This window comes from Pseudomonas sp. UFMG81 (assembly GCF_015354575.1).
Classification (GTDB): Bacteria; Pseudomonadota; Gammaproteobacteria; order Pseudomonadales; family Pseudomonadaceae; genus Aquipseudomonas.
On record NZ_JACAFQ010000007.1, the window covers coordinates 57,672 to 114,200 of the forward strand.

Sequence of the window (56,529 nt, forward strand, 5' to 3'; positions counted from 1 at the left end):
GTTCAGCGATGCCGGCGTGGCGGTGTTCGCCGCCGATGTCAAAGGCGACCTGTGTGGCCTGGGCGCAGTCGGGGCGCCTCAGGGCAAGGTGGCCGAGCGCATTGCCGGGATGCCGTGGTTGCAGCACCGGCCCCAGGCCTACCCGGTGACCTTGTGGGATGTGGCTGGCCAATCGGGTCATCCGCTGCGTACCACCCTGAGCGAGATGGGCCCGCTGCTGCTGGGCAACCTGCTCGAACTCACCGACAGCCAGCAGGCGGCCTTGTACGCCGCGTTCAAGGTGGCCGACCGCGAAGGGTTGTTGCTGCTCGACCTCAAGGACCTCAAGGCGTTGCTGGCGCACCTCAAGGACAACCCGCAACTGCTGGGCGAGGACAGCGCGCTGATGACCAGCGCCTCGACCCAGGCGCTGTTGCGCCGGTTGGCCACCCTGGAGCAGCAAGGCGCCGAGGCCTTGTTCGGCGAGCCTGCGCTGCAACTGGAGGACCTGCTGCACCCGGACCGCGACGGCCGGGGGCGCATCCACCTGCTCGACGCCAGCCGCCTGGTGCACGAGGCGCCCAAAGTCTACGCGACCTTCCTGCTGTGGCTGCTGGCCGAGCTGTTCGAGCAATTGCCCGAGCGTGGCGACGCCGATAAACCGGTGCTGGCGCTGTTCTTCGACGAGGCGCACCTGCTGTTCAACGGCACGCCGAAGGCCTTGCAGGATCGCCTGGAGCAGGTGGTGCGGCTGATCCGCTCCAAGGGCGTGGGGGTGTACTTCGTCACCCAGTCGCCCGGGGATCTGCCCGACAGCGTGCTGGCCCAGCTGGGCTTGCGCATTCAGCACGGGTTGCGCGCTTTCACGGCGAAAGAGCAGAAGTCGCTGCGTGCGGTGGCCGATGGCTTCCGCCCCAACCCGGCGTTTGACAGCCTGACGGTGTTGACCGAACTGGGTATCGGTGAAGCGCTGGTGGGCACGTTGGAAGAAAAGGGCACCCCGGCCATGGTCCAGCGGGTGCTGATTGCGCCACCGCAGTCGCGGATCGGGCCGTTGAGTGCGGCCGAGCGCAGCGCGTTGATCGCGGCGTCACCGCTGGCGGGGCGTTATGACAAGCCGATCGACCGTGAGTCGGCCTATGAAATGCTTACCCAGCGCAAGGGCGAGCCGGTCGAGCCGGCGCCGCAGGCCAAGGCCGATGACGACAGTTTTGCCGACAAGGCCGGGGAGTTCCTGCAAAGCGCGGCGGGGCAGGCGATCAAATCGGCGGTGCGCCAGGCTGCCAACCAGTTGGGGCGGCAGTTGGTGCGCGGGTTGATGGGGTCGTTGCTGGGGGGCAAGAAACGTTGAGACATAGGGGCTGCAACGCAGCCCCAGTCCATCATCACAGCCGAGGGTAATCGATGTACCCCACCGGCCCGCCTCCATAGAACGTCTCCGGATGCGGCGCATTCAACGGCGCATCCGTCGCCAGCCGCGCTGGCAGGTCAGGGTTGGCGATGAACGGTATGCCAAAAGCCACCGCATCGGCCCGGCCACTGGCCAGGGCGGCATTGGCGCCGGCCTTGTCGAAGCGCTCGTTGACGATGTACGCGCCACCGAACGCCTGCTTGATCAGGGGGCCGATGCTGTCGTCGGCTTCCTTCTCCCGCGAGCAGATGAAGGCGATGCCGCGCTTGCCCAGCTCCCGGGCCACATAGGCGAAGGTCTCGGCACGGTCGGCGTCGCCCATGTCATGAGCGTCGGCACGCGGTGCCAGGTGCACGCCAACCCGGCCGGCGCCCCACACCTCGATGACCGCATCAGTCACTTCCAGCAGCAGGCGTGCGCGATTCTCCAGCGAGCCGCCATAGCGGTCGGTGCGCTGGTTGGTGCTGCTTTGCAGGAACTGGTCGAGCAGGTAGCCATTGGCGCCGTGGATCTCCACACCGTCGAAGCCGGCGGCCTTGGCGTTCTCGGCGCCGCTGCGATAAGCCTCGACGATGTCGGCGATCTCTTCGGTTTCCAGGGCGCGCGGGGTGGGGTAGTCGCTCAGCGGCCGCACCAGGCTGACATGGCCCTTGGGCTGGATGGCGCTGGGGGCCACCGGCAGCTCACCGTTCAGGTATGACGGGTGGGAGATCCGCCCGACATGCCACAGTTGCAGGAAGATCCGCCCGCCGGCGCCATGGATGGCCTTGGTGACGTTGTGCCAGCCGCGCACCTGCTCGTCGTTCCAGATACCCGGGGTGTCGGGGTAGCCGACACCCATTGGGGTAACCGAGGTCGCCTCGCTGAGGATCAGCCCGGCGCTGGCGCGTTGCACGTAGTACTCGGCCATCAGCGCGTTGGGCACGCGGCCTTCATCGGCGCGGCAGCGGGTCAGCGGGGCCATGATGATGCGGTTGGGCAGTTCCAGGTCGCCCAGTTTGATGGGGTCGAACAGCGTGGTCATACAGGTTGCCTCGCAGCTTTCAATTGGAAACCGGGGCCAGTTCGGCGTCATTGCCGCGCTGGCTGAAGGTGATCAGGGTGACGATCAACGCCAGTACCGCCAGGGCCGCTGCGGCCAGGGGCACGCGGGTCAGGCCGAAGCCGTGGGCGATGACGCTGCCGCCGACCCAGGCGCCCAGGGCGTTGCCCAGGTTGAAGGCGCCGATATTCAGGGTGGAGACCAGGTTCGGTGCAGCCTTGCCGTAGGTGACCACGTTCACTTGCAAGGCCGGCACGGCGGCGAACGCCGCGGTGGCCCAGAGGAACAAGGTGATCTCGGCCGGCACCACGGCGGTGCTGGTCCAGCTCAGCACGGTGGACACCACGGCCATGCTGGCGAACACGCCCATCAGCGTGGCGCCCAGGCGCCGGTCGGCGAGTTTGCCGCCGACGATATTGCCCAGGGTCAGGCCCACACCGATCAGCAGCAGGGTCCAGGTCACCCCACGTGGCGACACACCGGTGACATCGCCCAGCAGCGGCGCGACGTAGGTGAACAGGGCGAACATCGAGGCCGAGAACAGCACGGTCATGCTCAACGACAGCCAGATGCCGGCGCCTTTGAGCGCGCCCAGTTCGGCGCGCATGTCGACGCTTGGCTCTTCTGCTTGGCGCGGCAGGTAGCGCAGCAAACCGATCAGCGCCACCACGCCGATACCGGTCACCGCCCAGAAGGTCGAGCGCCAGCCAGCGACCTGGCCCAGCGCGGTACCCAGCGGCACGCCCAGCACGTTGGCCAGGGTCAGGCCGGTGAACATCAGCGCCACCGCCGAGGCGCGGCGGTTGGCCGGCACCAGGCTGGCAGCCACCACCGAACCGATGCCAAAGAAAGCACCGTGGCACAGCGCGGTGACCACCCGGGCGAACATCAACAGGTTGTAGTCGGCGGCCACTGCGCACAGCAGGTTGCCGACGATGAACACGCCCATCAGCGCCACCAGTGCGGCCTTGCGTGGCAGGCGGGCGGTGGCCAGGGCCATGAACGGTGCGCCGATGGCCACGCCCAGGGCGTAGCCGGTCACCAGCCAGCCGGCACCGGGGATGCTCACCCCCAGGTCCTGCGCGACATCGGGCAACAGGCCCATGATGACGAACTCGGTGGTGCCGATGGCGAAGGCGCTGAGCGCCAGGATCAGTAATGAAAGGGGCATGGCATGGTCCTTTTCAGAGCTCTTGGCTCATCTGCGCGAGGAACGCCTGGATGGTGGCCTCGTTGCGTTTGAAGAAGTGCCATTGGCCGATCTTCTGGCTGCTGATCAGGCCGGCGCGCTGCAGGGTCGCCAGGTGGGCCGAGACGGTCGACTGCGACAGGCCGCAGCGTTGGTCGATCTGCCCGGCACACACACCGTGCTCGGTGCTGTGGTGCTGGTCGGGGAACTGCGCAGCCGGGTCCTTCAGCCAGGTGAGGATTTCTCGCCGTACCGGGTGGGACAGGGCTTTTATTATTTCGTCGAGATCGAGTGGCATGGTTGGGCTCACGGTGTGTAGCGTTATATCGCGATGTGGCGAAATATAAATCGGTATTTCGCGATATACAAATATGAAAGGGTTCTGAGCTGAGCGTGAATCGCTATATCGGGTTATGACGATATAGGTGGGCGCAATGCTAGACTGGCGCCATGAACTACCTCGCACACCTGCACCTGGGCGGCCCGGCGCCGCAACAACTGCTTGGCAGCCTGTACGGCGATTTCGTCAAGGGCGCGCTCGAGGGCCGTTTCCCGCCCGAACTGGAAGCCGCGATCCGGCTGCATCGGCAGATCGACAGCTACACCGACAGCCACCCGCTGGTGCTGGCGGCGCTGGCGCGTTTCCCCCGTGAGCGCAGGCGTTTTGCCGGGATCGTGCTGGATGTGTTCTTCGACCATTGCCTGGCGCGGCATTGGGGGGAGTATGCGGCTGTGCCGCTGGCGCAGTTCACCGGGGACTTCTATCGGGTGCTGCTGGCCGAGCCACAGTTGCCCGGGCGGCTGGCGCGAATCGCGCCGTTCATGGCGGCCGATGACTGGCTGGGAGCGTATGGCGATTTCGCCACGCTCGAGCAGGTGTTTGGCGGGATTGCCCGGCGGCTGTCCCGGCCGGAAGGGCTGCACGGCGTGATGGACGAACTGGAGCGGCTGTATGAACCGCTGCTGGCGGATTTTCGCGCGTTCTATCCACAGTTGCAGGCCTTTGCCGCTGCCGAGCGTTAGGCTACCCGCTCCTCGCATTGTGCTTCACGCTGCATGGACTCCAGGTTGCGCTCGATGGTCTCGCAGATGGTGTCCATGGGGATCTGGTGCTCGCTGACGCGGAACGGGCTCTGCAAGTCCGTGCCGATACGCTCGATCGCCAGCAACATGAAGCCCACCACGGTCGACGCCAGCGGGGTGAACCAGCCCAGCGACTCCACCAGCCCGACCGGGACGATCAGGCAGAACAGGGTGATGAACAGCCGCGGGAAGTACACGTAGGGGTAGGGCAGTGGCGTGTTGGCGATCCGCTCCATGCCGCCTTGCGCGTTCGAAAGGTCGACCAGCGTCGACTCCAGGCGCGCCAGGCGAATGCTGTCCAGGCGCCCGGCCTGGTATTCAAGGGCCAGCAATGCCGCCGAACCGCCGAGAATGTCGTTGGCGAAGTTGTTCGAGCGGTTGCGCCGCTCGAACTCGGCGGGCGGAATGAAGGCCATCAGCTCGTCCGGGCACTGTTCGTTCTTCAGGTGCGCCGCCAGGCAGTTCACATAGGCCACATGACGGCGCAGCAAGGTGGCCTTCACCGGGTTCAAGCCATCCGCCGGATCGTCGATCAGGGTCAGCACCTGCCGTGCAAAGCTGCGTGAGCTATTGACCAGCGCACCCCACAACGTGCGTGCCTCCCACCAGCGGTTGTAGGCGCTGCTGTTCCTGAAACTCACCAGCACCACCAGCGCCGAGCCCAGCAGGGTCAGCGGGATCAGGGGCAGGCTGAACTTGCTGTTGAAGAACAGCATGAAGTCGATGGTGACCAGCACGTCCCAGATCAACAGCCAGAACAGCGACCAGCCGATGTAGCCGAAGGTCTTGACCACCAGGCGGTACTTGCGGGCGAGCAGGGCTTTCACGTTGTGGGAACCTCGAAAAGGCGATGCAGGTTCCGACGCCGGAGAATGGGCGAGGTTCGGTGTGATTCGTCGCAGGGTGTAACAGGCCATGTGCTCACGACTTGCCGGCGCCACCGTACCCACCTGTGGGGGCGGGCTTGTCCGCGATGAGCTGCAAGGCAGCCCCAGCCCAGGCGATGCCGAGCCCCAGTGAGTAGCCGAGACCTCAGCCCAGCAACTGTTTCATCTGCACCAACGCCACCCGCCGGCCATCTGGCGCCTGCCGTTCCTCGATCCCGAAGGGTAAAAAGCCCAGCTGTGGATAAAGCAGCAAGCCCGCCGTGTTGTGGTTGAAGCACGACACCCAGACTTCCTTGGCCATGAACTGTTCGCGGGCCAGTGCGATCATGCTGTGCACTAGATGGCGGGCGACGCCCTTGCCACGTGCGGCAGGGGCCACTACCACGTTGCCCAAGGCACAGATGCCGCCCACTTCGGCTTTATAGAAGTTGGCGAAGCCCAGGATCACGCCGTCTTTCTCGACCACGGTGGAGCCACTGCGCTGGTCGATGGCTTCGCTCAATTGCGCGGGTGTCAGGGGGTAGGTGGCCTTGGGGAACATGTAGAACAGCTCGTCCGGGCCTTGGGGGAAGCAGCAGATGGCGGGGATGTCGGTAGGGCGGACGGGGCGATGGGTGAACGGCATGGTGGGCTTCTTCCGTAAAGTGTCGGACCAGCTTAGCCTTGCCTGAACATCCGTGGTGCTCGTTCACACAGTAACAAGTTGCGTGAGCTCTATTTGGGCTCTATTTGGGCTCAATTTGAGCTCGATTGAGCTGAATGCTCGTGATGCCAACTCAACCATTCCTACCCCACCAGTGCCATGCAGTGGTGTTGTCTTGACCGGCACTTCGCTGGCAAGCCAGCTTGACACACAGATTTTATGGGCGATGTATGCCTGTGACAGAGGCGATGCCCGCCTTGGTGCATGTCTTACATCATGCACAGCGGCAACAGCGCCACCTCGATTCCGCGTCGTACAAACAAGGCGGACAGTGAAGACCTCACAGGCATCACTGGCCCGAAACAAACGGTGGGAGCCGGCTTGCCGGCGATGCGCCGCGCGGGCGGCGCTCGATCTCATGGGCGCTGCAGAAACATCGGCGGACACCTGGTGGCCCTCATGCAAGATTCCGGCATGCGCCTGGCGACCCTTGCCCAGGCCTGATCACTCAGGGGGCGGCGGAGCCTGGCACGGGCTGCGCCCGTGTTCGCGGGCAAGCCCGCTCCCACAGGGATCGCGCCAGGTCTTTAAGTTGTGAGCAAGGCAGTTGCTCCCACCCTGACCGCGTAATTCTCAAGACTTGAGGTGTGCCTGCGGGAGCCGGCGATGACGCCATTGCAGGTCATACACCACAGATTGCTCTAATCGAAGACGGCGCCGCTCGTACGCAACAGGCACATTCTTCCAGGCACAAAAAAACCGACCATAAGGTCGGTTTTTTCTGGATCTTGGTGCCCCGAGGGAGACTCGAACTCCCACTCCTTTCGAAAACGGATTTTGAATCCGCCGCGTCTACCAATTCCGCCATCAGGGCTTGTGGCGCCGCAGTATAGAGAGGTCGCCTAGGGCGGTCAATCGGCTTTCATGGTCAATTTTCATGCATTGGGCTAAACTTCCCGGCCCTGTCGAACCGAACATCATCATGCGCGTCGCCGATTTCTCCTTCGAACTCCCAGACTCCCTCATCGCCCGCCACCCCCTGGCCGAGCGTCACGGCAGCCGCCTGCTCGTGCTCGACGGCCCCAGCGGGGCGCTGGCCCACCAGCAGTTCACCGACCTGCTCGACTACCTGCGCCCCGGCGACCTGATGGTGTTCAACAACACCCGGGTGATCCCGGCGCGGCTGTTTGGCCAGAAAGCCTCTGGCGGCAAGCTGGAAGTGCTGGTCGAGCGGGTGCTGGACAGCCACCGCGTGCTGGCCCATGTGCGTGCCAGCAAGGCGCCGAAAGAGGGCACGCAGATTCTCATCGACGGCGGCGGCGAAGCCGAGATGGTCGCCCGCCACGACACCCTGTTCGAGCTGCGCTTCAGCGAAGAGGTGCTGCCGTTGCTCGAACGCGTCGGCCATATGCCGCTGCCGCCGTATATCGACCGCCCCGACGAGGGCGCCGACCGCGAGCGCTACCAGACCGTCTACGCACAGCGCGCCGGTGCCGTGGCCGCGCCCACCGCCGGCCTGCACTTCGATGAGGCGCTGCTGGAAAAGATCGCCGCCAAGGGCGTGGAACGTGCCTTCGTCACCCTGCATGTGGGGGCGGGTACCTTCCAGCCGGTGCGGGTCGACAAGATCGAAGACCACACCATGCACAAAGAATGGCTCGAAGTGAGCCAGGACGTGGTCGACGCGGTCGAGGCCTGCCGCGCCCGTGGTGGCCGGGTGATCGCCGTGGGTACCACCAGCGTGCGTTCGCTGGAAAGCGCGGCGCGCGATGGCGTGCTCAAGGCGTTCAGCGGCGACACCGACATCTTCATCTTCCCGGGCCGGCCCTTCCATGTGGTCGATTGCCTGGTCACCAACTTCCACCTGCCGGAGTCCACGCTGCTGATGCTGGTCTCGGCCTTCGCCGGTTACCCCGAGACCATGGCCGCCTACCAGGCGGCGGTCGACAACGGTTACCGCTTCTTCAGTTACGGTGATGCCATGTTCATCACCCGCAATCCGGCGCCACGCGGCCCAGAGGATCAAGCATGAGTCGCACCTGTCGAATGTCGTTCGAACTACTGGCCACCGACGGCAAGGCCCGTCGTGGTCGGCTGACCTTCCCCCGTGGCACCGTGGAAACCCCGGCGTTCATGCCGGTGGGCACCTATGGCACGGTCAAGGGCATGCTGCCACGCGACATCGAGGCCATCGGCGCCGAGATCATCCTCGGCAACACCTTCCACCTGTGGCTGCGCCCGGGCACCGAGGTGATCAAGAAGCACAACGGCCTGCACGATTTCATGCAATGGAAAGGCCCTATCCTCACTGATTCCGGTGGTTTCCAGGTGTTCAGCCTGGGCGCCATGCGCAAGATCAAGGAGGAAGGGGTGACCTTCGCATCGCCCGTTGACGGCTCGAAAGTGTTCATGGGCCCTGAAGAGTCCATGCAGGTGCAGCGCGACCTGGGTTCGGACATCGTGATGATCTTCGACGAGTGCACGCCGTACCCGGCCGAGCACGATGTGGCGCGCACCTCGATGGAGCTGTCGCTGCGCTGGGCCCAGCGCTCGAAGAACGCCCACGGCGACAACACCGCGGCGCTGTTCGGTATCGTCCAGGGTGGCATGTATCAAGACCTGCGCATGCGCTCGCTGGAAGCGCTGGTCAACATCGACTTCGATGGCCTGGCCATCGGCGGCCTGTCGGTGGGCGAGCCCAAGCACGAGATGATCAAGGTGCTGGACTACCTGCCGGCGCAGATGCCGGCTGACAAACCTCGTTACCTTATGGGGGTAGGCAAGCCGGAAGATCTTGTAGAGGGTGTGCGCCGCGGCGTCGACATGTTCGACTGCGTGATGCCCACGCGCAATGCGCGCAACGGCCATCTGTTCATCGACACAGGGGTGATCAAGATCCGTAACGCGTTCCATCGCCACGATGATTCGCCGCTGGATCCGACCTGCGATTGCTACACCTGCACCAACTTCTCCCGCGCCTACCTGCACCACCTGGACAAGTGCGGCGAAATGTTGAGCAGCATGCTGAATACCATCCACAACTTGCGCCATTACCAGCGCTTGATGGCCGGTTTACGCGAGGCTATTCAACAGGGTAAATTGGCCGCCTTTGTCGACGCCTTCTACGCCAAGCGCGGGCTTCCCGTCCCGCCTTTGGACTGATTGTTCGCATCCATTATTAGAAAATTCCATTAGGAGAGCCCAATGAGCTTCTTTATCCCCGCCGCCTACGCGGACGCAGCAGCCCCCGCCGCCGGCCCAGCCGGTACCGGTTTCGAGTGGATCTTCCTGGTTGGTTTCCTGGTCATCTTCTACCTGATGATCTGGCGCCCGCAGGCCAAGCGCGCCAAAGAGCAGAAGAACCTGCTGAGCAACTTGCAAAAAGGTGACGAAGTTGTCACCAACGGCGGCATCGCTGGCAAGATCGTCAAGGTTGCCGATGACTTCGTGGTCCTGGAAGTGTCGGACAATGTCGAGCTGAAGTTCCAGAAGGGCGCCATTGCCGCGACCCTGCCAAAAGGTACGCTCAAGGCTATCTGAGTTACCGGTTTCATTTTTCCAGTCGGGGCGCGCAAAGCGCCCCGCGTCTTGAACGGGCGGCGTGATGCTGAACAAATACCCTCTGTGGAAATACCTGCTGATCGTGGTGGTACTGGCGGTCGGCTTCATTTATTCCGCACCCAACCTCTACCCGGATGACCCGGCGGTGCAGATCAGCGGCGCCAGCTCCGCGCTGCATGTCAGCCAGGCCGACCTCGATCGCGTCACCAAGGCGCTGACCGATGCCGGCATCACCGTCAAAGGCGGCAACCTGGGCGAGAAGGGCAGTGCGCTGGTGCGCCTGACCAACCAGGAAGACCAGCTGCCGGCCAAGGATGTGGCGCGCAAGACCTTGGGTGACGACTACGTCGTGGCCCTGAACCTGGCCCAGACCACCCCGCAGTGGCTGCGCAACCTGGGTGCCAGCCCGATGAAGCTGGGCCTGGACCTGTCCGGTGGTGTGCACTTCCTGCTGGAAGTGGACATGGACAAGGCCATGACCGCGCGCATGAAAGTCTACGAAGGTGAGGTCAAGACCCTCCTGCGCAAAGAGCGCATCCGCTACCGCAGCCTGCCTCAGCAGGATGGCGGCATCATGCTGGGCTTCGCTGACGATGCAACCCGCGAACAGGCTCGCAGCCTGATCCGCAAGAATTTCAATGATTTCGACCTGACCACCACCGAGCGCAGCGATATCGCCGTGCTGCGCCTGGCGCTCACCCAGGCCAAGGTCGCCGAGATCCGCGAATACTCCATCAAGCAGAACCTGACCACCGTTCGCAACCGGGTGAACGAGCTGGGTGTGGCCGAACCGCTGGTGCAGCGCCAGGGCGCCAACCGCATCGTGGTCGAGCTGCCGGGCGTGCAGGACACCGCCGAAGCCAAGCGTATCCTCGGCAAGACCGCCAACCTGGAGTTCCGCTTCGGTGCCGAGCCGGGCGCGTCCAAAGCCACCACCGAGGTGTTCGAGTTCCGCGAAGGCGGCCGCTCCGCCCCGGTAGAGCGCGGCCTGATCATCACCGGTGACCAGGTGACCGACGCCCAGGCCAGCTTCGATGAGCACGGTCGCCCGCAGGTGAACATCCGCCTCGACGGCCATGGTGGCGAGCTGATGAGCCGCGCCACCCGCAGCAACGTCGGGCGCAGCATGGCGGTGATCTTCATCGAGCAGAAGCCGATGACCCGCTACGAGAAGCAGACCGTCGGCGGCGTCGAAAAAGACGTGGCGATCCAGACTTTCAAGGAAGAGAAGAAGATCATCAGCCTGGCGACCATCCAGTCGCCGCTGGGCAGCCAGTTCCGCATCACCGGCCTGAACGGCCAGGGCGAGTCCTCCGAGCTGGCCCTGCTGCTGCGTGCCGGTGGCCTGGCCGCGCCGATGTACTTCGCTGAAGAACGCACCATCGGTCCGAGCCTGGGTGCCGACAACATCACCAAGGGTATCGATGCCTCGCTGTGGGGCATGCTGTTCGTGTCGCTGTTCATCATCGCCATCTACCGCGGTTTCGGCGTGCTGGCCACCATCGCCCTGGCGGGCAACATGGTCCTGCTGCTGGCGCTGATGTCGCTGCTGGGGGCCACGCTGACGCTGCCGGGTATCGCCGGTATCGTGTTGACCATGGGTATGGCGGTAGACGCCAACGTGCTGATCTTCTCGCGTATCCGCGAGGAAATCGCCGCCGGCATGTCGGTGCAGCGCGCTATCCACGAAGGCTTCAACCGCGCCTACTCGGCGATCGTCGACGCCAACCTGACCACCCTGCTGGTCGGCGGCATCCTGTTCGCCATGGGCACCGGCCCGGTCAAAGGCTTCGCGGTCACCATGTCCCTCGGGATTTTCACCTCGATGTTCACCGCTGTAATGGTGACCCGTGCACTGGTCAACCTGACCTGCGGCGGGCGTGACATCAAGAAGCTGTGGGTTTGAGGGAGCTGCGATGAAAACCATCAATTTCATGGGCGTGCGCAATGTTGCGTTCGCCATTACCGTGCTCCTCACCGTGCTGGCCCTGTTCAGCTGGTGGCACAAGGGCCTGAACTTCGGCCTGGACTTCACCGGCGGTACGCTGATCGAGCTCACCTACGAGCGCCCGGCGGACCTGGAGAAGGTGCGTACCGAGCTGGTCAGCTCCGGCTTCCACGAGGCGGTGGTGCAGAGCTTTGGCGCCACCACCGACCTGCTGGTGCGCATGCCGGGCGATGACCCGCAACTGGGTAACCGTGTGGCCGAGGCGCTGCAGAAGATCGGCGGCGACAACCCGGCCACGGTCAAGCGTGTCGAGTTCGTCGGCCCGCAGGTGGGTGAAGAGCTGCGCGACCAGGGCGGCCTGGGCATGCTCCTCGCACTGGGTGGCATCCTTATCTACCTGGCGTTCCGCTTCCAGTGGAAGTTCGCGGTTGGTGCCATCATCTCGCTGATCCACGACGTGGTGGTCACCCTCGGTATCCTGTCGTTCTTCCAGATCACCTTCGACCTGACGGTGCTGGCGGCGGTGCTGGCGATCATCGGCTACTCGCTCAACGACACCATCGTCGTGTTCGACCGGGTGCGCGAAAACTTCCGCGTGCTGCGCAAGGCGTCGCTGATCGACAACATCAACATCTCGACCACCCAGACCTTGCTGCGTACCGTGGCGACGTCGGTGTCGACCTTGCTGGCGATCGCTGCGCTGCTGTTCTTCGGTGGCGACAACCTGTTCGGCTTCTCCCTGGCGCTGTTCATCGGTGTCATGGCAGGTACCTACTCGTCGATCTACATCGCCAACGTGGTGCTGATCTGGCTGAACCTGAGCAGCGAAGACCTGATCCCGCCGGCCAAGACCGACGGTGTGGACGAGCGGCCGTAAGCCATCGTCCCGCGCCGTTCGGCGCAAACAAAGGCGCGAGTGTTGAACTCGCGCCTTTTTTTTTGCTCCAAGGCTGGGAAGAAGGCGGGCTGGAACCCGCAAGGAAGATCAGGAGGTTCACGTGAACAAATCAATGCTGGTGGGTGCGGTACTGGGTGCTGTCGGTGTGACCGCCGGAGGTGCTGTGGCGACCTACAGCTTGGTGAACAAGGGGCCTGAATACGCCCAGGTCACCGACGTGCAGCCGATCAAGCAGCAGGTGAAGACACCGCGCGAGGTCTGCAAGGATGTCGCGGTCACGCGTCAGGCGCCGGTCAAGGACCAGCACCAGATCGCCGGTACCGTGGTCGGTGCCATCGCCGGTGGCCTGCTGGGCAACCAGATTGGTGGTGGCACCGGCAAGAAGATCGCTACCGTGGCGGGTGCCGTGGGTGGCGGTTATGCCGGTAACAAGGTGCAGGAAGGCATGCAGGAGCGTGACACCTATACCACCACGCAAACCCGCTGCAACACGGTCAATGACATCAGCGAGAAGGTGGTGGGCTACAACGTGACCTATTCCATTGGTGATCAGGTGGGCAAGGTGAAGATGGACCACGAGCCGGGCTCGACCATCCCGTTGGACAAGAATGGCAAGCTGGTGCTTGGGCAGAATCAGGCAGGGCAGTAAAAGCCGCGCTTCTAGCGCAGCGTCGTGGGAGCGGGCTTGCCCCGCGATAGCGTTCGGGCGGGCAGTGCGCAGTTTGCGTCGACGCCATCGCGGGGCAAGCCCGCTCCCACGGCAGTGCATCGAGCATAAAAAAAGCACCCCGTGGGGTGCTTTTTTTATGCTCGATGCACTGGGCGCTTAGCGCTTCATGTATTCCGGCAGGTGCGGCTGGATGGCGGTCAGCACGGCCTTGAAGCACTTGATGTTGCCGGCGACGATATGGCCCTTCTCGAGGAAGTCGTGGCCACCGTTGAAGTCGCTCACCAGGCCACCCGCTTCCTGGATCAGCAGCACGCCTGCGGCCATGTCCCACTCGGACAGGCCCGACTCCCAGAAGGCGTCGAAGCGGCCGGCGGCAACATAGGCGAGGTCCAGGCTGGCGGAGCCAGCGCGGCGGATGCCGGCGGTCTGGCCGGTCAGTGCGCGGAACATGCCCAGGTAGTTGTCCATGTCAGCCATCTGGTTGTCACGGAACGGGAAACCGGTGCCCAGCAGGGCGCCTTCCAGGCTGGTGCGCGAGCTGACGCGCAGGCGACGGCCATTGACCTGGGCGCCGCGGCCACGGCTGGCGGTGAATTCTTCCTGGCGCACCGGGTCGACAATTACCGCGTGCTCGAGGCGGCCACGGTATTTACAAGCGATGCTGACGGCGAAGTGAGGAATGCCACGCAGGAAGTTGGTGGTGCCATCGAGCGGGTCGATGATCCACAGGTAGTCCTTGCCTTCTTCACCGGAGCCGGCGTGCAGGCCGGTCTCTTCACCCTGGATGGAGTGGTTCGGGTAGGCCTTGCGCAGGGCCTCTACGATGACCTTCTCAGCGGCGCGATCGACCTCGGACACGTAGTCCTTGGCCTGCTTTTCGTCGACTTTGATGCTATCCAGGCGTTCGATGGAGCGGAAAATCAGTTCACTGGCGCTGCGAGCGGCGCGCAGGGCGATATTCAGCATAGGCTGCATGGGCGTTTCACCTGGGGATGTTAAAGAGGAAAGCCGCATAGTCTATCAGAATTCCGCGACGGCAGAAGGGTGAGATGCGCATTCGTGGCGTTACGCCCGTCGGTTCTGTAAGATCGATTGCCCCTTCCTCTGTATCCGTGAGCTCAACACCTTGTTGCAGAATATTCGTGTTGTTCTGGTCAATACCAGCCACCCCGGCAACATCGGCGGCGCTGCGCGTGCCATGAAAAACATGGGCCTGTCGCGCCTGGTGCTGGTGCAGCCAAAAGAGTTCCCGTCTGGCGATGCCACCGCGCGCGCCTCGGGCGCCGACGACATCCTGGCCAACGTCCAGGTCGTCGACAGCCTCGAAGACGCGCTGGTCGGTTGCAGCCTGGTCATGGGCACCAGCGCCCGTGAACGCAGCATCCCCTGGCCGCTGATCGACCCGCGCGAGTGCGGGGCCAAGGCCGTGGAGCACGCCCGTGGCGGCGAAGAGATCGCCCTGGTGTTCGGCCGCGAACACGCCGGTCTGACCAACGAAGAACTGCAACGATGTCACTTCCACGTGCACATTCCTTCGAACCCCGACTTCAGTTCGCTGAATTTGGCTGCCGCTGTCCAGGTGCTCGCCTATGAGGTGCGCATGGCCTGGCTAGCCGCCGAGGGCGAGCCCTCGAAAGTCGAGAAGTTCGATGCCAACTCGCTGCGCAGCAACGAGCTGGCGACCATGGACGAAATGGAGCTGTTCTACGAGCACCTGGAGAAGACGCTCGTGGACATCGGCTTCCTCGACCCCGAGAAGCCCAAGCACCTGATGCCGCGCCTGCGCCGGCTGTATGGGCGCAGCTCGGTCAATCGTTCGGAAATGAGCATTTTGCGCGGCATCCTCACCGAGACCCAGAAAGTCGTCCGGGGCGAGCCGCATAAACGGAAGGACTGAAAGATGTTCGAGCGTCTGCGTGAAGATATCCAGAGCGTTTTCCATCGTGACCCGGCGGCGCGCAACGCCTTTGAAGTACTGACCTGCTACCCGGGCATGCATGCCATCTGGCTGCACCGCCTGGGCAACGCATTGTGGAAGCGTGACTTCAAATGGCTGGCGCGCCTGGTGTCGAACTTCGGTCGCTGGATGACCGGTATCGAGATCCATCCCGGCGCGACTATCGGCCGGCGCTTCTTCATCGACCATGGCATGGGCATCGTCATTGGCGAGACCGCCGAGATCGGTGACGACGTCACGCTGTACCAGGGTGTGACGTTGGGCGGCACCAGCTGGAACAAAGGCAAGCGTCATCCGACCCTGGAAAACGGCGTGGTGGTGGGGGCGGGTGCGAAAGTGCTGGGCCCGTTCACCGTCGGCGCTGGCGCCAAGATCGGCTCCAATGCCGTGGTGACCAAGGCGGTGCCGGCCGGTGCCACCGCGGTGGGCATTCCCGGGCGGATCATCGTTAAGAGCGAGGATGATGCCGTCGAAGCCAAGCGCAAGGCCATGGCCGAGAAGATCGGCTTCGACGCCTACGGTGTCAGCGGCGACATGCCCGACCCGGTGGCTCGCGCCATCGGCCAGATGCTCGACCACCTGCAGGCAGTCGACGAGCGCCTGGAGGGGATGTGTGGGGCGCTGACCAGGATGGGCAGTGACTACTGTGCCAAGGACCTGCCGGCGCTGCCCGACGACGATTTCGCCGAGGCCTGCGCCAAAGCCAAGCAAGGCGACACCCAGGCGCACTGATCGCGCCGGCCCGACACAAGGGGCGTGTGCTCACGCCCCTTGTCTGCTACACTCGCGGCCGCCTCCCGCATGCATACCCGACTAAAGCACTAGGTCTTATAGTTGACTTAAATGCTCGGGAATCGCATACTCGCACACATCCTGTAACTCCCGTGGTACCCATACGCCATGCGACTGACTACCAAAGGCCGATACGCCGTGACCGCCATGCTCGACCTGGCGTTGCACGCGCAGCATGGGCCGGTGTCTTTGGCCGATATTTCCGAGCGCCAGGGCATTTCCCTCTCTTATCTGGAGCAGCTGTTCGCCAAGCTGCGCCGCAGCAGCCTGGTATCCAGCGTTCGCGGCCCGGGCGGCGGCTACCAGCTGTCGCGGGGCATGGAAACCATCCAGGTGGCCCAGGTCATCGATGCGGTCAACGAATCGGTCGATGCCACCCGTTGCCAGGGGCTGGGGGATTGCCACGCCGGTGATACCTGCCTGACTCACCACCTGTGGTGCGACCTGAGCCAGCAAATCCACGAATTCCTCAGCGGCATCAGCCTGGCCGACCTCGTCATGCGCCGTGAGGTGCAGGAAGTCGCCCAGCGTCAGGACCTGCGCCGTGTCGCCGGTCGTACCGCCCAGCTGGACAAGATTGAGACGTCCGCCGTCGACTGACATGCAGCGATAAGCGGCGCCAACGCCTGATAGGAGATACTCAATGAAGTTGCCGATCTACCTCGATTACTCCGCGACCACCCCGGTCGATCCCCGCGTCGCCCAGAAGATGGCCGACTGCCTGCTGGTCGACGGGAACTTCGGTAACCCGGCCTCGCGTTCCCACGTGTTCGGCTGGAAAGCCGAAGAAGCCGTCGAGAACGGCCGTCGCCAGGTCGCCGAGCTGATCAACGCCGACCCGCGCGAGATCGTCTGGACCAGCGGTGCCACCGAGTCCGACAACCTGGCGTTGAAGGGCGTTGCGCACTTCTATCAGACCAAGGGCAAGCACATCATCACCTCCAAGATCGAGCACAAGGCGGTCCTGGACACCGCTCGCCAGCTCGAGCGTGAAGGTTTCGAAGTCACCTACCTGGAACCGGGCGAAGACGGCATCGTCACCCCCGCCATGGTCGAAGCCGCCCTGCGCGACGACACCATCCTGGTCTCGCTGATGCACGTGAACAACGAAGTCGGCTCGATCAACGACATCGCCGCCATCGGTGAACTGACCCGCGCGCGCGGCGTGCTGTTCCACGTCGATGCCGCACAGTCGGCCGGCAAGGTCGAGATCGACCTGCAAAAGCTGAAAGTCGACCTGATGTCGTTCTCGGCGCACAAGGTCTATGGCCCCAAGGGTATCGGCGCGCTGTACGTCAGCCGCAAGCCGCGTGTACGCCTGGAAGCCATCATTCACGGCGGTGGCCATGAGCGCGGCATGCGTTCGGGCACCCTGCCGACCCACCAGATCGTCGGCATGGGCGAAGCCTTCGCTATTGCCAAGCAGGAAATGGCCAGCGAGAACGCACGCATCAAGGCCCTGAGCGACCGCTTCTTCAAGCAGGTCTCGGACCTCGAAGAGCTGTACGTCAACGGCAGCCAGACCGCCCGCGTGCCGCACAACCTGAACCTGAGCTTCAACTACGTCGAAGGCGAGTCGCTGCTGATGTCGCTCAAGGACATCGCCGTTTCGTCCGGTTCGGCCTGCACCTCCGCATCCCTCGAGCCGTCCTACGTCCTGCGCGCCCTGGGCCGCAACGACGAACTGGCGCACAGCTCGATCCGCTTCTCCTTCGGCCGCTTCACCAGCGAAGAAGAAGTTGACTACGCCGCGCAGAAAGTCTGCGAGGCGGTGAACAAGCTGCGCGAATTGTCGCCGCTGTGGGACATGTACAAAGACGGCGTCGACATCTCCAAGATCGAGTGGGCCGCCCACTAAGCAGTCGCCGGCAAGAGCGGCTCCCTGATGAGGAAGGAATTGCACCATGGCATACAGTGAAAAGGTCATCGACCACTACGAAAACCCACGCAACGTCGGCAAGATGAACGCCGAGGACCCGGATGTCGGTACCGGCATGGTCGGCGCCCCTGCGTGCGGTGACGTGATGCGTCTGCAGATCAAGGTCAACGAGCAAGGCATCATCGAAGACGCCAAGTTCAAGACCTACGGCTGCGGTTCGGCCATCGCCTCCAGCTCCCTCGCCACCGAGTGGATGAAGGGCAAAACGCTCGACGAGGCCGAGACCATCAAGAACACCCAGCTGGCTGAAGAGCTGGCGCTGCCGCCGGTCAAGATCCACTGCTCCGTGCTCGCCGAAGACGCCATCAAGGCTGCCGTTCGCGACTACAAGCAGAAGAAAGGCTTGATCTAAGCCGCCTGACGCAAGGTAAGGAGTTCCGATGGCTATCAGCATGACAGAAGCCGCCGCCAACCACATTCGCCGCTCCCTCGACGGGCGCGGCAAGGGTGAGGGTATTCGCCTGGGCGTGCGCACCACCGGCTGCTCGGGCCTGGCCTACGTGCTGGAGTTCGTCGACGAGCTGGCCGAAGAAGACCAGGTGTTCGAAAACCATGGCGTGAAGGTCATCATCGACCCGAAAAGCCTGGTGTATCTGGACGGCACCGAGCTGGACTTCGTCAAGGAAGGGTTGAACGAAGGCTTCAAGTTCAACAACCCCAACGTGCGCGGTGAATGTGGCTGCGGCGAAAGCTTCAACGTTTGAGGCTGGCCGTGGGTACTCCTTGTCATTACGCACTGTTTGACCTGCAACCGAGCTTTCGCCTGGACCTCGACAAACTGGCCACTCGCTACCGCGAGCTGGCCCGCGAGGTCCATCCGGATCGCTTCGCCGATGCCTCCGAGCGCGAGCAGCGCGTAGCCCTGGAAAAGTCGGCGGCCCTCAACGACGCCTACCAGACCTTGCGCAGCGCACCGCGCCGTGCCCGTTACCTGCTGGCCATCGGTGGCCATGAAGTGCCCCAGGAAGTCACCGTGCACGACCCGGGCTTCCTGTTGCAGCAGATGCAGTGGCGCGAAGAGCTCGAAGAGCTGCAGGACGAAGCCGACCTCGACGGCGTGGCCGTGTTCAAGAAACGGCTCAAGGCCGCCCAGGACACGCTCAACGACGATTTCGCCGCCTGCTGGGATGTTGCAGCCGAGCGCGAACAGGCCGAGCGCCTGATGCGCCGCATGCAATTCCTCGACAAGCTCGCCCAAGAAGTGCGCCAACTCGAAGAGCGCCTCGACGATTAACCCCGGCATCGCCCGTGACGACGCCTAAGGTACTCAGATAAGCATGGCCCTACTGCAGATCGCCGAACCCGGTCAGAGCCCCCAGCCGCACCAGCGCCGCCTGGCGGTGGGCATCGACCTGGGCACCACCAATTCTCTCGTCGCCGCCGTGCGCAGCGGGCGCAGCGAACCGCTGCCCGATGCCCAGGGCCGGGTCATCCTGCCCTCCGCGGTGCGCTACCTGGCTAACGGTATCGATGTGGGGCTGAGCGCGCGCGAGGCTGCGCCCAGCGACCCGCTCAACACCATCGTCTCGGTCAAGCGCCTGATGGGGCGTGGCCTGGCGGACGTCAAGCAGCTCGGCGAGCAGTTGCCGTACCGCTTCGTCGGTGGTGAGTCGCACATGCCGTTCATCGACACCGTCCAGGGGCCGAAGAGCCCAGTGGAAGTGTCGGCCGACATCCTCAAGGTGCTGCGTACCCGTGCCGAAGAGACCCTCGGCGGTGAGCTGGTAGGCGCGGTGATCACTGTCCCTGCGTATTTCGACGACGCCCAGCGCCAGGCCACCAAGGACGCCGCCAAGTTGGCCGGCCTCAATGTGCTGCGCCTGCTCAATGAGCCAACCGCTGCTGCCGTAGCCTATGGCCTGGACCAGAACGCCGAAGGCGTCGTGGCGATCTTCGACCTGGGTGGCGGCACCTTCGATATTTCCATCCTGCGCCTGACCGCTGGCGTCTTCGAAGTCCTGGCCACCGGTGGCGACACCGCCCTGGGGGGCGACGATTTCGACCACGCCATTGCTGGCTGGATCATCGAGCAGGCCGGGCTGTCCGCCGATCTCGACCCCGCCACTCAGCGCCTGCTGCTGCAAACCGCCTGCGCGGCCAAGGAAGCCTTGACCGATGCTGATGTAGTCAGCGTTCAGCATGGCGCCTGGCAAGGCGAACTGACCCGCGCCGCCTTCGAGGCGATGATCGAGCCGATGATTGCCCGCAGTCTCAAGGCCTGCCGCCGCGCCGTGCGCGACAGCGGTATCGAGCTGGAGGAGGTGGGTGCGGTGGTGATGGTCGGCGGTTCTACCCGTGTGCCGCGTGTGCGCGAAGCCGTTGGCACGCTGTTTGGCCGTTCTCCGCTGACTTCCATCGACCCGGACCAGGTGGTCGCCATTGGCGCCGCCATCCAGGCCGACACCCTGGCCGGCAACCGCCGTGAAGGCGGCGAGCTGTTGCTGCTCGACGTCATCCCGCTGTCGCTCGGCCTTGAGACCATGGGCGGGCTGATGGAAAAGGTGATCCCGCGCAACACCACCATTCCGGTGGCCCGCGCCCAGGAATTCACTACTTATAAAGACGGCCAGTCGGCCATGATGATCCACGTGCTGCAGGGCGAGCGCGAGCTGATCAGCGACTGCCGCTCGCTGGCCCGTTTCGAGCTGCGCGGCATCCCGGCCATGGTCGCCGGTGCGGCGAAGATCCGCGTGACCTTCCAGGTCGACGCCGATGGCCTGCTCAGCGTCGCCGCCCGCGAGCTGGGTTCGGGCGTGGAGTCGAGCATCCAGGTCAAGCCATCCTATGGCCTGACCGACGGTGAGATCGCCCGCATGCTCAAGGATTCCTTCGAGCACGCAGGCTCCGACAAGCAGGCGCGCCAGTTGCGCGAGCACCAGGTCGACGGCGAGCGCCTGCTCGAAGCGGTACAGGGCGCCCTGGACGCCGATGGCGAGCGCCTGCTCAGCAGCGACGAGCGCGAAGCCATTGAATTCCAGATGCAGGAACTACGTGATTTGCTGACCGGCACCGATGGCCCAGCCATCGAGCAACAGACCAAGCGTCTGTCGCAGGTGACCGATGCATTTGCCGCCCGTCGCCTTGATTCGACGGTCAAAGCCGCACTGGCCGGGCGCAACCTGAATGAGATCGAGGAGTAACCGATGCCGCTGGTGACATTCCTGCCGCATGAAAAATTCTGCCCCGAGGGGCTGACCGTGGAAGTGCCGGCCGGGACCAACATCCTGGAACTGGCCCACGACCATCACATCGAGATGGAAAGCGCCTGCGGCGGCGTCAAGGCCTGCACCACCTGCCACTGCATCGTGCGCAAGGGCTTCGACTCGCTCGAAGAGGCCGACGAGCTGGAAGAAGACATGCTGGACAAGGCGTGGGGCCTGGAAGCGCAGTCGCGCCTGGGCTGCCAGGTGGTGGTGGCCGATGAAGACCTCACCATCGAGATCCCCAAGTACTCGCTCAACCACGCCGCCGAAGCGCCGCACTGAGGTATTTCGCATGAGCTTGAAATGGATTGATGTACTTGAGATCGCCATCCAGCTTGCCGAAAGCAAGCCTGAGGTCGATCCTCGTTACGTGAATTTCGTCGATCTGCACCGCTGGGTGCTGGCACTGCCCGAGTTCAGCGACGATCCGTCGCGTGGCGGCGAGAAAGTGCTCGAGGCCATCCAGGCGGCCTGGATCGAAGAAGCCGACTGAGCGCACGCTGCAGGTTAGGCAATCCCCTGGAACCCGCGTATAATTCGCGGGTTTAATTTTTCGCAACACTCATATTTCTGGAGTTTTCCATGGCTGTTCAACGTACTTTCTCGATCATCAAGCCTGACGCCGTCGCCAAAAACGTCATCGGCAAGATCACCACTCGCTTCGAAGAAGCTGGCCTGAAAATCGTCGCTTCGAAAATCAAGCAGCTGTCCAAGGCCGAAGCCGAAGGCTTCTACGCCGAGCACAGCGCTCGTGGTTTCTTCGGTGACCTGGTTGCCTTCATGACTTCCGGCCCGGTCGTCGTTCAGGTTCTGGAAGGCGAAAACGCCATCGCTCTGAACCGTGAGCTGATGGGCGCCACCAACCCTAAAGAAGCTGCTGCCGGCACCATCCGCGCCGACTTCGCCGAGTCGATCGACGCCAACGCCGTTCACGGTTCGGACTCCGAAGCTGCTGCTGCTCGCGAAATCGCTTACTTCTTCGCTGCTACCGAGGTAACCACTCGCTAAGCGAAAGCTTACGGGTGAGGGTGAATCCATGACGACATCTACTGGCAAGATCAACCTGCTGGGGCTGACCCTGGCGGAAATGGAACAGTTCTTCGACTCAATCGGGGAGAAGCGCTTCCGCGCCGGTCAGGTGATGAAATGGATTCACCATTTTGGCGTCGATGATTTCGCCGCCATGACCAATGTCGGCAAGGTCTTGCGCGAAAAGCTCGAGGCCGTTGCCGAGATTCGGGGCCCGGAAGTGGTCAGTGAAGACATTTCCGCCGACGGCACCCGTAAATGGGTGGTCCGCGTTGCCTCCGGCAGCTGCGTCGAGACCGTCTACATCCCCACCGATGACCGCGGTACGCTGTGCGTATCGTCGCAAGCCGGCTGTGCCCTGGACTGCAGCTTCTGCTCCACCGGCAAGCAAGGCTTCAACAGCAACCTCACCGCCGCCGAAGTGATCGGCCAGGTGTGGCTTGCGAACAAATCCTTCGGGACCGTCCCCGCCAAGATCGACCGCGCCATCACCAACGTGGTCATGATGGGCATGGGCGAGCCCTTGCTGAATTTCGATAATGTCATCGCCGCCATGAAGATCATGATGGAAGATCTGGGCTATGGCATCTCCAAACGCCGCGTCACGCTTTCGACCTCAGGCGTAGTGCCGATGATCGATGAGCTGGCCAAGCACATCGACGTGTCGCTGGCGCTGTCGCTGCACGCCCCCAACGACGAACTGCGCAACCAGCTGGTACCGATCAACAAGAAGTACCCGCTGAAGATGCTGCTGGAGTCGTGCATGGGCTACATGTCCACGCTCGGCGGCAAGCGTGTGCTCACCATCGAGTACACCCTGCTCAAGGACGTCAACGACCAGCCCGAGCACGCTGCACAGATGATCGAGCTGCTGCGCGACGTGCCATGCAAGATCAACCTGATCCCGTTCAACCCGTTCCCGCGCTCGGGCTACGAGCGGCCGAGCAACAACGCCATCCGTCGCTTCCAGGACCTGCTGCACCACGGCGGCTTCAACGTCACCACCCGCACCACCCGCGGTGACGACATCGATGCCGCCTGCGGCCAGCTGGTCGGGCAGGTCAACGACCGCACCCGCCGCAGCGAACGCTACATCGCCGTGCGCCAGCTTGCCGCCGACGAGCCGCAAGACAGCGCCGCGCGCCCCTGACGAGCAGCCGCCCCATGACCCTGCGCGCCGCGCTGTCGATCCTCACGCTTTCGCTGCTGGCCGGCTGCGTGTCTGGCGGCGCGGGCGATCCCCTGGCATCGCGCCAGGGGCGTGAGGAAGCAGGGCGAGCCTACGTGCAGTTGGGCCTGGGCTACCTGCAACAAGGCTTGACCCAGCAGGCCAAGGCCCCGCTGGTCAAGGCATTGGCCCTGGACAGCGATGATGCCGACGCTCATGCCGCGCTGGCGCTGGTGTTCCAGGCCGAGGGCGAACCCGCACTGGCCGACCAGCACTTCAACAAAGCCCTGGCCGCCCGCCCAAACGACACGCGAATCCGCAACAACTACGGCAGTTTCCTATATGCTCAGGGCCGGTTTGGCGAAGCCCAGGCGATGTTTCGCCAGGCCGCCGCCGATACCCTGTATCCTGAGCGCTCCCGGGTCTACGAGAACCTTGGCCTGACTGCGCTCAGGCTCGGCCAGGGTGAGCAGGCAAAGGAATATCTGGAGAAGGCCCTGCGGCTCGACCAGCGGCAACCGAGGGCCTTGCTCGAAATGGCTGAGTTGTCCTACGAAAACAGGCATTATGTGCCGGCCCGGGACTACTACGATCGATTCAGCCAGTTGAGTGACCAGAACGCCCGCAGCCTGCTGCTGGGCACGCGCCTGGCGCTCGCCCTCGACGAACAGGGCACCGCGGCCCGGCTGGGCCAGCAATTACAACGACTTTATCCCGGTACGCCGGAATATCAGCAATACCTGTCGGAGCAACGATGAAAGCCGCGCAAACAGAAGTAGCAGCGACTCGCCAGAACCCCGGTGACGTCTTGCGCCAGGCCCGCGAGAAGCGGGACTGGAGCCAGGCCGAGGTCGCTCGAAAGCTCAACCTCACGGTCTCTTCGCTGAACAACCTGGAAACCGGCGCCTTCGACAAGCTGCCCGGGCACACCTTCGCCCGTGGCTACATCCGTGCCTACGCCAAGCTGATGGACATGGACCAGGCCCCACTGGTCGAAGCCTTCGACCAGATCACCGGCACCCACGCCAAGGGTAGCGAAGTGCACGCGCTCGGCCGTATCGAAGAGCCGGTGCGCCTGTCGCACAACATCCTGCGGGTGGTCAGCCTGGTGCTGCTGGTGGCGGTGGTCGGCGGCAGCTTCCTCTGGTGGCAGGACAACGGCAGCCTGCGCGGCAAGGACCTGGCCAAGATCGCCCTGGAGCACGTCGAAGTCGAGAGCGCCGACGGCACCACGCAGATTCACCCGCTGGACGAGCCGGAAGACCAGGCCGTCAGCGAAGCCCAGCAGCCTCAAAGCGAGGCATTGCCGCTGGAGCCGGCCGCCAGCGAAGAGGCGCCCGTTACCGCGCCAGCACCGGCCGAGACCGCTAGCACCACCGCACCGGCTCCAGCGCCAGCCGCAACGGTAGCTCCGGTTGCGCCGGTGGCCAGCACCCCGGTCGTAGCAGCCCCTGCGCCAGCGCCGGTCGCCCCGGTAGTCGTAGCGGCCACGCCAGCTGCGCCAGTGGCCACTACCCAGGCGCCCGCCGCTGCAAGCGTACCGGCCCCGGCCGGCAGCGCCAACGTTCACATCCAGTTCACCGCCGATTGCTGGACCCAGGTCACCGACGGCAACGGCAAGGTGCTGTTCAGCGCCATCAAGCGCAAGGGCGACAACCTGGAACTGACCGGCAAGCCACCGTTCTCGGTGCGCCTGGGCTTCGCCCGGGGCGCCCAGGTGAGCTACAACGGCCAGGCGGTCGATGTTGCCCCGTTCACCAGTGGCGAAACCGCTCGCCTGAAGTTGGGACAGTAAGTCATGCACGGCGAATCTCCGATCAAACGTCGCGAATCCCGCAAAATCTGGGTCGGCAATGTGCCGGTGGGTGGCGATGCCCCCATCGCGGTGCAGAGCATGACCAACACCGACACCAACGACGTCGCCGCCACTGTGGGGCAGATCCAGCGCCTGGTCGATGCCGGCGTGGACATCGTCCGCGTCTCGGTACCAGACATGGACGCTGCCGAAGCGTTCGGCAAGATCAAGAAACTGGTCAGCGTGCCGCTGGTCGCCGACATCCACTTCGACTACAAGATCGCCCTGCGTGTGGCTGAACTGGGCGTCGATTGCCTGCGCATCAACCCAGGCAACATCGGCCGTGAAGACCGTGTGCGCGCGGTGGTCGATGCCGCCCGTGACCGCGGCATCCCGATCCGTATCGGCGTCAACGCCGGCTCGCTGGAAAAGGACCTGCAGAAAAAGTACGGCGAACCGACCCCAGCCGCGCTGGTCGAGTCGGCGCTGCGCCATGTCGAGCACCTCGACCGCCTCGACTTCCAGGACTTCAAGGTCAGCGTCAAGGCCTCCGACGTGTTCATGGCCGTCGAAGCCTACCGCCTGCTGGCCAAGCAAATCATCCAGCCGCTGCACCTGGGTATCACCGAAGCCGGTGGCCTGCGTTCGGGGACGGTGAAATCCGCCGTCGGCCTCGGTATGCTGCTGGCCGAAGGCATCGGTGACACCATCCGTATCTCGTTGGCGGCCGACCCGGTCGAGGAAGTGAAGGTCGGCTACGACATCCTCAAGTCGCTGCACCTGCGTTCGCGTGGCATCAACTTCATCGCCTGCCCGAGCTGCTCGCGGCAGAACTTCGATGTGGTCAAGACCATGAACGAGCTGGAAGGGCGCCTGGAAGACCTGCTGGTACCGCTGGACGTGGCGGTGATCGGTTGCGTGGTCAACGGCCCGGGCGAAGCCAAGGAGGCGCACGTCGGCCTCACCGGCGGTACGCCAAACCTGATCTACATCGATGGCAAGCCATCGCAGAAGCTGAACAACGACAACCTGGTCGACGAGCTGGAAAAGCTCATCCGCCAGAAAGCGGCCGAAAAGGCCGAGGCCGACGCGGCGCTGATCGCCCGCGGCTGACAGACAGATTCGAAAGGACTTTTCGTGAGCAAATCGCTGCAAGCCATCCGTGGCATGAACGACATCCTGCCCGACCAGTCGCCACTGTGGCGCTATTTCGAGGGCACCGTGGCCGGCCTGCTGGACAGCTACGGCTACAGCCAGATCCGCACGCCGATCGTCGAGTTCACCGAGCTGTTCAAGCGCTCGATCGGTGAGGTCACCGACATTGTCGAAAAAGAGATGTACACCTTCGAGGACCGCAACGGCGATTCGCTCACCCTGCGCCCCGAAGGCACCGCCGCCTGCGTGCGTGCGGTGCTCGAGCACGGCATCACCGGCAATGGCCAGGTGCAGAAGCTCTGGTACATCGGCCAGATGTTCCGCCACGAGCGCCCGCAGAAGGGCCGCTACCGCCAGTTCCACCAGATCGGCGTGGAGGTGTTCAACCTCGACGGCCCGGACGTCGACGCCGAGCTGATCATGCTCACCTGGCGCCTGTGGGGCTTGCTGGGCATTCAGGACGCGGTCGAGCTGCAGCTCAACAGCCTGGGCACCAGCGAAGCCCGCGCGCGCTACCGCGAGGCGCTGGTCGAGTATCTCTCGGCGCGCCTGGAGCAACTGGACGAAGACAGCCAGCGCCGCCTGAAGAGCAACCCGCTGCGCATCCTCGACAGCAAGGATGCGAACACCCAGGCGGTGCTGGTCGGCGCGCCCAAGCTTGAGGACTATCTCGACGAAGAGTCCCGCGTGCATTTCGAAGGCCTCAAGGCCCGCCTCGACGCCGCTGGCATTCCGTTCGTGATCAACACCAAGCTGGTGCGTGGCCTGGACTACTACAGCAAGACCGTGTTCGAGTGGGTCACCGACAAGCTCGGCGCCCAGGGCACCGTCTGTGCCGGTGGCCGTTACGACGGCCTGGTCGAGCAGATGGGCGGCAAACCAACGCCGGGCGTCGGTTTCGCCATGGGCATCGAGCGCCTGATCCTGCTGCTGGAAACGCTGGGCAAGGTGCCCGAGTCGATCAGCCGCACCATCGACGTCTACCTCTGCGCCTTCGGCGAGCCAGCAGAGCTGGCCGGCCTGCGCCTGAGCGAGAGCCTGCGCGACCGTCTGCCGGGCCTGCGCCTGGCGGTCAACGCCGGTGGCGGCAGCTTCAAGAGCCAGTTCAAGAAAGCCGACAAGAGCGGCGCGCTGTTCGCCCTGATCCTCGGTGACGACGAACTGGCCAAGCAAGCAATCGGCGTCAAGCCCCTGCGTGGCCAGGGCGAACAACAGAACATTGCCTGGGATGCTCTTGCCGAGCACCTGGAAACCGCGATCGCCCAGGCGTAACGCGGTTCAACAACGAATAGGCGAAAAGGAGTATTGGGGTGTCGAGTAACGATGATGAGCTGGCCGGCGTCAAGGACTGGTGGAACCGCAACGGCAAGCCGCTGCTGACCGGCGCCTTGCTGGCTGGCGTGGTGGTGATGGGCTGGCAGACCTGGCACAAGTACCAGGCCAACCAGGCGCAAGGTGCCTCGGCGCTGTACCAGGCCCTGCTGGAAACTTCGCTGACCCCAGACGGCAAGCCCGACACGACCAAGGTCGCCGAGCTGTCCGGCAAGCTCAAGAGCGAGTTTGGCGGCAGCGCCTATGCCCAGTACGGTAGCCTGTTCGTGGCCAAGGTCGCGGTCGAGAGCGGCAAGCTCGACGACGCCGCCACTGAGCTCAAGGGCGTGATGGACAAGCCGGCCGACGCAACGCTGGGTGAAATCTCGCGCCAGCGCCTGGCCCGTGTGCTCGCCGCCCAGGACAAGGCCGAAGACGCCCTCAAGCTGCTCGACGGCGACACCGACAAGGCCTTCCAGGCCAGCCGTGAAGAACTCAAGGGCGACCTGCTGGTACAACTGGGCCGCGCCGACGACGCGCACAGCGCCTACGAAAAAGCCAAGGCCGCGCTGTCCGACGACGCCGCGATCGGTGGCCTGCAACTGAAGCTGGATGACCTGGCCAAAGGGGACGCCTGAAGTGAAGGGTTGGAAAACAGCAGCTGTGCTCACCCTTGCCGTGCTGGCAGCGGGTTGCAGCAGCAACAGCAAGAAGGAACTGCCCCCGGCCGAGCTGACCAAGTTCACCGAGGAAGTGGTACTCAAGAAGCAGTGGAGCCGTTCGATCGGTGACGGCCAGGGCGAAACCTACAACACCCTGGTACCGGCCATCGAGAACGACCGCATCTATGCCGCCGATGTCACCGGCAAGGTGTTCGCCCTCAACCGCCTCGACGGCGACGTGGTCTGGAAGAAAGACCTCGAGCTGCCGGTTTCCGGCGCGGTCGGCGTCGGTTACGGCCTGGTCATGCTGGGCACCCTCAAGGGCGAGGTCGTCGCCCTGGATTCGAGCACCGGCGAAGAACGCTGGCGCTCGCGCGTCACCAGCGAAGTGCTGGCACCGCCCGCCAACAACGGCGACGTGGTGGTGGTACAAACCCAGGACGACCGCCTGATCGGCCTCGACGCCGCCACTGGCGACCGTCGCTGGATCTACGAGAACACCCCGGCCGTGCTCACCCTGCGTGGTACCGGTGCGCCGATCGTCACCAACCGCCTGGCCATCGCCGGCCTGTCCACCGGCAAGGTAGTCGCGGTAGACATCAGCAACGGTGTACCGGTGTGGGAAAGCCGCGTGGCCATCCCGCAAGGTCGCTCCGAGCTGGACCGCGTGGTGGACATCGACGGCGGCCTGCTGCTGTCCGGTGGCACCCTGTACGTCAGCACCTACCAAGGCCGCGTCGCCGGCCTGGACCTGGAAAGCGGCCGTGTGCTGTGGCAGCGCGATGCCAGCAGCTACGTCGGCGTCGCCCAGGGCTTCGGCAACGTCTACGTGAGCCTGGCTTCGGGCACCGTGGAAGGGGTCGACGAGCGCTCCTCCAGCGCCCTGTGGAGCAACGACAGCATGGCCCGTCGTCAGCTGTCGGCACCCGAGGTGTACTCCAGCTACGTGGCAGTAGGTGACTTCGAGGGTTACCTGCACCTGCTCAGCCAGGTCGATGGTCGTTTCGTCGGCCGTGAACGTATCGACAGCGATGGCCTGCGCGCCCGCCCACTTGTGGTCGGCGACACCATCTACGTCTTCGGCAACAGCGGTAAGCTCGAGGCACTGACCATCCGCTGAAGCTATGCTTGAGCCCGTTCGCGGGCTCAGGTAGCGGCGTAGGAAACGCCGCCCGAACTCCGGCCGCTGCCTTGCAGCGGCCTTTGCATTTTCAAGAATTCAAGAGTGGAGAGCCGCATGGTTCCCGTAATCGCCCTGGTGGGCCGCCCGAACGTCGGCAAATCCACCATGTTCAACCGCCTGACCAAGACCCGCGATGCCATCGTCGGCGACCTGTCGGGCCTGACCCGTGACCGCCAGTACGGCGATGCCAGCTGGCAGGGTCGCTCGTACATCCTCATCGACACCGGCGGTATCACCGGCGACGAAGTGGGCATGGACGAGAAGATGGCCGAGCAGTCGCTGATGGCCATCGAAGAAGCCGACTACGTATTGTTCCTGGTCGATGCCCGCGCCGGCATGACCGCCGCCGACCAGATGATCGCCGACCACCTGCGCAAGCGGAACAAGTCGGCCATCCTGGTGGCCAACAAGATCGACAACATCGACCCGGACATTGCCCGCGCCGAGTTCTCACCGCTGGGCATGGGCAACGCCATCCCGGTGGCCGGCTCCCAGGGCCGCGGCATCAACGCCCTGATGGAATCGCTGCTCGGCCATATTCCGCGTGATGAAGATGAAGAAGCGCTCGACCAGGATGTCGCCGAAGGCGAAGAAGCCGTGCGCATTCCTGGCCCGAGCGAGAAGGATGGCATCAAGATCGCCATCATCGGCCGCCCGAACGTGGGCAAGTCGACGCTGGTCAACCGCATGCTCGGCGAAGAGCGCGTGGTGGTGTACGACCAGCCGGGCACCACCCGCGACAGTATCTACATCCCGTTCGAGCGTGATGGCGAGAAGTACACCTTCATCGACACCGCCGGTGTGCGCAAGCGCGGCAAGATCCACGAGGAAGTCGAGAAGTTCTCGGTGGTGAAGACCCTGCAGGCGATCAAGGACGCCAACGTGGTGGTCTTCGTCATGGACGCCCGCGAAGGTGTGGTCGACCACGACCTCAACCTGCTGGGCTTCGCCCTGGAAGCGGGCCGCGCCATCGTCATCGCCCTGAACAAGTGGGACGGCATGGAGCCGGGCGAGCGCGACTACGTCAAGACCGAGCTGGAGCGCCGGCTGTTCTTCGTCGACTTCTGCGACATCCACTTCATCTCCGCCCTGCACGGCACTGGCGTTGGCAACCTGTACAAGTCGGTGCAGGCCGCGTTCAAGTCGGCGGTCACCCGCTGGCCGACCAGCCGCCTGACGCAGATCCTCGAAGACGCCATCAGCGTGCACCAGCCGCCGCTGGTCAACGGCCGCCGCATCAAGCTGCGCTACGCCCACCTGGGTGGGGCCAACCCGCCGCTGATCGTGATCCACGGCAACCAGACCGAGAAGGTGCCCAACTCCTACTCGCGTTACCTGGAGAACACCTACCGCCGCGTGCTCAAGCTGGTCGGTACGCCGATCCGCATCGAGTACAAGGGCGGTGAGAACCCGTACGAGGGCAACAAGAACACCCTCACCGATCGTCAGGTCAACAAGAAGCGCCGCTTGATGTCGCACCACAAGAAGGCCGAGAAGAAGCGCCGCGACAAGCGCTGATTCCGTGCTGGCTTCTTCGCCGCCAAGCCGGCTCCCACAGGGTGTGCGCAAGCCACAATACCTGTGGGAGCCGGCTTGCCGGCGATAGGGCCCTTTGACCCACCGCAATCCCCCTATTGTTTCAACCTTTTTCCTGACTGCTTGATCCGCTATGCTCGGGCTCCACCCCGTGCCGGACAAACCCCAGGAAAGAGGGCTCCATGATCCGCAGCAAACTGCCGAACGTCGGCACGACCATCTTCACCACCATGTCGCAGCTCGCGATGCAGACCGGTGCGCTCAACCTCTCGCAAGGCTTCCCCGACTTCAACGGCCCCCAGGCCCTGCTCGACGCTGTCGGCCGCCATGTAGCGGCGGGACATAACCAGTATTGCCCCATGACCGGCTTGCCCGCCCTGCGCCAGCAGGTCGCGGCGAAGGTGGCCAGGCTGTACGGGGCGCAGGTCGATGCCGACCAGGAAGTGACCATCACCCCGGGCGCCACCGAAGCGATCTTCTGCGCGATCCAGGCCGTTATCCACCCAGGCGACGAAGTGATCGTCTTCGACCCCAGCTACGACAGCTACGAGCCTTCGGTGGAACTGGCCGGTGGCCGCTGCGTGCATGTGCCGCTCAACGACGGCAGCTTCAGCATCGACTGGCAGCGGTTCAGCGATGCGCTGAGCCCGCGCACGCGGATGGTCATCCTCAACTCGCCGCACAACCCCAGCGGCGCGCTGATCAGCCGTGATGACCTTGACCAGTTGGCAAGGTTGATCGCCGACCGCGACATCTACCTGGTCAGCGACGAGGTCTACGAACACTTGATCTACGACGGCGTGCGCCACGCCAGCGTGCTGGCCCACGAACAGCTCTACCAGCGCGCCTTCGTCATCAGCTCGTTCGGCAAGACCTACCACGTCACCGGTTGGAAGACCGGCTATGTGATCGCGCCGCCCGCACTCAGTGCCGAACTGCGCAAGGTGCACCAGTACGTGAACTTCTGCGGCGTCACGCCCTTGCAGTGCGCGCTGGCCGACTTCATGGCCGAGCACCCCGAGCACATCGACGAACTGCCGAGCTTCTACCAGGCCAAGCGCGACCTGTTCTGCGACCTGCTACAGGCCTCACGCTTCACCTTCACCCGCACCCCGGGTACCTACTTCCAGCTGGTGGACTATTCGCAGATTCGCCCTGACCTGAACGACGTCGACATGGCCCTGTGGCTGACCCGCGAACATGGCGTGGCCAGCATCCCAGTGTCGGTGTTCTACCAGCAACCCATCCCCGAGCAACGCCTGGTGCGCCTGTGCTTTGCCAAACGTGAGGAGACGCTGCGACTGGCGGCGGAAAAGCTATGCGCGATCTGAGTGAACTGCCGAACCTGAAAATCGCCCTGGTGCAGACCACCCTGGCCTGGCACGACCGCGAGGCGAACTACGCCCACTTCGACGAACTGATCGCCCAGGCCGGCGAGGTCGACCTGGTGATCCTGCCGGAGATGTTCACCACCGGTTTCTCCATGGACTCCGAACAGCTGGCCGAGCCGGAAAACGGCCCCACCTACAAGTGGCTCAAGGCCCAGGCCAAGAAGGCCAATGCGGTGATCACCGGCAGCGTGATCATCCAGGCCGCCGATGGCAGCCACCGCAACCGCCTGTTGTGGGCGCGCCCGGATGGCGAGATCCTGCATTACGACAAGCGCCACCTGTTCCGCATGGCGGGGGAGCACAAGCACTACACCCCCGGCGAGCGCCAGGTGCAGTTCGAGCTCAAGGGGTGGCGCATTCGCCCGCTGATCTGCTACGACCTGCGCTTCCCGGTGTGGAGCCGCGACGCCCAGGACACCGACCTGCTGCTGTACACCGCGAACTGGCCGGCGGCGCGGCGCACGCACTGGAACCGGCTGCTGCCGGCGCGGGGTATCGAGAACCTGTGCTTCGTGGCGGCGGTGAACCGAGTGGGCACCGATGGCAAGGGCTTCGCCTACTCCGGCGACAGCCAGGTACTGGACTTCCAGGGCGAGAGCCTGCTCAGCGCGGGCGAGGCAGACGGGGTGTTCACCGTGGTGCTGCGGGCGGCGGAGCTGGCGGCGTATCGCACGCGCTTCCCGGCCAACCTGGATGCCGATAGCTTCGAATTGCAATGACCTCATCGCGGCTGCGCTTCACCGAGCAGCCCCTGCAACGCCGCATCTACCCCTGCGGCCATACCGTGCAAGCTGCCGCACACATACACACAGGCACCGTCGTCGATCCAGCGCTTGAACTCGGTGGCCTGCTGCAGCAGCGCATCCTGCACATAGACCTTCTCGGCCTGGTCGCGTGAAAACGCCAGGTCCAGCCGCTGCAAGTCACCCTTGGCCAACCAGCCCTGAAGCTCTTCGCCACACAGCAGGTCGTGGGCACGATTGCGTTCGCCAAACAGCAGCCAGTTGCGCTGCTCGCCGTTGGCAATGCGTGCCCGCAGCAGGCTGCGCAAGCCGGCCAGGCCGGTGCCGTTGCCGATCAGCACCATTGGCGCCGCAGCGTCGGGCAGGTGGAAGCCGCTGTTACGGCGCAGGCGCGCGCTGAGCGTGCCGTCCAGCGGCAGGTACTCGGTCAGCCAGCCCGACCCCAGGCCCAGGTGGCCATCGGCGTGACGCTCCTGGCGCACGATCAGTTCCAGCACGCCATCGCTGGCGATGGAGGCGATGGAGTATTCGCGGGCACTCAGCGGGATCAGGGCATCGACCAGCGCCTGGGCGTGCAAACCGACCAGGTGCTCGCGGCTATGCGGCAGTTGGCGCCCGGCCAGGGCCTGGGCGAGGGTTTCGCGCAGGCCGTCGAGCTGTACCGGGCTCTGCGGATCCAGGCCAAGGCCGGCGAGCAAGGCATCCACTCGTGGCTGACCGTTGCGCGGCAGGATTTCGACCAGATCACCTGCTTCCCAGGTCGCCGGTGTTTCAGGCAGCAATTGCAGCCGGTACACCGGTGCCCCTTGGCTGCCCGGGTTCAGCAGGTCGCGCCGGGTCAGGCGCCAGTTGCCGAAGCGCGGTGGTTGCCAGGCGGCCACCGGGCGCGCGCCGGTCAGTTGCGCCAGCTCCTGCTGCCAACGTTGCAGCGCGGCCGGGTCGGCGTTGTCCACTTCCACCGGGCTGAAGGCGCTGCTGGCACCGCGCTCGCCGAGCCAGGCTTGCAGGCGGCGAGCGAAGCCGCAGAAGTGCGGGTACTGGCGGTCGCCCAGGGCGAGCAGGGCGTAGTCCAGATGCTCCAGCGCCCAGGGCTGGCCAAGCACTTTGCGTTCGAAGCCGCGGGCGCTGTCCGGCGCCTCGCCGTCGCCGAAGGTACTGACCACGAACAGCGCGCGCTTGGCCTGGCGCAGTTCCTGCTCACCCAGCTCGGCCAGGGGGCGTACCTGCACCGGCAAGCCGGCTGCCTGTAGCTGCCCGGCGCTTTGCCAGGCCAGTTGCTCGGCAAAACCGCTCTGGCTGGCGAAACCGATCAGCCAGCTGTCGCCTGTGTTGGCGGTATCGCCCACCGCGCCACGGGCGGCACGCACCTGGCGTTTCTTGCGTCGGCGGTCGAGGTACAGCAGCCAGCCGGTGACGAAGAACAGCGGCATGGTCAGGCTGGCGAGGGTGACGATGATCCGCCCCGGCAGGCCGAAGTATTCACCCACATGCAGGGCATACACGCTTTGCAGCAGTTGGGCCTTGAAGGACTTGTCGGTGTAGCGGTCATGCTTCTTCACCTGGCCGGTGGCCGGGTCAAGCACCAGGGTGTTGAAGGCACGGGGGTGGTCGGCGTTGTCCAGCAGGTAGAACAGGTTGGCCGGCTGGCCGCCGACCGGTGGCAGGCGCAGGTTGTAGGTGGCCAGCCCAGGGCCGGCGGCGGCCTTGAGGTTGGCCCAGATGGCGTCGTAGTCGACCACTAGCGGCGGGGCGTTGTTGTCGACCTTGGGCGGGCCATGGCGGCCACCACGGCCTTCGCCGCGCTTCTGTTCACCGGCCGCTGGTGGGTCGGCCAGCAGCTTGTTCAGGCCCGCGCGGTACCACTCGTAGGACCAGAACAACCCAGTCAGGGCGAACAGCAGGTAGAACAGCAGGCACCAGGTGCCGAACACCGCGTGCAGGTCCCAGTTGAAGGCGCGGCCCTTCTTGGCCCAGTCCAGGGTCAGCCAGGTCCGCCAGTTCAGGGCCTTGCGAGGCCAGCGCAGGTACAGGCCGGAGAGGCAGAAGAACACCAGCATCAGGGTGCAGGCACCGGTAATCTGCCGGCCAGTGTCACCCATGGCCAGGAAACGGTGGAGCTTGAGCATGAGGTTGAAGAAGCCTTGCCCGGCCACTTCGCCCTTGAGCTCGCCGGTGTACGGGTCGGCGTAGCGCAGTTCGCCACGGCGCTCGCCCGGTGGTGGCATGAAGAAGATGCGTGCGGCATTGCCTTCGCGTACGTCGACCCACAGCATCGACACCTTGTCGTGTTGCTGGGCTTCGACCCGCTGCACCAGCTCGGCCGGTGGCAGCACACCTTCGGCGCGTACCTGCACCTTGAGCACATCGGCATTGAATGCGCGCAGCAGTTCTTCCTGGAACGAGTACAGGGCGCCGGTGATGCCCATCAAGGCCAGCACCAGGCCAGCGGTGATGCCAAAGAACCAGTGCAATTGGAACAGCGTCTTCTTCACCACGTCTCTCACCTTGTAGGGCTGCCGCGACCTGCGCGGCGTGCATTATGCCTTGATACGCAAAAGCCCCGTTCAGTAACGAACGGGGCCGCGGGTTGTTCAGTGGATGGCACGTTGCCTGTGCTGCCCCTATCGCCGGCAAGTCGGCTCCCACAGGGGCCTGTGATAATCCTGTGGGAGCCGGCTTGCCGGCGATAGGGGCCGGTACAGGCACCGGCACCCTCAAGCAATCAACCCAGACCCATCATCAGAAGTGCACGCTGGTGGTCAGCAACGCAGTCCGCCCGGCCGCCTGGTTGGCGAAGTGGGTGGAGAACGCCTTGTCGTAGTAGACCTCGTTGGTGAGGTTCTGCACGTTCAGCTGCAGGTCGATGTTCTTGGTCAGCTTGTACGCGGCCATGGCGTCGTAGCGTACGTAGCTGTCGACCATGGTGGTGTTGGCCACGCTGCCGTACACGTCGTCGACGTAGAAGGCGCCGCCACCGACGGTGAACTTCGGCGTGAGCTGGTAGGTGGTCCACAGGCTGGCGCTGTTGTTCGGCGTGTTCGGCAGCTGGTTGCCGTCGTTGGCCTTGCCCAGCGGGCCGCCGTCGATCTGGCGGGCCTGCATGTAGGTGTAGCCGGCGAACACCTGCCACTTGTCGGTCAGCTTGCCGCTGGCCGACAGCTCGATGCCCTGCACGCGGGTTTCACCAACGTTCTCGTAGGCGGTGGTACCGACCTGCACGCGAGCGTTCTCTTTCTCGGTGCGGAACAGCGCGGCGGCCAGGGACAGGCGCTCGTCGAGCAGGTCCCACTTGGTGCCGATCTCGTAGTTGGTGGTTTCTTCCGGCTCGAAGTCGCTGCTCAGGATATTGCCGGAGCGGTCAGTGCCGCCTGGCAGCGGGTTGCCTTCCATGCCTTCACCCAGCAGCGCGCCCGGTGGGGTGGCGGAGGTGGCGTAGGAGACATAGATGCTGCCGTTGTCGGCCGGCTTCCACACCAGGCCCAGCTGGCCGGTGACGAATTCGCTGGTGTCGCTGCCCTTGGCGGTGGTGGTGCCGGCGGCGTTGTAGGTCTTGTAGTCGGTGTCGAAGTGGTCGTAGCGCAGGCCCATGTTCACCAGCCACTGCGGCGTCAGTTCGAGGGTGTCGAACACATACAGCGCGCGAGTGTTGCTGTTGGTGGTGGTGCCGGCGTAGTTGCGCGAGATCGCGCCGTTCCACGGATCGTCCGGGTTCGGGTTGGCCAGCGAGGTGCAGTTGTAGCCGCTGCGAGCGCCGATCATGCTGGGGTTGCAGTTGGTGCTGGCCGCGACATTGGTGGTGCGTGGGGTGGTGTCGGTGTTGACGTTGTAGCCGGAACGCTTGCTCTCTTCGCGGCTGAACTCGATACCGGTGGAGAAGCTGTTCTTCAGCCCGCCCACATAGAACTCACCGAACAGGTCGGTCTGGTTGGTGGTGGTGGCGGTGTTGCCCACGCGGGTGTTGGCACGGCGCCAGACGCTGCCGTTGTTGACGTTGCCCTTGCTGTCGTCGGGCTGGGTCAGGATGTAGTCCTGCATGCTGTTGCCGTGGCGCAGGGTGTTCTTGACGGTCAGCGCGTCGGTCAGGTCGTGCTCGATGGCGAAGGTGGCGATGTCCACCCGCGACTTGCGGAAGTCACGGTCGGTCAGGCCATAGAAGTTGTCGTGGTCGCCACCGGCGTACGGTTTGCTCGGGTGCGCCGAGGAGCGGTTGCCGGTGCCGCCGTTCGGTACGGTGTACGGGATGCCCGAGTCCGGCAGGTCGTCGCTTTCCAGGTGGTAGTAGTCGAGGTTGACGCGGGTTGGCGTGCCCAGGCCGAAGGCCAGGGACGGGGCGATGCCCCAACGGTCGTAGTTGACCTTGTCGCGGCCGGCGACGTTGCTTTCGTGGGTCATCAGGTTCAGGCGCCCGGCAACGCTGTCGCTGAACTGGTAGTTGCCGTCGAAGGTGTAGCGCTGGGTCTGGTCACTGCCCCAGGTCCAGGCGCCATCGAGCGAGTTGCCCAGGTGCGCGCGCTTGCTCACCAGGTTGATGGTGCCGCCGGCGGCGCCACGGCCACCGATGGCCGAGTTCGGGCCCTTGGCCACTTCCACCGACTCGATGGCGAAGATTTCACGGGTTTGCGCGCCGGTGTCGCGCACGCCGTCCAGGTAGGTGTCACCCTGGGCGTCGAAGCCGCGGATGAACGGGCGGTCGCCTTGCGGGTTGCCGCCTTCGCCTGCGCCGAAGGTGATGCCCGGCACGGTGCGCAGGGCGTCTTGCAGGCTCAGGGCGTTGGTGTCCTTGATCACTTGCTGCGGGATCACGGTGACCGAGCGCGGTGTGTCCACCAGGGGTGCGGTGTACTTCTGCGACGACGCTTTCTCGACCTTGTAGTCGGTATTGGTCTGTTCGGCCTTGCCGTTGACGCTGGTGGCGTCAAGGGTGATGGCGGCCGGATCGGCGGCGTAGGCGGAAGTGGCGGTGATCGCGACGCCGATGGCGGAGGCGAGCAGGCGTGGTGAACTGACAGCGGTTGGCACGTGACGCATTGTTGTAGACCTTCCCCAAGGTATGAAGGCCGCGGATGTTAATGTAAGCGAATGTAAGGAACAATTGAGAAGCGTTACCATTCGTTAGAAATTTACATTCTTTACAATTTTGCCTTACGGAATTTACGGGTTCATGCGTCCGCTGGTGCGACAAGGGCTTGTAGTGAGTAAAAGGGAATCAATATCATTGGCGCCCGTTCTTCTTGCCAGGTGCCGCTGCCATGCTGCTTCACATTCCCGGGCTGTTTACCGCCGACGAAATTTCGCGTATCCGCCAGGCCCTGGAGCAGGCCGACTGGGCTGATGGCAAAGTCACCGCGGGCTACCAGTCGGCCAAGGCCAAGCACAACCTGCAACTGGCAGAGGGGCACCCGCTGGCCAAGGAAATCGGCACCGCGCTGATCGAGCGCCTGTGGCGCAACCCGCTGTTCATGTCGGCCGCCTTGCCGCACAAGGTGTTCCCGCCTTTGGTCAACTGCTACCAGGAGGGCGGCAATTTCGATTTCCACATCGACAACGCCCTGCGCCAACCCCAGGGCAGCCCGGAGCGGGTGCGCACCGACCTGTCCTCGACCCTGTTCCTCAGCGACCCGGACAGCTACGACGGCGGCGAGCTGGTGATCCAGGACACTTACGGTGTGCAGCAGGTCAAGCTGGCGGCTGGCGACATGGTGCTATACCCCGGTACCAGCCTGCACAAGGTCAACCCGGTGACCCGCGGTGCCCGTTATGCAGCGTTTTTCTGGACCCAGAGCCTGGTGCGCGATGACGGCCAGCGCACGCTGTTGTTCGAGATGGACAACGCCATCCGCCAGCTCACCGCCGATGTGCCGGACCACCCGTCGCTGCTGCAACTCACCGGCACCTACCACAACTTGCTGCGCCGCTGGGCCGAGGTCTGAACCGTGTCCTATCAATTGCGCCGTGAACACGCCGTGGACGTTGCCGGTTTGCAGGCGATGCTCGAACACAGCCCGGGCCAGGCCGCGCAAGCGATCCTCGCGGCGGCGGGGCAGGGGGTGGTCGAGGCGCAGCTGCTGCTCGGGCAGATCCTGCTCGACGGGCGTGGTATCGAGCAGGATGCCGAAGTGGCCCGGCGTTGGTTCGCGATTGCCACCCAGAGCGGCAGCGCGATGGCGCACAACATGCTGGGGCGGTGCCTGGAGCATGGCTGGGGCGGCGAGGTGGAGCTGGCGCAGGCGGCTGTGCACTATGCCCGTGCGGCGGACGCCGGCCTGGACTGGGGCCTGTACAACTTGGGCAACCTGTTCGCCACTGGGCGTGGTGTCGGTATGGACCAGTCGCAGGCGTTGGCCTGCTACGAAAAAGCCGCGCAGCAAGGCCACGCCAAGTCGATGAACCTGTATGGGCGCTACCTGGAGCAGGGGATCGCCACTGCCGCCAGCCCGGTGCGCGCCGTGCGCTGGTACCGCCGCTCGGCCGAGGCGGGGGATTTTCGCGGCATGTTCAGCCTGGCGATGGTGCTGGTCGAGCGAGGGCAGGTGGCCGAGGCCGCGCCCTGGTTCGAGCGCGCGCGGGTGCAGGGCAACCTGAACTTCCTGCGCAGCAGCGTGCGCACCTTGCTCGCAGGTGGGCCATTGCTGGCGGGTTTGGCGGCGAACTATGCGCGGGAGCTGGAGCACCGGGAGGGTGCGGGGGAAAACCTGCAGGCTTAAACCAGCGGGCGGGGATGACCATGCTGTGACGACTTTCCCACAGGAGTCGTACCATGGCTGCACCTTACATCAGCGAAAAATCTTTCATTGCCCGCCTTGCGATTGGCAACACCAAGTACCCGGGGCCGGTTGGTCGTTGGGAGTATCGCCCGGGCTACAACGGCACCAAGCGTTGGCAACTGGGTGGGTGGCTGACCACATCGCGCCAGGACCGCGAGCCACAGACATTGTGGTTCGGTGCGGTGAAGAAGGGTGACGGGTATGCCTACGAGATCCGTCTGTGGACGGGTGACCGTGCGCATGCGATGTACAACCAGCGGGTAGATATCAGCACCAATGACTACCTCGGCCTCTACGAACTCACCAGTGCCGTAGGCCCGTTGTGGAAGCTGGATTACGACAGTGCTGCGCAGGCACGTCTTACCACCCTCGAGGGCAAGGCGGTCGGCGTCAGGTATGACAAGGCGTTCTGGACCTCGGGCCTTATCGGCAGCTACCTGCAGGTAGGGCGCGCGCCCGCTGCGGAGTTCGATGTGGAGATCGTGCAGATGGGCGTGGACGAGCCGCGCTGAACGGCGAAATGCAGCATTACGCCGGCTCCTACACGGGCATGCAAATGAAAACGGGGCCTTGCGGCCCCGTTGTCGTTTACAGGTAGAACGCCTTCAGCGGCGGGAAGCCGTTGAATTCCACCGCGCTGTAGCTGGTGGTGTAGGCACCGGTGGACAGCCAGTACAGGCGGTCGCCGATGGCCAGGTTCAGCGGCAGGCCGTACTTGTAGTTTTCGTACATGATGTCGGCGCTGTCGCAGGTAGGGCCGGCAATCACCACCTCTTCGGCCTCGCCTTTCTTCTCGGTCCAGATCGGGAACTTGATGGCTTCGTCCATGGTTTCGATCAGGCCGGAGAACTTGCCCACGTCGGTGTAGATCCAGCGCTCGACCGCGGTGCGCGACTTGCGCGCCACCAGCACCACTTCGCTGACCAGGATGCCGGCGTTGGCGATCAGCGAACGGCCAGGCTCCAGGATGATTTCCGGCAAATCGTCACCGAAGTCTTCCTTCAGGAAGCGGATGATCTCTTCGGCGTAGGTTTCGAGGCTGTTGGTGCGGGTGATGTAGTTGGCCGGGAAGCCGCCACCCATGTTGATCAGCTTCAGCTCGATGCCGTCTTCTTCCTTCAGGCGCTCGAAGATCACCTTGACCTTGGCGATGGCCGCGTCCCACACGCTGATGTCGCGCTGTTGCGAACCGACGTGGAAGGAGATGCCGTACGGCACCAGGCCCAGGTCGCGGGCGAGGATCAGCAGGTCCATGGCCATGTCGGTCTGGCAGCCGAACTTGCGCGACAGTGGCCAGTCGGCGGTGGTGGAGCCTTCGGTGAGGATGCGCACGTAGACTTTCGAGCCCGGCGCCGCCTTGGCGATGTTGCGCAGGTCCGCCTCGGAGTCGGTGGCGTACAGGCGCACGCCCTTCTCGTAGAAGTAGCGGATGTCCTTGGATTTCTTGATGGTGTTGCCGTAGCTGATGCGGTCGGCACTGACGCCACGGCCGAGCACCTTGTCCAGCTCGTAGATCGAGGCGATGTCGAAGCTCGAGCCTTTCTCCTTGAGCAGGTCGATGATCTCGACGGCCGGGTTGGCCTTGACCGCGTAGTAGACCTTGGCGAATTCGAACCCGGCGCGCAGGTCGTCGTAGGCCTGGCTGATCATCTGGGTGTCGATGAGTACGAACGGGGTTTCCTGCTTGTCGGCGAACGCCTTCATTTTCTGGAAGGTGTCACGCGCGAAATAGTCTTCGACCTGGATCGACATGCTCAAGGGCTCCATGGGCAAACTGAAAAGATAAGTGGCTGCAAACTGAACGTCCTCCGTATCCCCACTTTGGTTCGCCTACTTCCCAAGGCATGTCGCCGAAAGCAAAAAGGTCAACCGTGCCGTTGCTGGGCTGCGGGTGACCTTGCTGTCTCGTCGTCAGTACTTGAGCCGGATGGATCGTTTCCAGCATGGACGTTCGGCGCGCACTTTAGGGCGTGAAACCAGCAAGATCAACAGGCAATCCCGGGGTGTTCGCCGTGGATCGACGAGCAGTTACTTGAATAACCGACTCGTGTGACCGGCAGATGTTCCCTGGGATGTTTCAAGCGTTAAATATTGTGGAATAGACCGGGTTGGCCCCTTCGCGGGTGAACCCGCTCCTACAGGGATTGCGCATTTCCTGTGGGAGCGGGTTTACCCGCGAACGGGGCTGAGGTGTTCATATTTATGGCCACGCAACCCTGGTACTGGCGTGCATGAAACTCGTCATAAATTTTTTGTTACCGACTGGCGGAATTGCCGGTTTTGATGAGAAACATTACTATTCGCACCCTTCTCTGCCTCCCTGACGAACCCGACCGTGTCCGGACCCAAAGGCTTCCTCGACCACTACCACGAGCTGATCGGCACCTGGACGCGCAAATTACGCAGTCGTCAGCAGGCCGAGGACCTCGCTCACGATGCCTTCGTGCGGGTGTTGGAAAACCCGCGTGAACAGGTCGAGCAGCCGCGTGCCTACCTGCACCAGACCGCGCGCAATATCGCGGTGGACGGCTACCGTCGTGAAGACCGGCGCCAGGCCCTGGAACTCGAAGCGTTCACCGATGGCCCGGACACCGGCGGTGACCCGGAAGCCTACGTGCATGCCTTGGAGCTGGCCGACAGCGTCGAGCGGGCGCTGGCCGAGCTGCCGGTCAACTGCCGACGGGTGTTCGTCTGGCAGAAGCTCGAGGGGCTGAGCCAGGCCGAGATCGCCGAGCGCATGGGTTTGACCAAGAACATGGTCGAAAAGTATATGATCCGCACGCTCCGACATCTGCGTGAGCACTTGGATGTGTCGGCCAGATGAGTCAGGAGACCCCTTTGATGAAACAGCATGCCCCTGATCCTGTGCGCGAACAGGCCGCAGCCTGGTTCGCGCAGGTCCAGGACGCACCGGGCGACAGCGCGTTGCGGGCCGCCTTGCAGCAATGGCTGGACCAGGATGCCCGGCACCGCGAGGAGTACCAGATGCTCGTGCGGCTGTGGGGCGCTGCTGATTTTATCCCGCGCCCGCGCCTCGAAGCGCTCTGCGCGACCGAGCCGGTGCGCCAGCTGCCCCGCCGCCGTATGCTGCGCCAGGCCTTGGCGGCAGGCGTGGCGATCGCTGCCCTGGGCCTGGGCTGGAGCGGCTGGCAGTACCAGCGGCTCAATCACCAGGATGTGCTGCAAACCGCCCTGGGCGAACGCCGCCAGTTCGAACTGCCAGATGGCTCGCACCTGGAACTCAACAGCGCAACCCGTGTGGACGTGACGTTTTCGTCCGGCCGCCGGGATGTGCGCTTGAGCCGGGGCGAGGCGATGTTCATCGTTGCCCACGACAGTGACCGACCGTTCGTGGTCAGCACCGCCCAAGGGCAAGTGACCGTCACCGGTACCCGCTTCGATGTGCGCCAGGACCCGGACAGCACCCGGGTGGCGGTGGAGCAGGGCTCGGTGCGGGTGCAGGGGGCGGGCGATTCGTTGGCGCAACTGACAGCGGGCCTGGGTTCGCGCATCGATACCCACGGCAAGGTCGCCGCGCCCTATGCCATCGATGCCAGTGCACTCACCGCCTGGCGTCAGGGCAAGCTGGTGTTCGACAACGCCCCGCTCAGCGAAGTGGTGGCGGAAGTCTCGCGCTACCGGGCCCAGCCATTGCGTGTCGCCCCCGGCAAGGTGGCCGGCCTGCGTCTGTCCAGTACCTTCAGCAGCGACGACCCGGATGCCCTGCTGCGGGCCTTGCCGAGCATCCTGCCGGTGGCGATCAAGCAGCATGCCGATGGCTCCAGCGAAATAATTGCAAAATAGATTCAGGTTTTTTTTCGCCCGTTCGTCTTCCCCGCCAGCTGCAACTGCCAAGCATTTTCATTTGCATGCGATTGGCGTTTATCCGACCTTTCAGGATTTCTCGAAGACGTGAACAACAACAAGCCCCTTCTCACGCTGCGCCGCCTGGCGCTGGCCCTGGCGGTCAGTGCCGCCGCCACCCACAGCTACGCCGAAAGCATCCAGATCCCGGCCCAGTCCCTGGCCGCGGCCCTCAAGCAACTGGGCCAGCAGACCAGCCTGCAGCTGTTCTTCAGCCCTGAACTGGTGGCGGGCAAAGAGGCCCCGGCGGTGTCCGGCGACCTGGCCCCGGAGCAGGCCTTGCAGCAACTGTTGCAGGGCAGCGGGCTGACCTTCGAGCAGTCCGCCGACACCGTGGTGCTCAAGCCGGCCGCCACCGCCGGCACTCTCACCACCGGCAGCCTGGAGCTGGCGCCCACCGACGTGAAGGTGGTCGGTGACTGGCTGGGCGATGCGCAGCAGAGCGTGGTGCAGAACCACCCCGGCGCGCGCACCGTGGTGCGCCGCGAGGCGATGGTGGAGAAGGGCACGATGAACGTGCGCGATGCCTTGCGCGGTATCCCTGGCGTGCAGGTGCAGGACTCCAACGGCACCGGCGGCAGCGACCTGTCGCTCAACGTCGGCGTGCGTGGCCTGACTTCGCGCCTGTCGCCGCGCTCGACGGTGCTGATCGATGGCATCCCGGCGGCGTTCGCCCCATACGGCCAGCCGCAGTTGTCGATGGCGCCGATCTCTTCGGGCAACCTGGACAGCATCGATGTGGTGCGCGGCGCCGGGTCCGTGCGCTATGGGCCGCAGAACGTCGGCGGGGTGATCAACTTCGTCACCCGGGCGATCCCGGAAAAGGCCACCGGCGAGCTGTCCACCACCCTGGAAACCTCCCGTGACGGCGGCTGGAAGCACACCGAGTCGGCCTTCGTCGGCGGCACCGCCGACAACGGCCTGGGCGTGGCGTTGCTGTACAGCGGCGTCAACGGCAATGGCTATCGCGAAAGCAACAACGGCAACGACATCGACGATGTGATGCTCAAGACCCACTGGGCGCCGACCGATGTCGACGAGTTCTGGCTCAACTTTCATTACTACGATGGCCGCGCCGACATGCCCGGTGGCCTGACCCAGGCGCAGTACGACCAGAACCCCTTCCAGTCGGTGCGCGACTACGACTACTTCACTGGCCGGCGCAAGGACGTGTCGTTCAAGTGGCAGCGCCAGCTCGACGATGCTACCCAGTTCGAAGTGCTGACCTACTACACCGACAGCTTCCGCGGTAGCGCCATCGCCGCCCGCGACATGAAGACCCTGTCGTCATACCCGCGCAACTACCACACCTTCGCCATCGAGCCGCGGCTGTCGCGGATCTTCTTCGCCGGCCCCACCACCCAGGAGGTCAGCGTGGGTTACCGCTACCTCAAAGAGGCCATGCGCGAGCAGTCCACCCGCCTGGCCCTGGTGGACAACGTGCCGACCGTCACCCGCACTTCCGACGGCCATGTGTTCCAGGACCGCAGCGGCGGCACCGAGGCCAGCGCCTACTACATCGACGACAAGATCGACGTGGGCAACTGGACCATCACCCCGGGCATTCGCTTCGAACACATCAACACCGACTGGCGCGACCGCCCGGTGCTCGACGCCAACCGCCGGCCGACGCCGGAGAAAAATCGCAGCATCACCAGCAACGAACCGCTGCCGGCGCTGAGCGTGATGTACCACTTGTCCGATGCATGGAAGCTGTTCGCCAACTACGAGACGTCGTTTGGCAGCCTGCAGTACTTCCAGCTTGGCCAGGGTGGGACTGGCGACAACACCGCCAACGGCTTGGAGCCGGAGAAGGCCAAGACCTACGAAGTGGGCACGCGCTATGACGACGGTGGCTTTGCCGGTGAGCTGACGGCGTTCTACATCGACTTCGACGACGAGCTGCAGTACATCAGCAACGACATCGGCTGGACCAACCTGGGGGCCACCAAGCACCAGGGCATCGAGGCCTCGGCGCGTTATGACCTGGCTGGCCTCGACCCGCGCCTGGATGGGCTTTCGGTAAACGCCGGCTACACCTACACCCGTGCCACCTACGAAGGCGAGATCCCGGGCTTCAAGGGCCGCGACCTGCCGTTCTATTCGCGTCAGGTGGCCACTGCCGGGGTGCGCTACGAGGTCAACCGCTGGACCTGGAACCTCGATGCCTTCGCTCAATCCAAGCAGCGCGCGCCGGGGACCGGGATGAATGCCGACGGCAGCTTCAACGGCAACTACATCACCGAGCCGAGCGCCGATGGGCAGTATGGCGATATTCCGGGGTACGTGACCTGGCATGCGCGTGGGGGGTATGACTTCGGGCCGCAGCTGTCGAACCTCAAGCTGGCAGCGGGGGTGAAGAACCTCTTCGACAAGCAGTACTTCACCCGCTCCAGCGACAACAACGCCGGGATCTATGTGGGTGAGCCGCGCACATTCTATGTGCAGGCCAGTGTAGGGTTCTGACTGGCGTTACCTTCCTCGCGGGGCAAGCCCGCTCCCACGCAGATTTGAGATTGGCGTGGGAGCGGGCTTGCCCCGCGATGCATTTACAAGGCCACCGCCTCGGCCGGCGACACGATACTTGTCTTCGCCCCCCGCGAACGGCCCGAACTCAGGTACGCCGCAATCGACTCCTGTGTCACCTCGCCCAAGAACACCTGCTCGGCATCCAGCACCGGCAACCACGCCCGGTTGTACTCGTACATCCGCGACAGCAGGATGCGCAGGTGCTCGTCGTGTGCCGCCGTGGCATTGAACGGCCGCAGGAAGTCCCCGCAGGTGCCTTGCTGGCGATGCATGTCGCGCCGGCGCACATACCCCAGCGCCTTGTTCTGCGCATCGGTCACCACCACATAGCGCCGGTCGTGTTCATCCAGCAGCTCCAGCGCATCGGCCACCGTTGTTTCCGGGCTCACCGCCGGCGCGTTGTCCGCCGCATCTTCGGCACGCACCAGCAACAAGCGCTTGAGGGTGCTGTCCTGGCCGACGAAGTTGCTCACGAAATCATCCACCGGGTGTGCCAGCAGGGTGTCCGGGTGGTCCAGCTGCAACAGTTTGCCGGCACGGAAGATGGCGATCTTGTCGCCCAGCTTGATCGCCTCGTCGATGTCGTGGCTGACCATGATCACGGTCTTGTTCAGTGCCCGCTGCATCTCGAAGAACTCGTTCTGGATCATCTCGCGGTTGATCGGGTCGACCGCGCCGAACGGCTCGTCCATCAGCAGCACCGGGGCCTCGGCGGCCAGGGCGCGGATCACCCCGATGCGCTGCTGCTGGCCACCGGACAGCTCGCGCGGGTAGCGCTGCAGGTACTGCTTGGGCTCGAGCTTGATCATGCTCATCAGCTCGCGGGCGCGGTCGTGGCATTTCTGCTTGTCCCACCCCAGCAGGCGTGGCACCACGGTGATGTTCTCTTCGATGGTCATGTTGGGGAACAGGCCAATCTGCTGGATCACGTAGCCGATATGCCGGCGCAGGGTCACCTCGTCGAGATCGGTGGTGTCTTCGCCATTGATGAACACCTGGCCCGAAGTGGGGGTGATCAGGCGGTTGATCATCTTCAGCGTGGTGCTCTTGCCGCAGCCCGAGGGGCCGAGGAACACGCAGATCTCGCCCTCGTTGACGGTGAGGCTCACCGCATCGACGGCTTTGACGTCCTTGCCATTGGCGTGGAAGGTCTTGCTGAGGTTCTTCAGTTCGATCATGAGCGCAGTCCTTCTGGAGTCAGGGCACGTTGCAGGGTTTGCAGGAGCAGGTCGGCGACGATCGCCAGCAGGCTGACCAGCACGGCGCCGACCAGCAGCATCGACATGTCGCTGCGGCTGATGGAGGTGAGGATGAGTACGCCCAGGCCACCGGCGCCGATGGTGGCGGCGATGGTCATCACGCCGATGTTCATCACCACGGCGGTGCGCACACCGGCGAGGATCACCGGCACCGCGATGGGCAGCTCGACCATGCGCAGGCGCTGGCCGAAGGTCATGCCGATGCCGCGCGCGGCTTCACGGATACCGGGTTCGACATTGGTCAGGGCCAGGTAGGTGTTGCGCAGGATCGGCAGCAGTGAATAAAGGAACACCGCGGTGATCGCCGGCAGCGGCCCGAGGCCTTGGCCGAACTTCGAATAGAACGGCAGCAGCAGGCCGAACAGGGCGATCGACGGGATGGTCAGCAGTACCGTGGCGCTGGCTTGCAAGGGGCCTGCGAGCGATGGGAAGCGGGTCATCAGGATGCCCAGCGGCACACCGACGAGGATGGCCAGGCCCACGGCGATCCCTACCAGGGTGATGTGCTGGCCAGTCAGTTGCAGGACCTGGGCCCAGTCCAGGTGGGCGAAGGTATCGAGCAGGTTCATGGCGCTACCTCGCTTTGCAGTGGGTGCTCTTTGAGGAAGGTGGCGGCGACCACCGTCGGGCTCTGGTGCGCGACGTCAACCTTGGCATTGAGCTGGCGCATGGTCTCGTCATCCAGTTGCTCGGCCAGCGGCTTCAACAGCGTGGCCAGTTGCGGATGAGCGTCGAGCACGGCCTGGCGCAACACCGGGGCGGCGGTGTAGTCGGGGAAGTAGTGCTTGTCGTCTTCCAGCAGCTTGAGGTTGAACGCGCTCAGGCGGCCGTCGGTGGTGTAGACCAGGCCGGCGAACACCTGGTCGTTGCGCATGGCGGTGTACACCAGGCCGCCGTCCATTTGCCGGATGTTGCGCCGGTCCAGCGGCAGGCCGTACATCTCGCGCAGGCCCACCAGGCCGTCGGGGCGGTTGGCGAACTCGGTGTCCAGTGCCACCAGGTGCTGGCGATCATGTTCGTTGCGCAGCACCTGGTTGAGGTCGCTGATCGTGTTGATCTGCGGATAGGCCTCGGCGACCTGTTTGGGCAGGCCCAGGGCGTAGGTGTTGCTGAACTTCGATGGGGTCAGCCAGACCAGGCCCTTCTTCGCATCGAGTGCCTTGACCCGGGCGAAGGTGGCTGCAGCGTTGGGCATGCGTTCGTCGATATGGTTGTAGGACACCAGCGACACGCCGGTGTATTCCCACATCAGGTCGAGCTGGCCGGTCTCCTGGGCCTGGCGCGCGATATTGCTGCCAAGGCCGCTGGTCACGCGCACCTCGAAGCCGTTGGCACGCAGGTACTGGGCAGTGATTTCGGCGAGCACGGTCTGTTCGGTGAACACCCGGGCGCCGATGCGGATCAGCGGTTTTTCCGCGGCCTGGGCAAATCCTGCGCAGAGCAGGGCCGCGCCCAGGAGCAAGGCGATTGTCTTTCTCATAAATGTCCCTTCGTCAGTGGGCCAGGCCACGTTCCAGCCAGCGCTTGCTGGAGAAACTCACCAGCGCGTCCAGCGCCAGGGCCAGCAGCGCCGTGCAGGCGGCACCGAGCAATAGCTGCGGCTGGTTGTTCAGGGCGATGCCGGGGAAGATCAGGCTGCCCAGGCTGTTGGCGCCGATCAGGAACGCCAGGGGCGCGGTGCCCACGTTCAGCGCCAGGGCCACGCGCACACCGCCGACGATGATCGGCACGGCGTTGGGCAACTCGACCTGCCACAGCTGCTGGCGCGGGGTCATGCCGATGCCGGTGGCGGCTTCCTTGAGCGAGGCGGGGACGTTTTTCAGGCCCTCGTAGGTGTTGCGCACGATGGGCAGGAGGGAGGCGAGGAACAGCGCGAAGATCGCGGGGCCTGCGCCGATGCCCAGGACACTCAGGGCGATGGCCAGGACGGCCAGGGGGGGAATGGTGTTGCCAACGTTGAAAAACTGCATGAAGCGTTCGGCTTTGTCGACCCGCTGCGGTCGACTCAGGGCAATGCCGGCGGGGATGCCCACGGCCAACGCCGCCGCCATCGAAGCCAGCACCAGGACCAGGTGCGCTTGCAGGTAGAACCCAAGATCGTCGCGGTAGCGGGCGATCGTGTCGATGCCGATCCAGTGGACCAGCAGGGCCAGGATGACGAGCACGGCGGCCCATCCCAACAGCCCTTTTCCGTAGCGTGCAGCCACAGGCGGACTCCTTTTTGTCGTCGGCGCTCGCACCTCCGTGTGGCCGGCCATTCCTGGCGGCGGGCGGTGTGAACGCGAGTAGCAGCCCGATGCGCGGCATCAGGCCATGAGCCGAACCCCGTCAGGTTCGAGATGCAGGTGAAACCAGCCCTGAAGCGAAGCGGCTTGCAGGGGAGTGGACGTCTCCGGGGGCGTAAAGGTTCCCATCTGAGGCGGCATTTGGCCAGTGTTAATCACTAGGGTGTGGGAAATTTCGCGCGATAAAACAGCGCAAATATTACGTGGAGGCGTTGAAATTCCTGCTGTGGAGAGGTTTGTAGATTGGTTGGTGGGCAGCCAGGTGTAGGGCGAGAAAATAGCGGTGCTCTCAAGATCGAGCGCCGCCCGCGCGGCGCATCGCGGGCAAGCCCGCTCCCACATCTGTTTCGGGCCAGTTACTCCTGGCCCATCGCCACTGTCCGCCCTGTTTGTACGACGCGGTTTTTGCATGGACGCTACCCCCGCCCCACATGACTCAAGACATGCTCCAAGGCGAACAGTGGAGACCCCACAGGATGGATTGGCCCGAAACAGATGTGGGAGCTGGCTTGCCAGCGATGCGCCGCGCGGGCGGCGCTGGATCTCAAAGGCGCCACAGGATTTCCGGCATGCACCAGCAGATTTTGGCCACCGCCCCAACTTCAGGTATGATACCGCCCCATTTTTAATCCCCCAGTCAGGCGATTTCCCATGACCAACCAGGCCGCCGAAGTCGCGAAGCGCCGCACTTTCGCCATTATTTCCCACCCCGACGCCGGTAAGACCACCATCACCGAGAAGCTGTTGCTGATGGGCAAGGCAATCGCCGTCGCCGGTACCGTGAAGTCGCGCAAGTCCGACCGCCACGCCACCTCCGACTGGATGGAAATGGAGAAGCAGCGCGGCATCTCCATCACCACCTCGGTGATGCAGTTCCCCTACCGCGAGCACATGATCAACCTGCTCGACACCCCCGGCCACGAAGACTTCTCGGAAGACACCTACCGCACCCTGACCGCGGTGGACTCGGCGTTGATGGTGCTCGACGGCGGTAAAGGTGTAGAGCCACGCACCATCGCCTTGATGGACGTGTGCCGCCTGCGCGACACGCCCATCGTCAGCTTCATCAACAAACTCGACCGCGATATCCGCGACCCGATCGAACTGCTCGACGAAATCGAAGCGGTACTGAAGATCAAGGCCGCGCCGATCACCTGGCCGATTGGTTGCTACCGTGACTTCAAAGGCGTGTACCACCTGGCCGGCGACTACATCATCGTCTACACCCCAGGCCACGGCCACGAGCGTACCGCGGTGAAGATCATCGAGAAGCTCGACTCCGATGAAGCCCGCGCGCACCTGGGTGACGAATACGACCGTTTCCTCGAACAGCTCGAACTGGTGCAGGGCGCCTGCCATGAGTTCGACCAGGACGAGTTCATCAATGGCCAGCTCACCCCGGTGTTCTTCGGCACCGCACTGGGCAACTTCGGTGTCGACCATGTGCTCGACGCGGTGGTCGACTGGGCACCGCGCCCGCTGCCTCGGGTGGCCCATGAGCGGACCGTGGAACCGGTGGAAGAGAAGTTCTCGGGCTTCGTGTTCAAGATTCAGGCGAACATGGACCCGAAACACCGCGACCGCATCGCCTTCATGCGCATCTGCTCGGGCAAGTACGAGAAGGGCATGAAGATGCGCCATGTGCGCACCGGCAAGGACCTGCGCATCGGCGATGCGCTGACCTTCTTCTCCTCCGAACGCGAGCAGTTGGAGGAGGCCTACGCCGGCGACATCATCGGCCTGCACAACCACGGCACCATCCAGATCGGCGACACCTTCACCGAAGGCGAGGCGCTGGGCTTTACCGGTATCCCGCACTTTGCCCCGGAGCTGTTCCGCCGTGTGCGCCTGAAGGACCCGCTGAAATCCAAGCAGTTGCGCCAGGGCCTGCAACAGCTGGCCGAAGAGGGCGCGACCCAGGTGTTCTTCCCCGAGCGCAGCAACGACATCATCCTCGGTGCGGTCGGTGTGCTGCAGTTCGACGTGGTCGCCAGCCGCCTGAAGGAAGAGTACAAGGTCGAGTGCGCCTACGAGCCGATCACCGTGTGGTCGGCGCGTTGGATCAGCTGCGACGACAAGAAGAAGCTCGAGGAATTCCAGAACAAGGCCATGGAGAACCTGGCCATCGACGGTGGCGGTCACCTGACCTACCTGGCCCCTACCCGGGTCAACCTGTCGCTGATGGAAGAGCGCTGGCCGGATGTGAAATTCCGCGCGACCCGCGAGCATCACTGATCGCCTGAAGTGGGGCTGCTTTGCAGCCCTTTGCGGGCAAGCCCGCTCCCACAGGTACAGCGCTGATGTCAGAATCGGCGCTATTGCTGTGGGAGCGGGCTTGCCCGCGAAGGGCCGCAAGGCGGCCCCTTTCAGTTCCCGGCTTTGATACTGGTCCAGATGCGCGTCCTGATGCGGTCGATCTTCGCCGGCATCGCCTCCAGCGCATACAACTTGCCCATCACATCCTCGCTCGGGTAGATCATCGTGTTGGCTTTCATGGCCGGGTCCACCAGCGCATCGGCCTGCTGGTTGCCATTGGCGTACTGCACGAAATTGCTGATCCCCGCCATCACCTCAGGCTGCAACAGGTAGTTCATGTAGGCATACCCGGCCTTCTCGTCCGGTGCATCGGCCGGCATGGCGACCATGTCGAACCACATCGGCGCCCCTTCTTTCGGGATCGAATACCCAACCTTCACCCCGTTCTTCGCCTCTTCGGCGCGGTTCTTCGCTTGCAGCACGTCCCCCGAGAAACCCACCACCACGCAGATATCGCCATTGGCCAGGTCGCCGGTGTACTTCGAGGAGTGGAAGTAGCTGATGTACGGGCGCACCTTCATCAGCAGCGCCTTGGCTTTGTCGTAGTCGGCGGGGTTCTGGCTGTGCTGGGGCAGGCCAAGATAGTGCAGGGCGATCGGTAGCAGTTCCGGGCCGTTGTCCAGCACCGCGACGCCGCAGCTTTTCAGCTTGCTCATGTACTCGGGCTTGAAGATCAGGTCCCAGGAGTCGACCGGTGCGTTGTCGCCCAGCACCGCCTTGACCTTGTCGATGTTGTAGCCGATGCCGGTGCTGCCCCACAGGTAGGGGAAGCCGTACTGGTTGCCCGGGTCGTTCACCTCCAGTGCCTTGAGCAGCACCGGGTTGAGGTTCTTCCAGTTGGGCAGCTGCGACTTGTCCAGTTTCTTCAGCGCCTTGCCCTGGATCTGCCGGGCCATGAAGTGGTTGGACGGGAACACCACGTCGTAGCCGGAGTTGCCGGTCATCAGCTTGCCGTCGAGGGTTTCGTTGCTGTCGTAGACGTCGTAGGTCGGTGCGATGCCGGTGGCTTGCTGGAAGTTCTTCAGGGTGTCGGGGGCAACGTAGCTGGACCAGTTGTAGATCTTCACCGAGTCGGCGGCGCTGGCCACGCTGGCGGCCAGCATCAGGGGGGCGAGGAGGAACGTGCGCATGTCGGGGGTACCTTGCTTTGTCTGTTGTTATCGAAGGCAGGCGATCAGCGGATCAGAAGATGAGGACGTAGGTCTTGCGCACGGTCTCCTGGATATCCCAGGTGCCGAGGCTGTTGGCCGGTAGCATCAGGGCGTCTCCGGCTTCTATGGTCAGGGGCTCGCCACCGTCCGGGGTGAAGGTGCAGCGGCCCTTGATGAAATGGCAGAACTCCTGTTGCACGATCTGCCGCCGCCAGCGCCCCGGGGTGCATTCCCAGATGCCGGTCTCGACCCCGTCGCTGCGCTCGACGCAGGTGACCGAGGTGATCGCGACCGGTTCGCCGAGGGGCACGGCGACCGGGGTGGAGCTGTCCAGGATGGCGCTGTCGGTGTGCTTGAACTGGGTGATGCTCATGACCGGTGGATCCTGTGATGGTGGAGGGGAAGTCAGTGCATGAAGCCTTCCATGAAGTCGGCCAGCCCGCAGGCCAAGCGCCGCTGCCAGGGGGCGCTGGCCGGGCTGGCGAGGGTCCGGTCCTCGTGGACGAAACTCTGGATGATCGCGTTGTAGCCCAGCCAGCGGCAGGGTTCGGGCGGCCAGCTGGCCAGGCTCGACAGTGGGCGGTTGTCGTGTACCCAGGGCTGGGCGGTCAGTTCGCTGTGCTGGCCGAGGATCAGCGCGGCCAGGGTGCGGCCGCCCAGGTTGGTGGCGCCTACACCTTCGCCGCCGTAGCCGCCGGACAGGGCGATGCCGCGCTGGCGGTCGCAGAGCATGTGCGGGCGGAAACGCCGCGCCATGCCCAGGTTGCCGCCCCAGGAATGGGTGATGCGTACGTGCTTGAGCTGCGGGAACAGCTCGCCGAACAGGTAGCGGCGCAGTTCGATTTCGTTGGCGGTGAGGGTGAAGTCCTCACGCAAGCGGCCGCCGAAGCGATAGCCGCCACGGGCGCCGAACACCAGGCGGTTGTCGGCGCTGCGCTGGCCGTAGGTAACCTGGCGGCTGCTTTCGCTGAAGGCCTGGCCCTGGCTCAGGCCGATCTGTTCCCAGGTCGATTCGGGTAATGGCTCGGTGGCCACCAGCAGGCTCTGCACCGGCAACTGATGGCGCCCGAGCGGCGGCAGGCTGGCGGCATAGCCCTCTACGGCGGGGACGATCCAGTGGCTGCGGATGCGTGCCAGCGGCGTGCGAACTTCGCCGCTCCGCCAGTCGACGGCAGGGGAGTTTTCGTAGATCGGCACACCCAGGCTTTCCACCACCCGCGCCAGGCCCCGCACCAGCTTGGCCGGCTGGATGGTCGCGGTATGCGGGCTATGGATCGCGCCGTAGGGGTTGCTGATGCGCAGCTGTGCATCCAACTGCTCGGGGCGCAGCCAGCGGTAGTCGTCCTCGGTCATGCCCTGGCGGTACAAGTCGTCGAGCCAGGCGCGCAGGCTGCGCTCCTGCTCCGGGTAGCGGGCCGCGCAGTACAGCACGCCGCCCTTGCGGTAGTCACAGTCGATGCCTTCGCGCTGGAGCACGCCGTGGACTTCGTCGGGGATGCCGTGCAGCAGGTCGACGCTGGCGCGGCGCTGTTGCGGCGACAGGCTGGCGAGCAGACGGTCTTCACCCAGCAGGTTGCCCATCAGCCAGCCGCCGTTGCGCCCGGAGGCGCCGAAGCCGGCGATATTGGCCTCGATCACCGCGATGTTCAGTGTGGGGGCCTGGCGCTTGAGGTAGTAGGCGGTCCACAGCCCGGTGTAGCCGGCGCCGATGATGCACACATCGACATCCAGGTCTTCGCGCAGCGCCGGGCGCGCGCACAGCGGCTCGTCGAGCTGGTCCATCCACAGGCTGATCGTGCGCAGGGGTTGCATCGGGGCGGGCTCCACATCCGTCTTGGTCTGTGGGCGATCCTATTAGTGCGGCGCGATGGCTGTCTTACGTGCGTGCACGCAGGGAAATTTGCTTGAGGTAGGCCTTGGGTGACAGCCCGGTGTGCTCGCGGAAGCACTTGTAGAACGCTGACAGCGAGTTGAAGCCGGCGTTGAAGGCCAACTGGTCAATGGGCGCCTCGACGCTGCCGTCGTCCAGGCTGGTCATCAGGTGCTGCAGGCGCGCCTGGTTGACGTAGCGATAGAAGCTCTGGCCGAGCACCTGGTTGAGCAGGTAGGAGATCTGGTTGCGGCTGTAGCCGCTTTCGTCGGCCACCTGTTGCAGGTCAAGCTCCGGGTCCAGGTAGGGGCGCTGGTGGTTGAAGTAGTGCTCCAGGTCCTGGGCCATGGTCGACAGCTGGCGCGGCGACAGGCCCAGGCGGCTGGTGGCCGGGCGCGGGCCACCAGTTTGGTTGCCCTTGCCGTTCTGCCGCACCAGTGTGGCGTATTCGTTGATCCGCCAGATCAACCCGTCTTTGACAGTGATCGCCTCGCTGGACTGGAACGCCACCAGCCCGTCGCCACCCTGCACGGTGACCTGGTACTGGATGAACGCTGTGCAGCCGTCCACGCGAATGCGGTCGCTGTGGACGATGTCCTCGCCGGCCTCGTGGGGCAGGCAGGCGCGTACATAGTCGCGCAGCTCGTCATAGCCGAGCACGCGGTTCTGGAAGAAGTCGTGGTACTGGATGTCGGGGTGGTAGAGCGCCATCACCCCGTCGAGGTCGCGATGCTTCCAGCACAGGTGGTAGCGCATGACGGTGTCGGCGGTGAGCGGGGTTTGCCCAGGGCCGTCGGGGAGGATGGTGGAGGTCATGGGGGCGATAGTGCCTTGGCGTGGTTCAGGGTGACAAGGCCAGGTAGTGCATAACGCCCAGGGGGCAGGCGGTGATCCGGCATTTTGCACGGTGGATGAACGGGGCTTAACGGCTAAGGCCTTGTTTCATATGGATGTCATTTTTTGACACAACTGGCATGGGCGCTGCACGGACCTTGGTAGACCACGAACGAGGAGAAGCATCATGCGCTCGATACTGCTGTGGATGATTGGGGTGCCGATTCCGGTGATCATCCTGATCTGGTTCTTCATGCATTGAGATCCCCGGGGCCGCTTTGCGGCCCTTTCGCGACACAAGGCCGCTCCTACAGGTGATCGCATGTCCCTGTAGGAGCGGCCTTGTGTCGCGAAAGGGCTGCGAAGCAGCCCCAGCAATCTAAAGGCTAAAGAAACTGCTCAGCATAGTGGCAAGCAACCTGCCTGGTACCCACCTGCCTCAGCGCCGGCACCTCCTTGGCACACCGCTCGGTCGCATATGG

At 64.2% G+C, this 56,529-nt stretch carries 54 protein-coding genes and 1 tRNA gene (2 of these 55 running past the window's edge); 36 read left to right on the forward strand and 19 right to left on the reverse strand.

The window, feature by feature from the left end:
* Nucleotides 1-1,330, forward strand: the 3' portion of a protein-coding gene (locus IX761_RS07375; RefSeq protein WP_194789055.1) for a helicase HerA-like domain-containing protein. The gene continues 146 nt to the left of window position 1, outside the view; only the last 1,330 of its 1,476 coding nucleotides appear in the window; its start codon lies off the left edge, out of view; it ends in the stop codon at nt 1,328-1,330.
* A 34-nt stretch (nt 1,331-1,364) separates the two neighbouring features.
* Here IX761_RS07375 and IX761_RS07380 read toward each other — a convergent pair whose 3' ends face one another.
* The 3 genes from IX761_RS07380 to IX761_RS07390 are packed head-to-tail and all read right to left on the reverse strand — an operon-like array spanning nt 1,365 to nt 3,919.
* Nucleotides 1,365-2,414, reverse strand: coding sequence for an alkene reductase (locus IX761_RS07380; protein ID WP_194788960.1), 1,050 nt, complete (start codon nt 2,412-2,414; stop codon nt 1,365-1,367).
* A gap of 19 nt (nt 2,415-2,433) precedes the next feature.
* Nucleotides 2,434-3,603, reverse strand: a complete 1,170-nt coding sequence (locus IX761_RS07385; protein WP_194788961.1) for an MFS transporter — start codon at nt 3,601-3,603, stop codon at nt 2,434-2,436.
* Nucleotides 3,604-3,616: 13 nt separating this feature from the next.
* Nucleotides 3,617-3,919 carry an ArsR/SmtB family transcription factor gene (locus IX761_RS07390; protein WP_194788962.1) on the reverse strand — a complete coding sequence of 101 codons (303 nt, stop codon included), beginning with the start codon at nt 3,917-3,919 and terminating at the stop codon, nt 3,617-3,619.
* A gap of 152 nt (nt 3,920-4,071) precedes the next feature.
* Between IX761_RS07390 and IX761_RS07395 the strand changes: the two genes are divergently transcribed.
* Nucleotides 4,072-4,644, forward strand: a complete 573-nt coding sequence (locus IX761_RS07395) for an ACP phosphodiesterase (RefSeq protein ID WP_194788963.1) — start codon at nt 4,072-4,074, stop codon at nt 4,642-4,644.
* Here the strand turns inward: IX761_RS07395 and IX761_RS07400 are convergent.
* The 3 genes from IX761_RS07400 to IX761_RS07410 form a co-directional block, all read right to left on the reverse strand.
* On the reverse strand, nt 4,641-5,531 hold the full coding sequence (locus IX761_RS07400) for a bestrophin family protein (RefSeq protein ID WP_194788964.1): 891 nt from the start codon (nt 5,529-5,531) through the stop codon (nt 4,641-4,643). The two genes, IX761_RS07395 and IX761_RS07400, sit on opposite strands and share 4 nt — an antisense overlap.
* 205 nt (nt 5,532-5,736) lie before the next feature.
* Complete coding sequence (locus IX761_RS07405; protein ID WP_194788965.1) at nt 5,737-6,216, reverse strand: GNAT family N-acetyltransferase; 480 nt, start codon at nt 6,214-6,216, stop codon at nt 5,737-5,739.
* An 807-nt stretch (nt 6,217-7,023) separates the two neighbouring features.
* Nucleotides 7,024-7,108, reverse strand: a tRNA-Leu gene (locus IX761_RS07410).
* A gap of 108 nt (nt 7,109-7,216) precedes the next feature.
* On the opposite strand from IX761_RS07410, the gene queA reads away from it, so the two are divergent.
* The 6 genes from queA to IX761_RS07440 all read left to right on the forward strand — a co-directional run bounded on the left by queA (nt 7,217) and on the right by IX761_RS07440 (nt 13,290).
* The gene (gene queA, locus IX761_RS07415) at nt 7,217-8,266 is read left to right on the forward strand and encodes a tRNA preQ1(34) S-adenosylmethionine ribosyltransferase-isomerase QueA (protein ID WP_194788966.1); all 1,050 of its coding nucleotides are present in this window, start codon (nt 7,217-7,219) and stop codon (nt 8,264-8,266) included.
* A 14-nt stretch (nt 8,267-8,280) separates the two neighbouring features.
* Entirely contained in the window at nt 8,281-9,396 is a 1,116-nt protein-coding gene (gene tgt, locus IX761_RS07420; protein WP_186554297.1) for a tRNA guanosine(34) transglycosylase Tgt, read from the forward strand.
* Between the two features lie 42 nt (nt 9,397-9,438).
* Nucleotides 9,439-9,774, forward strand: coding sequence for a preprotein translocase subunit YajC (gene yajC, locus IX761_RS07425; RefSeq protein ID WP_023629280.1), 336 nt, complete (start codon nt 9,439-9,441; stop codon nt 9,772-9,774).
* 64 nt (nt 9,775-9,838) lie between these two features.
* A complete protein-coding gene (secD, locus tag IX761_RS07430) occupies nt 9,839-11,701 on the forward strand; it encodes a protein translocase subunit SecD (RefSeq protein WP_194788967.1) in 1,863 nt (620 codons plus the stop codon).
* 10 nt (nt 11,702-11,711) lie between these two features.
* Complete coding sequence (gene secF / locus IX761_RS07435) at nt 11,712-12,620, forward strand: protein translocase subunit SecF (protein ID WP_194788968.1); 909 nt, start codon at nt 11,712-11,714, stop codon at nt 12,618-12,620.
* A gap of 121 nt (nt 12,621-12,741) precedes the next feature.
* Nucleotides 12,742-13,290, forward strand: coding sequence for a glycine zipper 2TM domain-containing protein (locus IX761_RS07440; RefSeq protein ID WP_194788969.1), 549 nt, complete (start codon nt 12,742-12,744; stop codon nt 13,288-13,290).
* 177 nt (nt 13,291-13,467) lie between these two features.
* Here IX761_RS07440 and suhB read toward each other — a convergent pair whose 3' ends face one another.
* A complete protein-coding gene (gene suhB / locus IX761_RS07445) occupies nt 13,468-14,286 on the reverse strand; it encodes an inositol-phosphate phosphatase (protein ID WP_194788970.1) in 819 nt (272 codons plus the stop codon).
* Between the two features lie 151 nt (nt 14,287-14,437).
* Here suhB and trmJ point away from each other — a divergent pair, with 151 nt between their 5' ends.
* The 21 genes from trmJ to IX761_RS07550 all read left to right on the forward strand — a co-directional run bounded on the left by trmJ (nt 14,438) and on the right by IX761_RS07550 (nt 33,151).
* Entirely contained in the window at nt 14,438-15,208 is a 771-nt protein-coding gene (gene trmJ, locus IX761_RS07450; RefSeq protein WP_194788971.1) for a tRNA (cytosine(32)/uridine(32)-2'-O)-methyltransferase TrmJ, read from the forward strand.
* 3 nt (nt 15,209-15,211) lie between these two features.
* A complete protein-coding gene (cysE, locus tag IX761_RS07455; protein ID WP_194788972.1) occupies nt 15,212-16,000 on the forward strand; it encodes a serine O-acetyltransferase in 789 nt (262 codons plus the stop codon).
* 168 nt (nt 16,001-16,168) lie between these two features.
* The gene (gene iscR / locus IX761_RS07460) at nt 16,169-16,660 is read left to right on the forward strand and encodes a Fe-S cluster assembly transcriptional regulator IscR (RefSeq protein ID WP_008092572.1); all 492 of its coding nucleotides are present in this window, start codon (nt 16,169-16,171) and stop codon (nt 16,658-16,660) included.
* A 43-nt stretch (nt 16,661-16,703) separates the two neighbouring features.
* On the forward strand, nt 16,704-17,918 hold the full coding sequence (locus IX761_RS07465; RefSeq protein ID WP_194788973.1) for an IscS subfamily cysteine desulfurase: 1,215 nt from the start codon (nt 16,704-16,706) through the stop codon (nt 17,916-17,918).
* A gap of 46 nt (nt 17,919-17,964) precedes the next feature.
* Nucleotides 17,965-18,351: a Fe-S cluster assembly scaffold IscU gene (iscU, locus tag IX761_RS07470; RefSeq protein ID WP_007929523.1), complete on the forward strand. Its 387-nt coding sequence runs from the start codon at nt 17,965-17,967 to the stop codon at nt 18,349-18,351.
* Between the two features lie 28 nt (nt 18,352-18,379).
* On the forward strand, nt 18,380-18,703 hold the full coding sequence (gene iscA, locus IX761_RS07475; RefSeq protein WP_011532338.1) for an iron-sulfur cluster assembly protein IscA: 324 nt from the start codon (nt 18,380-18,382) through the stop codon (nt 18,701-18,703).
* 8 nt (nt 18,704-18,711) lie between these two features.
* A complete protein-coding gene (hscB, locus tag IX761_RS07480) occupies nt 18,712-19,233 on the forward strand; it encodes a co-chaperone HscB (protein WP_194788974.1) in 522 nt (173 codons plus the stop codon).
* Nucleotides 19,234-19,276: 43 nt separating this feature from the next.
* Nucleotides 19,277-21,139: a Fe-S protein assembly chaperone HscA gene (gene hscA / locus IX761_RS07485; protein ID WP_194788975.1), complete on the forward strand. Its 1,863-nt coding sequence runs from the start codon at nt 19,277-19,279 to the stop codon at nt 21,137-21,139.
* Between the two features lie 3 nt (nt 21,140-21,142).
* Nucleotides 21,143-21,484: an ISC system 2Fe-2S type ferredoxin gene (gene fdx / locus IX761_RS07490; protein ID WP_110735783.1), complete on the forward strand. Its 342-nt coding sequence runs from the start codon at nt 21,143-21,145 to the stop codon at nt 21,482-21,484.
* 10 nt (nt 21,485-21,494) lie between these two features.
* Entirely contained in the window at nt 21,495-21,695 is a 201-nt protein-coding gene (gene iscX, locus IX761_RS07495) for a Fe-S cluster assembly protein IscX (protein WP_003257859.1), read from the forward strand.
* Nucleotides 21,696-21,784: 89 nt separating this feature from the next.
* Nucleotides 21,785-22,210: a nucleoside-diphosphate kinase gene (ndk, locus tag IX761_RS07500; protein ID WP_008092560.1), complete on the forward strand. Its 426-nt coding sequence runs from the start codon at nt 21,785-21,787 to the stop codon at nt 22,208-22,210.
* 28 nt (nt 22,211-22,238) lie between these two features.
* On the forward strand, nt 22,239-23,381 hold the full coding sequence (gene rlmN / locus IX761_RS07505; protein ID WP_194788976.1) for a 23S rRNA (adenine(2503)-C(2))-methyltransferase RlmN: 1,143 nt from the start codon (nt 22,239-22,241) through the stop codon (nt 23,379-23,381).
* 14 nt (nt 23,382-23,395) lie between these two features.
* Entirely contained in the window at nt 23,396-24,157 is a 762-nt protein-coding gene (gene pilW / locus IX761_RS07510; RefSeq protein ID WP_194788977.1) for a type IV pilus biogenesis/stability protein PilW, read from the forward strand.
* Nucleotides 24,154-25,194, forward strand: coding sequence for a RodZ domain-containing protein (locus IX761_RS07515; protein WP_194788978.1), 1,041 nt, complete (start codon nt 24,154-24,156; stop codon nt 25,192-25,194). Before pilW ends, IX761_RS07515 begins: the two co-directional genes overlap by 4 nt.
* A 3-nt stretch (nt 25,195-25,197) precedes the next feature.
* Nucleotides 25,198-26,307 (forward strand): flavodoxin-dependent (E)-4-hydroxy-3-methylbut-2-enyl-diphosphate synthase, encoded by a 1,110-nt coding sequence (gene ispG / locus IX761_RS07520; RefSeq protein WP_110993496.1) that lies wholly within the window; start codon nt 25,198-25,200, stop codon nt 26,305-26,307.
* Nucleotides 26,308-26,331: 24 nt separating this feature from the next.
* Nucleotides 26,332-27,621: a histidine--tRNA ligase gene (gene hisS, locus IX761_RS07525; RefSeq protein WP_194788979.1), complete on the forward strand. Its 1,290-nt coding sequence runs from the start codon at nt 26,332-26,334 to the stop codon at nt 27,619-27,621.
* A gap of 38 nt (nt 27,622-27,659) precedes the next feature.
* A complete protein-coding gene (locus IX761_RS07530) occupies nt 27,660-28,298 on the forward strand; it encodes a tetratricopeptide repeat protein (RefSeq protein WP_194788980.1) in 639 nt (212 codons plus the stop codon).
* Entirely contained in the window at nt 28,273-29,442 is a 1,170-nt protein-coding gene (gene bamB, locus IX761_RS07535; RefSeq protein ID WP_228533329.1) for an outer membrane protein assembly factor BamB, read from the forward strand. The genes IX761_RS07530 and bamB overlap by 26 nt, the downstream gene beginning before the upstream one ends.
* A gap of 117 nt (nt 29,443-29,559) precedes the next feature.
* Complete coding sequence (gene der, locus IX761_RS07540) at nt 29,560-31,023, forward strand: ribosome biogenesis GTPase Der (RefSeq protein ID WP_194788982.1); 1,464 nt, start codon at nt 29,560-29,562, stop codon at nt 31,021-31,023.
* A gap of 200 nt (nt 31,024-31,223) precedes the next feature.
* Entirely contained in the window at nt 31,224-32,372 is a 1,149-nt protein-coding gene (locus IX761_RS07545) for a pyridoxal phosphate-dependent aminotransferase (protein WP_194788983.1), read from the forward strand.
* A complete protein-coding gene (locus tag IX761_RS07550) occupies nt 32,360-33,151 on the forward strand; it encodes an amidohydrolase (RefSeq protein WP_194788984.1) in 792 nt (263 codons plus the stop codon). Before IX761_RS07545 ends, IX761_RS07550 begins: the two co-directional genes overlap by 13 nt.
* Before the next feature lie 2 nt (nt 33,152-33,153).
* Here IX761_RS07550 and IX761_RS07555 read toward each other — a convergent pair whose 3' ends face one another.
* Nucleotides 33,154-35,670, reverse strand: coding sequence for a PepSY domain-containing protein (locus IX761_RS07555; protein ID WP_194788985.1), 2,517 nt, complete (start codon nt 35,668-35,670; stop codon nt 33,154-33,156).
* 244 nt (nt 35,671-35,914) lie between these two features.
* The gene (locus IX761_RS07560; RefSeq protein ID WP_194788986.1) at nt 35,915-38,203 is read right to left on the reverse strand and encodes a TonB-dependent receptor; all 2,289 of its coding nucleotides are present in this window, start codon (nt 38,201-38,203) and stop codon (nt 35,915-35,917) included.
* Nucleotides 38,204-38,424: 221 nt separating this feature from the next.
* Here IX761_RS07560 and IX761_RS07565 point away from each other — a divergent pair, with 221 nt between their 5' ends.
* The 3 genes from IX761_RS07565 to IX761_RS07575 are packed head-to-tail and all read left to right on the forward strand — an operon-like array spanning nt 38,425 to nt 40,451.
* Nucleotides 38,425-39,105, forward strand: a complete 681-nt coding sequence (locus IX761_RS07565; protein ID WP_194788987.1) for a Fe2+-dependent dioxygenase — start codon at nt 38,425-38,427, stop codon at nt 39,103-39,105.
* Between the two features lie 3 nt (nt 39,106-39,108).
* Entirely contained in the window at nt 39,109-39,879 is a 771-nt protein-coding gene (locus IX761_RS07570) for a tetratricopeptide repeat protein (RefSeq protein WP_194788988.1), read from the forward strand.
* Between the two features lie 53 nt (nt 39,880-39,932).
* Entirely contained in the window at nt 39,933-40,451 is a 519-nt protein-coding gene (locus tag IX761_RS07575; protein WP_194788989.1) for a hypothetical protein, read from the forward strand.
* Nucleotides 40,452-40,527: 76 nt separating this feature from the next.
* Here the strand turns inward: IX761_RS07575 and IX761_RS07580 are convergent, their stop codons facing one another.
* Complete coding sequence (locus IX761_RS07580) at nt 40,528-41,691, reverse strand: type III PLP-dependent enzyme (RefSeq protein WP_186668187.1); 1,164 nt, start codon at nt 41,689-41,691, stop codon at nt 40,528-40,530.
* A gap of 583 nt (nt 41,692-42,274) precedes the next feature.
* Here IX761_RS07580 and IX761_RS07585 point away from each other — a divergent pair.
* From IX761_RS07585 to IX761_RS07595, 3 genes are all read left to right on the forward strand, one after another.
* Complete coding sequence (locus tag IX761_RS07585) at nt 42,275-42,763, forward strand: RNA polymerase sigma factor (protein WP_194788990.1); 489 nt, start codon at nt 42,275-42,277, stop codon at nt 42,761-42,763.
* 17 nt (nt 42,764-42,780) lie between these two features.
* A complete protein-coding gene (locus IX761_RS07590) occupies nt 42,781-43,743 on the forward strand; it encodes a FecR family protein (protein WP_194788991.1) in 963 nt (320 codons plus the stop codon).
* 108 nt (nt 43,744-43,851) lie between these two features.
* A complete protein-coding gene (locus IX761_RS07595) occupies nt 43,852-46,269 on the forward strand; it encodes a TonB-dependent siderophore receptor (RefSeq protein ID WP_194788992.1) in 2,418 nt (805 codons plus the stop codon).
* An 83-nt stretch (nt 46,270-46,352) separates the two neighbouring features.
* Here IX761_RS07595 and IX761_RS07600 read toward each other — a convergent pair whose 3' ends face one another.
* Genes IX761_RS07600 through IX761_RS07615 form a run of 4 tightly spaced genes read right to left on the reverse strand, consistent with a single transcriptional unit; the run spans nt 46,353 to nt 49,798 of the window.
* Nucleotides 46,353-47,510 (reverse strand): betaine/proline/choline family ABC transporter ATP-binding protein, encoded by a 1,158-nt coding sequence (locus tag IX761_RS07600; RefSeq protein ID WP_194788993.1) that lies wholly within the window; start codon nt 47,508-47,510, stop codon nt 46,353-46,355.
* Nucleotides 47,507-48,160 carry an ABC transporter permease gene (locus tag IX761_RS07605; RefSeq protein WP_194788994.1) on the reverse strand — a complete coding sequence of 218 codons (654 nt, stop codon included), beginning with the start codon at nt 48,158-48,160 and terminating at the stop codon, nt 47,507-47,509. Before IX761_RS07605 ends, IX761_RS07600 begins: the two co-directional genes overlap by 4 nt.
* Complete coding sequence (locus tag IX761_RS07610; protein WP_194788995.1) at nt 48,157-49,071, reverse strand: glycine betaine ABC transporter substrate-binding protein; 915 nt, start codon at nt 49,069-49,071, stop codon at nt 48,157-48,159. The genes IX761_RS07605 and IX761_RS07610 overlap by 4 nt, the downstream gene beginning before the upstream one ends.
* A gap of 13 nt (nt 49,072-49,084) precedes the next feature.
* Nucleotides 49,085-49,798 (reverse strand): ABC transporter permease, encoded by a 714-nt coding sequence (locus IX761_RS07615; RefSeq protein ID WP_194788996.1) that lies wholly within the window; start codon nt 49,796-49,798, stop codon nt 49,085-49,087.
* Between the two features lie 729 nt (nt 49,799-50,527).
* On the opposite strand from IX761_RS07615, the gene IX761_RS07620 reads away from it, so the two are divergent.
* Nucleotides 50,528-52,111 carry a peptide chain release factor 3 gene (locus tag IX761_RS07620; RefSeq protein WP_194788997.1) on the forward strand — a complete coding sequence of 528 codons (1,584 nt, stop codon included), beginning with the start codon at nt 50,528-50,530 and terminating at the stop codon, nt 52,109-52,111.
* Between the two features lie 131 nt (nt 52,112-52,242).
* On the opposite strand, the gene IX761_RS07625 is transcribed toward IX761_RS07620, so the two are convergent.
* From IX761_RS07625 to IX761_RS07645, 5 genes are all read right to left on the reverse strand, one after another.
* Complete coding sequence (locus tag IX761_RS07625; RefSeq protein WP_194788998.1) at nt 52,243-53,322, reverse strand: polyamine ABC transporter substrate-binding protein; 1,080 nt, start codon at nt 53,320-53,322, stop codon at nt 52,243-52,245.
* Nucleotides 53,323-53,374: 52 nt separating this feature from the next.
* The gene (locus IX761_RS07630; protein WP_194788999.1) at nt 53,375-53,716 is read right to left on the reverse strand and encodes a cupin domain-containing protein; all 342 of its coding nucleotides are present in this window, start codon (nt 53,714-53,716) and stop codon (nt 53,375-53,377) included.
* Nucleotides 53,717-53,748: 32 nt separating this feature from the next.
* Entirely contained in the window at nt 53,749-55,155 is a 1,407-nt protein-coding gene (locus tag IX761_RS07635; protein WP_194789000.1) for an NAD(P)/FAD-dependent oxidoreductase, read from the reverse strand.
* A 64-nt stretch (nt 55,156-55,219) separates the two neighbouring features.
* Entirely contained in the window at nt 55,220-56,029 is an 810-nt protein-coding gene (locus IX761_RS07640; protein ID WP_194789001.1) for a helix-turn-helix domain-containing protein, read from the reverse strand.
* Between the two features lie 404 nt (nt 56,030-56,433).
* A protein-coding gene (locus IX761_RS07645; RefSeq protein ID WP_194789002.1) for a peptide ABC transporter ATP-binding protein crosses the window boundary here: on the reverse strand, nt 56,434-56,529 show its end. The gene runs 873 nt beyond the window's last position; the window shows 96 of its 969 coding nt (coding positions 874-969); the start codon falls outside the window, past its right edge; the stop codon is at nt 56,434-56,436.

Excerpts from the sequence above, each read along its gene's own strand:
- IX761_RS07380 (WP_194788960.1), bottom strand. The coding sequence starts at position 2,414 with ATGACCACGCTGTTCGACCCCATCAAACTGGGCGACCTGGAACTGCCC.
- IX761_RS07385 (WP_194788961.1), bottom strand. The coding sequence starts at position 3,603 with ATGCCCCTTTCATTACTGATCCTGGCGCTCAGCGCCTTCGCCATCGGC.
- IX761_RS07390 (WP_194788962.1), bottom strand. The coding sequence starts at position 3,919 with ATGCCACTCGATCTCGACGAAATAATAAAAGCCCTGTCCCACCCGGTA.
- IX761_RS07395 (WP_194788963.1), top strand. The coding sequence starts at position 4,072 with ATGAACTACCTCGCACACCTGCACCTGGGCGGCCCGGCGCCGCAACAA.
- IX761_RS07405 (WP_194788965.1), bottom strand. The coding sequence starts at position 6,216 with ATGCCGTTCACCCATCGCCCCGTCCGCCCTACCGACATCCCCGCCATC.
- queA (WP_194788966.1), top strand. The coding sequence starts at position 7,217 with ATGCGCGTCGCCGATTTCTCCTTCGAACTCCCAGACTCCCTCATCGCC.
- tgt (WP_186554297.1), top strand. The coding sequence starts at position 8,281 with ATGTCGTTCGAACTACTGGCCACCGACGGCAAGGCCCGTCGTGGTCGG.
- yajC (WP_023629280.1), top strand. The coding sequence starts at position 9,439 with ATGAGCTTCTTTATCCCCGCCGCCTACGCGGACGCAGCAGCCCCCGCC.
- secD (WP_194788967.1), top strand. The coding sequence starts at position 9,839 with ATGCTGAACAAATACCCTCTGTGGAAATACCTGCTGATCGTGGTGGTA.
- secF (WP_194788968.1), top strand. The coding sequence starts at position 11,712 with ATGAAAACCATCAATTTCATGGGCGTGCGCAATGTTGCGTTCGCCATT.
- suhB (WP_194788970.1), bottom strand. The coding sequence starts at position 14,286 with ATGCAGCCTATGCTGAATATCGCCCTGCGCGCCGCTCGCAGCGCCAGT.
- cysE (WP_194788972.1), top strand. The coding sequence starts at position 15,212 with ATGTTCGAGCGTCTGCGTGAAGATATCCAGAGCGTTTTCCATCGTGAC.
- iscR (WP_008092572.1), top strand. The coding sequence starts at position 16,169 with ATGCGACTGACTACCAAAGGCCGATACGCCGTGACCGCCATGCTCGAC.
- IX761_RS07465 (WP_194788973.1), top strand. The coding sequence starts at position 16,704 with ATGAAGTTGCCGATCTACCTCGATTACTCCGCGACCACCCCGGTCGAT.
- iscU (WP_007929523.1), top strand. The coding sequence starts at position 17,965 with ATGGCATACAGTGAAAAGGTCATCGACCACTACGAAAACCCACGCAAC.
- iscA (WP_011532338.1), top strand. The coding sequence starts at position 18,380 with ATGGCTATCAGCATGACAGAAGCCGCCGCCAACCACATTCGCCGCTCC.
- hscA (WP_194788975.1), top strand. The coding sequence starts at position 19,277 with ATGGCCCTACTGCAGATCGCCGAACCCGGTCAGAGCCCCCAGCCGCAC.
- fdx (WP_110735783.1), top strand. The coding sequence starts at position 21,143 with ATGCCGCTGGTGACATTCCTGCCGCATGAAAAATTCTGCCCCGAGGGG.
- iscX (WP_003257859.1), top strand. The coding sequence starts at position 21,495 with ATGAGCTTGAAATGGATTGATGTACTTGAGATCGCCATCCAGCTTGCC.
- ndk (WP_008092560.1), top strand. The coding sequence starts at position 21,785 with ATGGCTGTTCAACGTACTTTCTCGATCATCAAGCCTGACGCCGTCGCC.
- rlmN (WP_194788976.1), top strand. The coding sequence starts at position 22,239 with ATGACGACATCTACTGGCAAGATCAACCTGCTGGGGCTGACCCTGGCG.
- pilW (WP_194788977.1), top strand. The coding sequence starts at position 23,396 with ATGACCCTGCGCGCCGCGCTGTCGATCCTCACGCTTTCGCTGCTGGCC.
- IX761_RS07515 (WP_194788978.1), top strand. The coding sequence starts at position 24,154 with ATGAAAGCCGCGCAAACAGAAGTAGCAGCGACTCGCCAGAACCCCGGT.
- ispG (WP_110993496.1), top strand. The coding sequence starts at position 25,198 with ATGCACGGCGAATCTCCGATCAAACGTCGCGAATCCCGCAAAATCTGG.
- bamB (WP_228533329.1), top strand. The coding sequence starts at position 28,273 with ATGACCTGGCCAAAGGGGACGCCTGAAGTGAAGGGTTGGAAAACAGCA.
- der (WP_194788982.1), top strand. The coding sequence starts at position 29,560 with ATGGTTCCCGTAATCGCCCTGGTGGGCCGCCCGAACGTCGGCAAATCC.
- IX761_RS07545 (WP_194788983.1), top strand. The coding sequence starts at position 31,224 with ATGATCCGCAGCAAACTGCCGAACGTCGGCACGACCATCTTCACCACC.
- IX761_RS07550 (WP_194788984.1), top strand. The coding sequence starts at position 32,360 with ATGCGCGATCTGAGTGAACTGCCGAACCTGAAAATCGCCCTGGTGCAG.
- IX761_RS07560 (WP_194788986.1), bottom strand. The coding sequence starts at position 38,203 with ATGCGTCACGTGCCAACCGCTGTCAGTTCACCACGCCTGCTCGCCTCC.
- IX761_RS07565 (WP_194788987.1), top strand. The coding sequence starts at position 38,425 with ATGCTGCTTCACATTCCCGGGCTGTTTACCGCCGACGAAATTTCGCGT.
- IX761_RS07575 (WP_194788989.1), top strand. The coding sequence starts at position 39,933 with ATGGCTGCACCTTACATCAGCGAAAAATCTTTCATTGCCCGCCTTGCG.
- IX761_RS07580 (WP_186668187.1), bottom strand. The coding sequence starts at position 41,691 with ATGTCGATCCAGGTCGAAGACTATTTCGCGCGTGACACCTTCCAGAAA.
- IX761_RS07590 (WP_194788991.1), top strand. The coding sequence starts at position 42,781 with ATGAAACAGCATGCCCCTGATCCTGTGCGCGAACAGGCCGCAGCCTGG.
- IX761_RS07600 (WP_194788993.1), bottom strand. The coding sequence starts at position 47,510 with ATGATCGAACTGAAGAACCTCAGCAAGACCTTCCACGCCAATGGCAAG.
- IX761_RS07605 (WP_194788994.1), bottom strand. The coding sequence starts at position 48,160 with ATGAACCTGCTCGATACCTTCGCCCACCTGGACTGGGCCCAGGTCCTG.
- IX761_RS07610 (WP_194788995.1), bottom strand. The coding sequence starts at position 49,071 with ATGAGAAAGACAATCGCCTTGCTCCTGGGCGCGGCCCTGCTCTGCGCA.
- IX761_RS07620 (WP_194788997.1), top strand. The coding sequence starts at position 50,528 with ATGACCAACCAGGCCGCCGAAGTCGCGAAGCGCCGCACTTTCGCCATT.
- IX761_RS07625 (WP_194788998.1), bottom strand. The coding sequence starts at position 53,322 with ATGCGCACGTTCCTCCTCGCCCCCCTGATGCTGGCCGCCAGCGTGGCC.
- IX761_RS07630 (WP_194788999.1), bottom strand. The coding sequence starts at position 53,716 with ATGAGCATCACCCAGTTCAAGCACACCGACAGCGCCATCCTGGACAGC.
- IX761_RS07635 (WP_194789000.1), bottom strand. The coding sequence starts at position 55,155 with ATGCAACCCCTGCGCACGATCAGCCTGTGGATGGACCAGCTCGACGAG.
- IX761_RS07640 (WP_194789001.1), bottom strand. The coding sequence starts at position 56,029 with ATGACCTCCACCATCCTCCCCGACGGCCCTGGGCAAACCCCGCTCACC.